This window comes from Nocardioides sp. Bht2 (assembly GCF_047308515.1).
In the GTDB taxonomy this organism is placed as follows: domain Bacteria; phylum Actinomycetota; class Actinomycetes; order Propionibacteriales; family Nocardioidaceae; genus Nocardioides.
The window spans coordinates 55,940-111,393 of sequence record NZ_JBLBWI010000007.1; the positions used below are offsets into that span (position 1 = coordinate 55,940).

Genomic DNA, 55,454 nt, shown 5'->3' on the forward strand with positions numbered 1-55,454 from the left:
ACGAGGTCGTCGTGGCGATCTTCATGTCCGGCCCGACGATGACCACCCTGCCCGTGAAGATGTGGTCCGGCATCCGGGTCCAGATCGACCCCACGTTGGCGGCGATCTCGACGCTCGCCCTCCTGGTGATCCTCGCCAGCTTCGCCCTGATGGGGCTGATCCGCCTCACCCAACGTCTCGTCGGCCGACGCCGTCGCATCGCCCTCTAGAACACAGGTGTCCACCATGACCAACATCGCTTCCGCGACGCCCGGGACTCAGCCCGGTGCCTCGATCCATGTCGAGCAGGTCCGCAAGGTCTACGGGCCGGCGACGATCCTCGACGACATCTCCCTCGACATCCGAGCCGGCGAGTTCATCACCCTGCTCGGCGCCAGTGGCTCCGGCAAGTCGACCCTGCTCAACATCATCGCCGGGTTCATCAAGGCCGACGGCGGCCAGGTCAAGGTCGACGGTCGTGACCTGACGACCGTGCCCGCCCACAAGCGCGGCCTCGGCATGGTGTTCCAGCACTACGCCCTCTTCCCCCACATGACCGTCTTCGACAACGTCGCCTACGGCCTGCGTCGTAACGGGTTCCCCCGCAAGGAGATCCCCGCGCTCGTCGACGAGGCACTCGAGATGGTCGAGATGGGTCACCTCGGCAAGCGCCGCCCCAGCCAACTCTCCGGCGGGCAGCAACAGCGCGTGGCGCTTGCCCGGGCCGTCGTCTTCAAGCCGCGGGTGCTGCTGATGGACGAGCCGCTCGGCGCGCTCGACAAGATGCTGCGCGAGCAGTTGCAACTGGAGATCCGTCGCCTGCACAAGGAGATGGGCATCACCTTCGTCTTCGTCACCCACGATCAGGAGGAGGCGTTGACCATGTCCGACCGGATCGCCCTCCTCGAGTCCGGCAGGATCGTCCAGCTCGGCACCCCCACGGAGCTCTACGAGACCCCGTCGAGCCGCTACGCGGCGGAGTTCATCGGCGTCTCGAACATCTTCAACGGCGCCGTTGCGCACGGTCGTTTCCACGACGCCGCCAACAACGCCGAGTACGTCCTGCTGCCCGACAGCCCGGCCGACGGAACCGCACTGATGGTGCGTCCCGAACGCCTGTCCGTGCAGCCGATCGGGCTTCCCGCCCCGGCGGAGCGCAACAGCGTCGAAGCGATCGTCGAGGACTGCGTCTACCTCGGCAGCGACCGCAGCGTGCACGCCCGGACCCTCGGCGGCGACGTGCTGGTCGCCCGCACCCCCGTCCCTCGCGGCGACGACGGCATCGCCGCCGGCGCCAAGGTCATCCTCTCCTGGAACGTGGAGGACTCCCGTGTCCTTGCCTGAAGCATTCATCGATCCCACCTCGGTCGCCGTCGTCGGTGCCAGCGCCGACCAGACCAAGTGGGGCCACTGGCTCGCCCTCGGAGCCCTCAAGGGCAAGGCACGGCGCGACGTCTGGCTGGTCAACCGCAGCGGAGACGACCTTCTGGGCGAGCCCACCTATCGCTCGGTGAGTGACCTGCCCGGAACCCCGGACCTCCTGGTGCTTTGCGTCCCCGCCGGTCACGTCCTCTCGGTGGTGACCGAGGCGCTCGCCCGGGGCACCCGTGCCTTCCTGGCCATCACCGCAGGCGTAGGCGATCAGGACGAACTCGCCCTCCTGCTCCAGCAGCACGATGCCCGGATGCTCGGCCCCAACAGCCTCGGCATGTACGACGCGTCGACCGATCTCCAGCTTGCCTGGGGACACTTCACCCCCGGACGTCTGGCGATCGTGTCGCAGAGCGGCCAACTCGGCTCGGAGATCGCCAACCTCGGCGCCCGCCAGGGCCTGGGTGTCTCCCGCTTCTACTCGGTGGGCAACCAACTGGACCTCAACGCCGCCGACCTGTTAGAGGGTCTCGTCGACGACCAGCAGACCAGCGCCGTCGCGCTCTATCTCGAGAGCTTCGCCGACGGTGCCCGTCTGGTCCGGGCGCTGCGCGCGCTCCGCGCTGCCGGAAAGCCGACCCTGATCCTCACCACCGGTGCGAGCGAGGGAAGCAAGCGGCTCGCCCAGTCCCACACCGGCTCGATGACCTCGACCCTCGACGTCGTCGACGCGGCCTGCCGCGCCGCCGGGGCGCTGCGGGTCAGCACCCCGTCCGAACTGGTCGCGACCGCCCGCTACCTGGACGCCGCCGACCTCCCCCAGGGGCGCCGGATCGCGGTGGTCAGCGACAGCGGCGGCCAAGGCGGGATCGCTGCGGACGTCGCTGCCGGCCTGGGGCTCAGCACGCCGGTCTTCTCCCCGGAGTTGCAAACCCAGCTGGCCCGGATGCTTCCTGCCGGGGCCGCCCTGGCGAACCCTGTCGACCTGGCCGGCGCCGGTGAGGCCGACCTCGAGGTCTACGCGTCGATCACCGAACTGCTCGCCGGCTCAGGCGAGGTGGACGCCGTGCTGATGACCGGGTACCTCGGCTGCTACGGCGAGGACACCCCCTCGATCGCCGACGACGAGCTGGCCGTGGTGGACCGCCTCGGCAAGCTCTCGGAGGCCAGCCACGTGCCGCTGGTCGTGCACAGCATGAGTGACTCCTCCCCTGCCGTGGAACGGATGTGGGAGCACCACATCCCCGCCTATGAAGGCGTCGAGCTCGCACTCGGCGCGCTGGCCCGCGCAGCGCAGTTGGCGGAGGCTCCGGGCCGCTCCCTGACTACTCCGGACGCCGCGCCGATGCCTCGCGTCCCCGGTTACTGGCAGGCCCACCAGCGTCTGCTCACGATGGGAGTTCCGCTGCCGGCCGCCCACCGGATCACCGACCGCGCGGAGCTCGCTGAGGCGGTGAGGGCCCTCCAGGCTCCGCTGGTCCTCAAGGCAGGCTGGCTGGAGCACAAGAGCGAGCACGGCGGTATCCGGATCGGCCTACGTTCCTTGGCCGACGCCGAGGCCGCCTACGACGACATGGTGCGGCGCCTCGGCCCCGGTGACTACGTCATCGAGGAGCAGGACACCCGCGACGGGGTCATCGAGATGCTGATCGGCGGCCGCGTCGACCGTGACTTCGGTCCGACGGTGACGGTCGGCCTCGGCGGCGTCCAGGCCGAGCTGTGGCGTGACGTGCACGTCGAACTCGCCCCGGTCGACCGGGAGACCGCCCGTGCGATGGTGGGTCGACTCCGCTCCAAGGCCCTCCTCGACGGTTGGCGCGGCGCTCCGGCTGCCGACGCGGACGCCCTGATCGACCTGGTCGTCTCGGTCTCGGAGATCGTCGCCGGAAGCCCGGAGATCACCGACCTGGAGATCAACCCGGTGCGGGTCGCACCCGGCGGCGCCCTCGCCGTCGATGCGCTGGTCCTGCCGCTGGCTGACGGGACGGCGTCATGACCGCCCGTACCGGTGGCCAGGCACTGGTCGAGGGGCTCGTCGCGCACGGCGTCGAGACGGTCTTCGGCATCCCCGGCACCCACAACCTCGCGGTCTACGCGGCGTTGGCCGAGCACCGGGTCGCGCACGTGCTCCCCCGCCACGAGCAGGGTGCCGGATACGCAGCCGATGGCTACGCCCGGAGCACCGGACGCGTGGGTGTAGCGCTGACCACCACCGGTCCCGCCATTCTCAACGCCGCCGCGGCGGCCGCGCAGGCCTACTCCGACTCGGTGCCGGTGCTCTTCATCTCGCCGGGCATGCCGTCCCAGCACCCGGCCCACGGCAACGGGTTGTTGCACGAGATCATCGACCAGAGCGCCGCGATGGCAGCGGTGCTGGGCACCAGCCTGCGGGTCACCTCGGTCGCTGAGATCCCGTTGGCGGTGCAGCAGGCGTTTGCGGTGATGACGACGGGACGCCCCCGCCCGGTCCACCTCGAGATCCCCCTCGACCTGCTCGACGAGGTGGCCGAGGTCGCCCCGGTTCTTCCTGCCCGGCCCGGAACCCTGCACCCGGATCAGGCAGCCCTCGACCGCGCAGTCGCCCGCATCGACGCAGCCGAGACGGTCGCCATCGTGGCTGGTGGCGGGACCTTCGCCGCCGCGACCGAACTGGCCGCCGTCGCCGAACTGTTGGGTGCAGGGGTGCTGACCACCGCCAACGGCAAGGGCGCGCTGCCTACCGGCCACCCGCTCTTCGTCGGGGCCGGACTGCAGCACGCTGCCGCCCGCGAACTCTGTGAGGCCGTGGACGTGGTGCTGGCCCTCGGTACCGAGTTCGCGCCCTCCGACTGGTGGGGCGGGCTTCCCGAGCTGGCCGGCAAGGTGGTCCGGATCGACGTCGACGCCACCGCGATCAGCACCAACGTGGTGCCGGACGTCGCCCTGGTCGCCGACGCGGCCGCAGCGCTCGCGGCACTGGCCGATCGTGTGCAGCGCAAGGAACCGTCCGCCCTGGTGCCGACGGCGCGAACCGCGCACCGGGCGCAGGCCAGGGAGGAGGGCGCTGCCTGGATCGAGCTCGTCGACGCACTCGCCGACGTGGTGCCCCGGGACGCGATCATCGCCGCCGACAACGCGATGGCCGCCTACTACGGCGCGCTGTCCAACCTGCCGCTCGACCGGCCCCACTCCTTCCTCTACCCGACCGGGGCAGGCACGTTGGGCTACGGGCTTCCGGCGGGGATCGGCGCCAAGGTCGCCAACCCGGAGACGGCAGTCGTCGTCCTGCACGGCGACGGCGGCCTGATGTTCTCGGTGGCGGAGTTGGCGACCGCAGCCGAGCTCGGGCTGGCGCTCCCCATCGTCGTCGTCGACAACGGTGGCTACGGCGAGATCCGGAACGAGATGGACGACCGGGACGAACCGATCCATGCAGTGGCCCTGGGCAGCCCGGACTTCGTGATGTTGGCGCAGTCGTTGGGTTGCCTCGGGGTCCGGGCGCAGAGTGCCGCCGAGGTCGCCGCCGCGGTCGACAAGGCGTTCCACGCCGACCGTCCGACGTTGATCCACGTCCGTGAGCGCAGCCGCGCCACCGGGGAGGCGTGATGAAGTACGAGACCGTGTTGATCGGCGGCCGTTGGCTGCCGACGACCGAGACCATCGACGTCGAGAACCCGGCCACCACGCAGGTGATCGGAACCTCGGGTCGTGCCACCGTCGCCCAGGTCGATCAGGCTGTCGCGGCAGCACGGGACGCCTTGCCTGCTTGGGGATCCCTGCCCCTGGAGCAGCGCGCCACGGCACTCGACCGCCTCGTCGACGCCTTGCGCGGCCGACGTCGTGAGCTGATCGACGTGACCGTGGCCGAGGTCGGCACGCCCGTCGCCGACGCCACCGCGTGGCACGTCGATCTCGGTATCGAGCTGGTCGTCTCCGCGATCCGGAATCTGCGTGCCCACCGGTTCGAGAGCGAGGTCGGGAACTCCCTGCTGTTCCAACGCCCGGTCGGCGTCGCCGCCTGCATCACTCCGTGGAACTACCCGTTCTACCAACTGACGGCCAAGGTCGCTCCGGCGTTGGCGGCAGGCTGCACGGTCGTGCTGAAGCCGGCCGAGCTGACCCCGTTGTCGGCCTACCTCTTCGCGGAGGCGGTCGAGGAGGCCGGCCTGCCGGCCGGCGTCTTCAACCTACTGCCGGGCATCGGTGCCGAGATCGGTGCCGCGCTGGCAGACCATGACGGCGTCGACCTGGTCTCCTTCACCGGTTCGACGAAGGTCGGCCGCGCGGTCGGAGCCGCAGCAGCCGGGCGGCTGGCGAAGGTCTGCCTGGAGCTCGGTGGGAAGTCGGCCAGCCTGGTCTGCGCCGACGCCGACCTCGAGACGGCGGTCCGCAGCACCGTGGAGTCGGCGATGTTGAACGCCGGCCAGACCTGCAGCGCCTGGACGCGGCTGCTGGTCCCGGCCGAGCGCTACGACGAAGCCGTGCAGATCGCCGGGGCGCACGCGGCCTCCTTGGTTGTCGGAGATCCGACGGACGAAACCACCCAGGTCGGTCCGCTGGTGAGCCGGAACCAGTGGGAGCAGGTCAGCGCGATGGTCGACAGCGCCGTCGAGCGTGGTGCCCGGCTGGTGACCGGCGGTACGAAGCCAGCAGAGCTCGGCACCGGCCACTACCTCGCCCCGACGATCCTCGCCGACCTGTCCCCCGACGACCCGGCCAGCCAGGAGGAGATCTTCGGACCGGTGTTGGTCGTCCATCCCTACACCGACGAGGACGAAGCGGTCCGGATCGCCAACGGCACCCGGTACGGACTGGCCGGAGCCGTCTGGGCCGGGTCCGAGGACCGGGCGCTGGCCCTCGCCCGCCGTCTGGAGACCGGACAGGTCGATCTCAACGGTGCGGCATTCAACCCCGAAGCCCCGTTCGGCGGTTGGAAGGAGTCCGGCCTCGGGCGCGAGCTCGGCCGGATCGGTCTTGAGGAGTACCTCGAGTGGACGGCGGTGCAGCGCTGACCGGCCCTCGTCCTCACCCCTGCGCGGGCCGACGCCGTCACCCGCGCACCGCGTCCCGCGACGCCACATCCCACGTCACACAGCACAACCAATGAGGAGTAAGAACATGGCGATCAATGCCGTTGAGCCCTGGCCCCTGACCGACGAGCAGCGAGCCATCGTCGACCTGTGCCGGACCTTCGCCGAGAACGAGATCCGCCCGCGTGGCCGCGAGGTCGATGAGGCCGACGTGGTCTCCCCCGTCGACATCTTCAAGTCCGCAGCGAAGGTCGGGATCACCGACTTCATGCTGCCCGAGCAGTACGGCGGCGGCGGTCTTGGTGACATCTTCACCCAGTGCCTGGTCCAGGAGCAGCTCTGCTGGGGCGACCCGGGTATCGGCAACTTCGTCTGCTCCAACGGGTTCTTCTCCGACCCGCTGCTGGCTCTGGGAACCGAGGAGCAGAAGGAGGAGTGGCTGCGTCCGTTGACCGGCACCGACCCGCTCTTCACCGCCCTGGCCACCACCGAGCCCGGCTCCGGCTCGGACGCCGCCTCGATCGTCACCACCGCCACCAAGGTCGACGGCGGTTATGCGATCAACGGTCAGAAGGTCTGGATCTCCAACGCCGGCCTCGCCGACCAGTACGTCGTCTTCGCCAAGACCGACCCGACCCAGCGTTCCGGCGGCGTGACCGCCTTCCTGCTGCGCAAGGGTGCCGAGGGGATGAGCTTCGGTGAGCCGATGAAGAAGATGGGTCAGCGCGCGATCGTGTGCCGCGAGATCTTCTTCGACAACGTCTTCGTCCCGGAGAAGGACCGGCTCGGCGACGAGGGTCAGGGCTTCTACGGCCTGATGCAGACCTTCGACATCTCCCGGGTCGTGCTGGCCGCCGCGGCGACCGGCGCAGCGCGCGCGGCGTACGAGTACGCGCTGGACTACGCCCGCAACCGGACGCAGTTCGGCAAGCCGATCATCGAGCACCAGGCCGTCGCTTTCCGGCTCGCCGACATGGCGACCCGGATCCAGTCCGCCTGGCTGATGACGCTGCACGCGGCTCGCACGCTCGACGCCGGCGAACCCGCCACCAAGATCGCCGCGATGGCGAAGCTGCAGGCTTCGGAGACCGCGATGTACGTGACCCACGCGGCCGTACAGACCCTCGGTGGCTGGGGCTACTCCCGCGAGTACCCGGTCGAGCAGTGGATGCGCGATGTGAAGCTCGAAGAGATCGAGGAAGGCACCTCCGACATCATGCGGCTGATCATCTCCCGCCAGATCTGATCTCCGGGCGGGTCCGCACCCTGGTGCGGACCCGCCCCTCCCCCGTCTTCTGAGGAGCTTCGTGCCCAGCAACCTCCGGCCCCATCTCGCAGCGCCGCTCGCGCTGCTGCTGGTCGCTGCCGTCTGGGGCTCGACCTTCCCCATCTCCAAGGACCTGTTGACCCGGATCTCGGTGAACGACTACCTGGCCGTCCGGTTCGCGCTGGCGGCCTTCGTCCTTGCTCTGTTGAGTCCTCGAGCACTGCGCCGCATCTCGCGGCGCCAGGCCTGGCTCGGCGTCCAGCTGGGCTTGATCTACGGCGTGGCCCAGTGGCTGCAGTTCGCCGGGCTCACCCAGGCCGCCGCCACCGTCTCGGCCTTCCTTGTCTCCATGTACGTCGTCGTCACGCCGCTGCTCGCAGCGGTGCTCTACCGACTGCCGGTCTCGCGTCAGACCAGGGTCGCCGTCGTGGTCGCGGCGAGCGGAGTGATGGTGATGTCGTTGCGGGGTTGGTCGTTCGGCACCGGAGAGGCCCTCACCCTGCTGTCGTCGGTGCTCTACGCCGTGCACATCCTGACCACCGGCCGTCTGGTCCGCACCGGGGACGCGCAGGTGGTCACGGTGATCCAGATGGCCACCATCGCCGTCCTCAGCGCGGTGCCCACCATCCCCAATGGGATCGAGATCCCGCAAGGGACCGACTGGATCCCGATGCTCTACCTCGCTCTCGCCGCCGGCGCGCTAGCGATGTTCGTTCAGGCCTGGGCGCAGCCTCGGATGGGCGTCGCCCAAGCGTCGGTGGTGATGGTCACCGAGCCGGTCTGGGCGGCGCTCTTCGCCGTCGTCTTCTGGCAGGAGGTTCTCGACGTCCGCACCATGATCGGCGCCGCGTTGGTGCTCACCGCAGCCGCCTTGGTACTGCTCGACCCACGCCGCGCACGCCGCATCCCCACCGCTGTCGGCGTCGAGCAGACGCCCGATCCCCTTCCTCTTCCCCTCAACACCAAGGAGTGACATGACCTTCCGCAACCAGTTCACCGAGACCTTCGGCATCGAACACCCGATCGTCTGTGGCGGAATGGCCGCCGTCGGCACCGCCGACCTGATCAGCGCGGTGGCGAACGCCGGAGCCCTCGGCTTCCTCAGCGCGCTCACCCAGCCGACACCGGAGGCGCTCGCCGCCGAGATCAAGCGCTGCCAGGAGCTGACCGACAAGCCGTTCGGGGTGAACCTGACCATCCTGCCGACCATCGAGCCGGTCCCCTACGACGAGTACCGCGACGTGATCATCGCGACCGGGGTCAAGATCGTCGAGACCGCGGGCAGCAACCCCGCTCCGCACCTTCCTGCCTTCAAGGAGGCCGGGGTCAAGGTCATCCACAAGGCGGTCGCGGTGCGGCACGCGCTCAAGGCGCAGTCCCTCGGCGTCGACGCGGTGAGCATCGACGGGTTCGAATGCGCGGGCCACCCCGGCGACGACGACATTCCCGGGCTGGTGTTGATCCCGGCCGCGGCCAAGGCCCTCGACATCCCGATCATCGCGTCGGGCGGCTTCGCTACCGGCAGCGGCTTGGTGGCAGCACTGGCACTCGGTGCCTGTGCCATCAACATGGGCACCCGGTTCGAGGCGACCGTCGAAGCACCGATCCACCAGAACGTGAAGGACCAGATCGTCGCCAACGACGAGCGCGACACCACCCTGGTCTTCCGGGAGTTCCGCAACACCGCGCGGGTGGCGCGCAACGAGGTCTCCGAGCAGATCGCCAAGCTGGGCTCCCAGCCCGGCGCCACCTTCGCGGACGTCGCCCACCTCGCCTCGGGCGCCCGCGCCCGCCAGGAGGTGCTCTCCGGAGGAGACGTCAACGGCGGCATGTGGTGGGCCAGCCAGGCCCAGGGACTCATCGATCGGGTAGCCACCTGTCAGGAGGTGGTCGACGAGATCGTCGCCGAGGCGGAAGAGATCATCGCGCGACGACTGCCCGCAGAGTTGGCAGGTTCCTGAACCACACAACGCGTATTGGTACCGTTCGTCGTCACTGAGGAGGAGAGCAATGGCTCGGCCAAGTGTTGAAGCGCAGCGGCGCGAGGAGATCATGCGATCTGCCTGCGCCCAGATCGCGGCCAAGGGCGTTCTCGGGTTGCGGGTGTCGGATGTCGCCAAGGGAGCGGGCGTCTCCCCCGGCATCGTGCACTACTACTTCGAGACGAAGTTCGAGCTGATCCGGGCCGCGTTCGAGGACAACTTCACCAGGTCTCTGGACCGGCGTGCAGCCATCTTCGACGACAAGGAGGCCCACGCCGCCGACTCGCTGCACGCGATCGTGGAGTCGTACCTGCCGGTCGGCGAGGAGACGATCGAGGCGTGGAACGTCTGGATCGAGCTCTGGGCAGCCGCCTTGCAGGACGAGGCGTTGGCGGAGGTCAACGACCGGGCCTACAGCCGGTGGGCCTCGATGATCGAGGCCGTCGTCGCACGCGGTCAGGAGCGAGGCGAACTGGTCTCCGAGGACAGCGCGCTGGTCGCGGACAGCCTGATGGGTCTGATCGATGGCCTGTCGGTGCAGGTACTCCTGTCCTCCCACGGGATGACGGTCGAGCGGATGCGAGCCATCTGTCACCGTCTGGTCGACTCGATCTCCACCTGAGGGGCCGTAGTCGCTGGTCGCTGCCGGGGTTCGGCGCGGCCAGCGCCTAGGGTTCTCCCATGCCGCCTCGTACCCGCAAAGCCACCATCGACCGGCGTCGACGGCGACGCGTGGCGGCTGCCGACAACGACCTCACCGACCAGCAGTGGCACGACCTGATGGAGGCCTGGGGTGGTTGCGCCTACTGCGGGGCGGAGGAACCCGCGTTGCAGAAGGACACCATGCTGCCGATCTCGCGCGGCGGCCGCTACACCGTGACGAACGTGGTGCCGGCCTGTCGCTCCTGCAACGCCTCGAAATGCAACAGCGAGCTGACCACCTGGATGCGCCGCAAGAAGCTCGACGAGAAGGAGTTCCTGGTGCGCCAGTACGAGATCAGCCGCGCACTCGACGTCGACGAGGCGTGAGCACCTGACTCAGCCGACGCTCCAGATCCAGTTGATCAGCCCGGTCATCGGCTCGGGAACGTCCTCGAACGGAACCTCTTCAGCCATCCGCGCAGCGTACTCACGCTTGCGGGCGCCGTTGGCGGAGACGTAGCGCCGAAGCTGCTCGTCAGCCTGTTCGCTGCTGTGCGCCTCCTGCGCCTGGAACTGACGGAAGCCCTTGAGGTCGTTCTTGGCCTCGAGAATCGCGGTCACTCCGACAACCCCTGTGGCCCGGATCAGCTCCTCCTCAAGGTCCCGACGACAGGCGAAGAAGCCCTGCCTGGTCAGGTCCTCCCCCACCTGGCGGTTGAGCGCACCGGCGACGTAACGCTCCTCGCCTTCGTCGTAGAGCCCGCCGACGCGGTGGCCCTGCGCGACGCTCTCGGCGATCGCGGCGCGAAAATTGCCAGCGCCGTTGATCACCTGGACGGTGATCTGCTCGGTCTCCAGGTCCACCCCGAAGCGTGGGGCGAGGGTCTCAACGGCGGCCTTGTCGGACTCGCCTTCAACAAGAATCGTGATCGGTCGTGGCACGAGGGCGAGTATGCCGTGTCCCTGCGGGGATCTGAGACTCTGGGCCGGATCAGCCAGCGGCCCGGCGAGAGGTTCGCTACTCTCACGATCATGGCGTCCGACACGGTTCTCCTGCACAGCAGCCATGCCGAGCAGTTCACCGGTTCGGGCCGCGATCTGTTGTTCCTCGACCGACCGGTCGATGCGGACACGCTGGCCCGGATCACCTCCCTGCAACTGTGGGCGCCGCACCACGACCCGATCCAGCAGTTGCCGCCGATCATCACGGCGATGACGTCGTTGAAGTCGTTGACCATCAGCGGGAGCAGCACCGCCCCGTCCTTGATCACCCAAGCTGGACAGGGCGATCTCCCCCAGGGGTTGGCCGAACTCCACCTCCAACAGGACTACGGCAAGGTGCTGACCTGGCCGGAGGTGGCGATGCCGAGCCTGACAACCCTCTCGGTGGCGGGGAGGTTCCGCTTCGACAACGCGGCGTTCCCAGCGCTGACCTCGCTCTCGATCTACCCCGATGGACCGATGAAGGTCGTCCGGCAGGCGATGGACCTTCCGCTCACCGAGCTCAACCTGCTAAACGTCCCGAACGACGACGAACTCTTCCCGCTTCTCGCTCAGCGGCCATTGCGGCGACTCGGCCTGCTCTCCGGTACCAAGCTGACCGGACTCGCCGGGATCGAGCGCCTCCCCCATCTGGAGACGCTTCGTTTGAAGAACCTACGCAACCTCGCCGACATCGCCGGGCTACGTACCCTTCCTGTCCTGCGGTTCCTCGATCTTCAGTACTGCAAGAAGATCACGAACATCGAGGTGCTCAACGATCTGGAACCGTTGCGGCGCCTGACGCTGGTCGGCTGCGGCAACGTCGGGCTGCCGACGATCCAGGAGCGGATCGACCGACTCGAGAAGTCCACCATCGGAGCGACCGCATGACAGTTGACCGGCTCAGTGCCGCCGTCGACGCCCTGGACGGCCTGGAGCGCACGCTCGCCGCCGACGACGTCGACGGCTGGGAGACGATGGTCGGCGGCGGCCCCGACTGCTACGTGGTGACTGCCACCCGTGGCGGCCAGGTCGCCAACGCGACCGTGGTTGCGGATCCCGACGAGTTCGTCGAGATGACGGTCGGCGAACAGGCGATCGACTACCCCGCCTCCTATGTCCTGGACCGATCCCAGGTAAAGGTGGCGCTGGCAGACCTGGCCTCAGGCGTCCTGCCGCCGAGCCGCTGGGAGATCCTCGGTTAGGGCGTGTCTCCCCCAGCGGAAATCGCCGTTGGGAAATGCGCCCTAGCCGAAGAAGCCAGCGCCCAGGCTGCCCTCGGCGACACCGGTGAGGAACTCCGGCAGATCGTTGGCGAGCAGCGTGACCTCTTCGAACTCGGGCTCGGCACCGTGTACGACGACGCCGCTCACCCTGCTGATCGCGAGGTACTCATAGCTGCCCTCGACGCCGAGCGCGATCGGCAGGAACTCGCGCCAGAAGTCCGTGCAGCGTCGGCGATCTGCGTCATCGACGGCGGCCTCGAGGCTCAGTCGCTCGAACGCGTTCCAGGCGAAGGCACTGTCGGAGCTGCCCGCAAAGTCCGCGGCGGAGAGGAACCACCGGCTCTCATCTTCGTCGACCAGCAGCGAGAACCGCTCCAGTACGGACCGCCAGCCCTCCGGAATCGCCACCTCGTGCGCGGCGGAGAGCAGCTCAGGCGACTCTGCTCGGGCTGGCTCCACCTGCCAACCGCGTCGGCGCAATCCGGTGAGGAACTCCGTCACCGCTCCTGGTGACTCCGCTTCGGTCATCAGAAGTCCAGGAACCCGGCGTAGACGTCTCGCACCTGGCCGTCACTGCCCGGTGTCCCGTAGAAGTAGACCGAGCCATAGCCCCACAGGTACTCCTCGATCACGTCCTCCAGCGGGCCGTCGACGGGCCACCCTTCCTCGTCGATCTGGAAGAGGAAGCGGTGGCCGTCGGCCAGCACGGCAGCCGCGTAGCCGGGCTCGTTCTGGATCAGCACCGGCTGCGCACCGGCCCGCACCAGAGCGGGCGTCTCGTCGGCGCCGTCGAGCTCGCCCAGCGCCGCCGACCGCAGGCCGGGCCAGCCGAGATCGGATCGGTCACCGCGAGGTGAGGAGGGATGGACGACCGCACGCATCGCCATCTCGGGGTAGGTCAGGTCGTCGTCGGCGATGGTGAACCCGTTGCGCAGCAGCACGGAGACCTCCGCGTCCCCTGCCCACGAGGCGCAACCCGCGGGAAGTGTGAGGAGGTAACGGTGCGTGTCCAGCAACGGATGGTCCTCGATCGCTCGCGGCGGCGCTCCGCCGAGGCGACCGCCCTCTGCCCGATCCGGGAGCGTGGGCGTGAAGCCGCGCGGGCCGTCGTCGCTCACGCTTCGCCTCCGAAGACGGTCTCCAGCTTCGCCAACTCCGAGGAGGCGTCGACGCTCTTGTCCTTACCTGCAACGCGTCCGACCAGCTCCACCAACGCATCGTTGATGATCCGTCGCAGCGCGGCGCTCGGCTCCGCGGCGTCCGCCAGATCCTCCTTCCGCACCCGGATCTGGGCGGTCACCGTCCCTTCGCCGTCGATACCCTCGGCGCGTGGAGGCCGCTCTCCCCTTCGGTGGAGGAGATCTCACCACCGACGTGCAGGAGCAGGTCGAAGTCGTAGCCGAAGCTGAGCTCTTTGAGCCGCTGCTTGAGCCGTGCCACGTCGCCGACGAACGCCCCACCGGCGTCCGGCCCGCCGTAGACCGTACGGAAGCTGATCCTGCCCGCGTCAGTCGTCACGGTAAGGATGGTAGCGATCTGGCACCACCTAAGGTGAGGCCATGACGGAGACCGGCCAACAGCACTTCCTGGAGATCGGTGTCCCGGTGCCCACGGTCTCGCCCGAAGGGTTCCACACCAGCACCCGTCTGCTGGACGGCGAGCTGCTGCTCACCTCCTGGTGCCAGGGCCGCGCGACCACCCGGGTCGGCGTTCTGGAGTTGGCTACTGGGCGGTGGCGGGTGCTCAAGGGGGTGCGCGGGATGCTGCGCGGAGCCGTCCGGGTGCGCGGCGATCGGGTGCTGATGCTCAGCGAGTACGGACTCTTCGAGGTCGACCTCGACGCGCTGGCGGTGATCCGCAAGCTGACCGCCGGCATCGGGCGCCACAACGACGACCTGCGTCTCGACGACGACGGCCTGGTCGCCGTCGGGCATCGCGAGCGTGCCACTGAGAGCCTGGTATCGCTGGACACCCTCGAGGTGGTGCGCCGTCGACGGCGTGGGCCGCTCGGCTCTCCCACCCTCACGCCGACACTGGCCAGAGCCGGGTTCGTGCGGCTGCTGAGCCGGGAGGCCGGTCTGCTGGTGGGCGCGACCAGCGCCTACCCGGTCCAACCCCAGGAGATCGTGGTGCTCGCAGCCGATGACCACGCCGCGGTGGCGCGGGTGCCGGCACGATGGGGCGCGGAGAGCGTGCACGTCTGGCGGGACGGCCTGATCGTCGCGCCGCCGGACCTCGCCCGCGCAGGCGCCCTGCTCGCGCTGCCCGGACTCCTCGATGCGCCAGCCTCCCTTGAGCCGCTGGCTGCGGCGACCGCCGTCGGGCGCGGACCTAGGCTGACGCCATGACCAGCAACGGTAACGTCGCGTCGGCCTGGGGCGAGCTCACCCGTGGCAGCTTCACCCTCACCGACGGTGAGGTGCTGGTCGACGAGTACTTCAGCCTGCCCGGCGAGCCCGAACTGATGGTGCGCACCACCGACCCGGTGGCTGCCGCCGCCCTGCTCCCGCGGCTGGAGGCCTTTTTCACCGACCGTGGCCGGTGGCACCGCCGGGCCACCGACGCCGTCGTGACCCGGTTCAGCGATGAGGCGCCCACTCCCGGTGAGCTCGACGACGCGGAGGGCGACCTCGTGCTGCAGACCGTCGAGGTGCTTGCCGACGGCGACGTCGTGCTCCACCTCGACGACAGCTGCGGTCAGCACTTCCCGGACGGTTACTGGCCAGCGGTGCGGTTCGGCAGGGACGACGTCGTGGTCGAGGTCACCGTCGAGGCGTGAGCTCGGCCGCATCGGGGTGTTCTCTTCCACACTCCGCTGCGCCATCGACGGCCGACGGCTATGTTGCGATCATGAGCACACGCCCGGTGGCCGTGGTGGCCGGTTGGAACGGATTCATCGGCCATCGTCTCGTCGAGGACCTGACGCAGCGTGGCTACCACGTCGCCCGGGTAGGCCGTTCCGGCCCTGACGGGCGTTGGGACGATCCGGCGGGGCTGGCCCGGCTGATCGACGGCGCCGAGGTGGTGATCAACCTGGCCGGTAAGAGCGTCGGCTGCCGGTACACCGATGCCAACCGGAACGAGATCCTCCGTTCCCGGGTGGAGACGACCCGGCAGATCCGCGAGGCCATCGCGGCTGCCGAGAGGCCGCCGTCGCTGTGGATGAACGCGAGCACCGCGACCATCTATCGCTATGCGATGGACCGGCCGCAGACCGAGTCCGGCGGCGAGTTCGGCAACGGCTTCTCCGTCGACGTCGCCTCCAACTGGGAACGCGAACTGTTCGCCGACGATCTGCCTGGCACCCGCCGGGTCGCTCTGCGGATGGCGATCGTGCTCGGCGGGCCCGCCTCGGACATGCTGGCCCGCGCCACCCGGCTGGGGTTGGGCGGGACCCAGTACGACGGGCCGTGGTTCCAACACCGGCGCTACCGCGGCATCGGCCCGACGCCGACCGGCGGCCCCGTGCCGATGCACCGTTCGAAGGGTCGCCAGAAGTTCTCCTGGATCCACATCGACGACGTGGTCTCGGCAGTGCGCTTCATCGCCGAGCAGGACGAGATCGAGGGCCCGGTGAACCTGGCGACGATGACCACCAGTGACAACCGGACGTTGATGGCCGAGCTACGCCGCGCCGTCAAGCGTCCGGTCGGGCTCCCTGCCTGGCGCTGGATGCTGGAGCCCGGGATGTTCGTGCTACGCAACGAGACCGAGCTGATCTTGAAGAGCCGCTGGGTCCATCCGGAGAAGCTCACCGAGGCCGGATTCACCTTCGCCTGGCCGGAGCTCGGCCCTGCGCTGGACGACGCACTCCGGCGTTAAGGGTCAGGCGGCGTCGGCCGCGATGAACTCGTGGAGCAGCGCGGCGAAGCGGTCCGGGTCCTCCAGGTGCGGGAAGTGCCCGGCGCCCTCGCAGATCTCCACCTGACACTCCGGGATCGAACGCTTCGCATTGTGGGCGTGCGCGACCGGGATGATCCGGTCCGCGGTGCCCCACACGATGAGGACCGGGATCGGCAACCCGTCGCCCAGGTGGTCGTGAGCACTGATCGTCTGGCCGCCGAGATCGATGACCGCACGCGTAGTGGCCAGGAAGGCCCGCCTGCTCTCCCGCTCCTTGAGGGCGGTGAAGCCGCGCCAGACCGCGCTGAGGTCCGGGCCGGGCCGCCAGCCCAGCTTGGCGGCGGCGTTGCCCAGCATCTCCACCGGACCGAGGATCGGTGCCGAAGCGACAACGCTCAGCACCTGCTCAGCGCCGGGCAAGGTGGCGGAGCGCAGGGCGACGCTCACCTCGCGGCCGAGGCCACCGGTGGCGATCAGCACCAGGCGCTCCACGCGCTCGGGAAAGAGGTAGTAGAACTGCATCGCGATGCCGCCGCCGAGGGAGTGGCCGACCAGGGTGACCCGATCGATGCCGAGGTGGTCGAGCAGATCGCGCATGGTGGCGGCGTGGGCGCTGAGCGAGTAGTCCCCCATCGGCTTGGCGGAGTCGCCGTGACCGAAGAGATCCGGCGCCAGCACCCGGTTCTCGTCGTCCATCTCGTCGACAAGGTGACGCCACTGCCGTTGTGAGCCGAGGATCCCGTGGATGAAGAGCACGGCGGGCCCCTCGCCGCTGTCGAGGTACGAGAGTTCGTGGCCGTGCAGCACGACCGTGCGCGGAGTCATCCGGACCATGTCGACCTCCCTGATCGGGTGCGGGGTCTCTAGCCTGACATCCGACCCGATCTGCCGCGCGACCGATCCCCCGTCAGGCTCCACAACCCGATAGCGGGCCTCGGGGTTGATCGACGAACGCGTGTTCTCTCAGGCGCCTAGAGTCGACGACGTGCCCGACAACGACCAACCCACCGATCGCCCATGCGAGGACTGTGGCGGTGTTGTTTTGCGAGGCCGAGAACCGACCACTGCCGACGCCGAGCCTGAACTTGCGGAGGCCGGCATCTGGGTCGTCGGAAGCGAGTGGTGCACGACGCCCTAGGCACAGGCCCAGACGGCGCCCAGGTCTGGCCCGAGGCCGCACCTTGACCGACTCTGGTCAAGTCGGCTCCGTGCGGCGAGAATTCACGCAACGATCACCACTCCACGCCCCATCCTCAGAGGAGCACCTCCTCACGAGCACGACGGAACGCGGCGAGACATGACAGTGACAGGCGAGCAGTCCCCCACACTGGGCGCAGCGTTTGTGCGCGCAGCGCGGCGTCTCGCCGCGATCACCGCGGCGGGGGCGCTGCTGGGAATGCTCGTGGGTGGTGTCGGCGGTCGATTGGCGATGTTCGTCCTCGCCCGCCGCAACCCCGACGCGACCGGGGTGACCAGCGACGACGGCTTCACCATCGGGCAGTTCACCCTCGCCGGCAGCCTCAACCTGTTGGTGGTCGCCACGGTGCTCGGCGTGCTCGGCGCAGCGATCTACGCGGCGTTGCGCGGGCTGATGATCGGGCCGCGCTGGTTCCAGGTCCTGTCCATCGGGCTCGGCCCCGCCGTCGTCGTCGGCGACCAGCTGGTCCACGTCGACGGCGTCGACTTCACCCTGCTGCAGCCGGCGTGGCTCGCGATCGTCATGTTCTTAGCCATTCCCGGCCTCTACGCAGCACTGCTCACCGTGCTCGCCGAACGGTGGCTGGCGCCGACCGGCTTCTTCGCCACGGGTCCTCTCCCGCTCGCGCTGGCGCCGCTGTTGGCGTTCGGTCCGTTGGCTCCGCTGCTGGCCGCGATCGGTGTCGGCTGGTGTGCGCTGGAGTGGGTACGACGACGTAGCGGTGGGGCCGTCCCGGGAGCGGTTGGCCTCGCCTGGCTAGGGCGAGTCGCACTGACCTTGGTCTTCGTGGTGGCCTTGGTCGAACTCGTTGACAAGGTCGTCGAGCTCACCTGAAAATGCCCGGTCCACTGCCCCGAACACCCTTTGTCGGTGGTCACCCATAGAGTCAGCGGGTGATCAATCGATGAGCAAGATGGACAACCTGCGGGCGATGCGCGAGGCCAGGTACGCAGCCTCACAGCGCACTGCCGGCATCGCGAAGCCGGCGACGCGAATCGCACCGAGTAGGTCGAAGGCCGCGACGAAGGCCACTGCTCCGGCGCCGGCGCCGGAGCAGGCTCCCCCAGCGCCGACGCCGTCAGCCGAGGAGGATGAACTCTGCGGCCACCGCAACATCAGCGGTCGCACCTGCAAGCGCGAGAAGGGGCACGCGGCCAAGAGTCACCGGTATGCCTAGTCGAGGCGGCGCGATGCGGTGCCGCCGAGCCGGCGGCTGGCCGCCGTCAGACGTTCGGCCTACTGAGGGCCTCCAGTAGCCAGGCGTTGCGTTGGTTGAGCAGCCTCGTCATATACCGGGTGAGGAACGCCGCGTTCACCAGCCGGCCGATCGGCCCGAGCGGAGAGTCGAACTCGACGACGTCGGTCATCAGCGTGCCGCCTGGGACGGCGTCGAAACGGTGCTCGTGCCACCAGCGGCGAAACGGCCCCGAGACCTGTTCGTCCACGAACCGCGTCGGCGCCTCGTAGGCAGTGATCTTCGACGTCATCGTGAACGGGATGCCGCAGTGACGGGCCCGCCAGGTGACGACGTCATCGTGGCCCATCACCCCGGAGGTGACGCCGGCGACCGCCCGCTCCCCCGAACCGGCCATCGACGACGTGTGGGCATCGACCGAGAGGCTCAACTCGAAGCACCGCTCTACGGTTGCAGGAATGAAGTTCGTCAGCTCGATCCTCGGCACGCGACGATCGTAGACAGGACGGCTGGCGGCTGAGACCAACTTACCGACGACCGCCGGAAGAGGCACTGCTCTGTGATCCGCGATCGCCACGTCGGGCGTCGAGGACCAGCTGCCTCTCGCTCGCCACTACGACTTCTTCTTGCCCTTGTGCCGCAACTCTTTGAAGTCCTCGATCGCAGCGTCGACCTCGTCCTCAGTCAGGCTCAGCAGGGCATCCAACTTCTCGCCAGCGGCCCTCAGAGCGGCCACGTCAGCGGAGCGGTCCCCCTTGACCGGAATGAAGTATCCGACCGTGTGCCCGTGCCGGGTCACGGCGACAGGCACGTCGGAGTCCACAAAGTCGGACAGACCGGCACGGAACTCCCTGATCCCCACCTTCGCCGCGGTCATGACACCCTCCTCGAATTGCGTAATCCTTGTGTACGCAATATCAGGCGAGCGGGAAGTCGAGTGTCGCCCCAAGGGGGCTAGTCCGAGACCCGACCTAGCCCTTCGATCTTCGCGGATCGGGCGGACAGGTCGCGGATGCTCTGCCAGACAACTGCTCGGGGCGCCTCGATCTTGAGTGCTCGGATGCATTCGTCGAGACGGCGTGGATTGCCTTGAAGGTAGGCAACGGCCTTGTTGAGGCTTTCGCCGATCGTCTTGCCGTAGGCATCGACCGCCTTGCGTGCGCCGGCCTTCAGGGCAACCGCGTCGGGCTTCATCATGGCCAGGTCGATGAGGTCGCGGCTGAACGTCGAGGTGTCAGCCCAGCGGTCGTCATTCGCAAGCAGCTTGCTGGCGACCTGATCGGCTCGCGTCAGAGTCCGAACGCCGCAGATCTCGTTGCCCGGCGAGGGACTGTCGAGGTCGATCCGCCCTTCGTGAATGATCTCGAACTTGATCGCGACCCCTGCGACGAGCACCGTCGTCCGGATTCCGTAACCGTCCACAGAAGGTGTTCGACCTACCTCCAGCTCGCGCGTAGCCAGCGATTCGAACCCGTGACTCCTGACCATCTGGCGCAACTCGCGGTAGGACCTCGCGTCGGAGACCAGGAAATCGATGTCGACCGATTCACGGAACTCCCCGCTGCCGAGGACGATCGCCGTTCCACCTCCGAACCAGCAGTTGTGCTCGGCCAGGAGAGGTGCATCGAGCATCGACAGCACCTCGGCCACCCGTTGATGGTGCAGCCGCCTAAACAAGGAGCTTCCCGTTGCTGTAGGTGTCCGCCAGATGCTGGATGAACGCCTTCTCCTGGTCAGTAAGGGCTTCGTGATCGAGGTGTCGCCAACCGCGCTCGTAGAGGTTGAGCGCCTCCGTCTCGGTGATCGCGGTGCCGGCGTCGGTCTGCCATGCCAGAGCACGAAGGCCGGGATAGTCGCCGACCGTGATCTTCGCCGGGTCTGCCGATGGAGCGTCGAGGATCGGGACGACGAGATGAAGTCCGAGTGCGGCCGCAACGTTGACGTAGGCGCCGATCGTGACCGAGGGGTTGCCAACCTCGATCCTGTGCAGCGTGACACGCGAAACGCCAGCAGCCTCGGCACAGGCGACGGCCGTGACACCGAGCGCCTTTCGGCGTGAACGCAGCCGGGCACCCAGGCGTTCGAGATCTGCCTGTTGTTCCGGACTGGTGTAAGGGCTAGCGGCTGGCATGTTTCTCATTTTAATCAATCGCCGCTTTGTGTCAATAATGAGAAACCATTGGGTTCGGTGGGTCAGCCTTTGAAGATGCCGGTCGGGTCTTCGTCACACTCCGCCGACAGGCGCTCGATCGGCTGGTGAGGCTCCACCAGGTCGTAGCGATGGGCTCGGGAGTTTCGGTCGAACCAGTACAAGGTCCAGCCCAGGGTCTGCTCGTCGTACTTGATCCGAGCTTGCGGCACCTCTATCCACCACGAGCTAGGTTCCGGATTCCACGGCGCCTGGTACTCGACGATCGTCACAGCGCGACCACGTACGCGATGCTCCACACGCACCCGGTCCAGCAGCTCAGCCGGAACCTGCTTCTCACAGAACCGTCGAATCCGCGAAGCACCGTCCTCGGGGAGAGCCATGTCCTCAGTATCTGACGCGTCGCCTCTCGGATCGGGTAGACCCAGTCCGGGAGATCAGTGCCAGGAGCCAGAACAGTGCCGCCCGCACTGGGCCGCCTTCCGCCCCAAGGTCTGAACTGCGGCCGTGCGGCCGTCAGACGTTGAAGCGGAACTCCACCACGTCGCCGTCAGCCATCACATAGTCCTTGCCCTCCATGCGGACCTTGCCGGCCTCCTTGGCCTTCTGCATGGTGCCGGCCTCGACGAGGTCGTCGAAGGAGACGATCTCGGCCTTGATGAAGCCCTTCTGGAAGTCCGTGTGGATCACGCCGGCGGCCTCGGGCGCGGTGTCGCCCTTCTTGATCGTCCAGGCGCGGGTCTCCTTGGGGCCAGCGGTGAGGTAGGTCTGGAGACCGAGGGTGTCGAAGCCGACGCGGGCCAGGATCTCCAAGCCAGGCTCGGTGACGCCGGCGTCTGCCAGGAAGTCGGCGGCCTCTTCCTCGTCGAGCTCGATCAGCTCCGACTCGAACTTCGCGTCCAGGAAGATCGCCTCGGCGGGCGCGACCAGCTCGCGCATCTTCGCCTTGAGTTCTTGGTCCTGCAGCTCGTCGGCGTCACAGTTGAAGACGTAGATGAACGGCTTCGCGGTCAGTAGCGACAGCTCACGGAGCAGCGAGCGGTCGATCGACGTCGCGATGATCGGGGTACCGGACTCCAGCGCCTCCTGAGCAGCCTTCGCCGCCTCCAGGTTCGGGACCAGGTCCTTGTTCTTGCGCGACTCCTTCTCGAGTCGCTGCACCGCACGCTCGACCGTCTCCAGGTCGGCCAGGATCAGCTCGGTCTGGATGGTGGAGATGTCGTTGCCCGGGTTCACTTCGCCGTCGACGTGGGTGACGTCCTCGTCGCGGAACACCCGGGTCACCTGGCAGATCGCCGAGGACTCGCGGATGTGGGAGAGGAACTTGTTGCCCAGGCCCTCACCCTGCGATGCGCCGCGCACGATGCCGGCGATGTCCACGAACTCCACGGTCGCCGGGAGGATCTTCTCGGAACCGAAGATCTCCGCCAGCTTCGCCAGCCGCTCGTCGGGCACACCGACGACGCCGACGTTGGGCTCGATCGTCGCGAACGGGTAGTTCGCCGCGAGGACGTCGTTCTTGGTCAGTGCGTTGAAGAGCGTCGACTTGCCTGCGTTAGGGAGTCCGACGATGCCGATGGTGAGAGCCACGTCGGCAGATTCTACGGGCCGTGGCTCCGGTTGACGCCATCGGCGCTGCCTCCGGCGGGACGGACGGTCCGACGTCCGCTATTTCTGCGCCGTCCCGCGCTATTTCTGCGCCCTCGGGGCTATTTGTGCGCCCTCGGGGTTAGAGGGACGGGAGGACGTCGCGGCCGAAGGCGGTCAGGAAGGCGGCGTGGTTGCGGCCGACGTTGTGGACGAAGACGCGGTCGTAGCCGAGGTCGAGGTAACGCTGGATCTCGGCGCGGTGGACGTCGGGATCCTCGCTGATCGGGAGTCGCCCGGCCAGGTCCTCAGGACGGACCAGGCGGGCGATCTGCTCGATCATCGCCGGCGAACGCAGGTCACCACGGGCGAACCGCATCGCACCGATCGGGTAGCACTCCAGCGCCTGCGCCAACGCCGCCTCGGCGGTCTCGGCCCAAGAGACGTTGAGGTGCAGCCACTTCGGCATCCCTGCCGGGTCCTTGCCGACCTCCTGCGCCCCGATCCGGAACCGGTCGATCACCAACGCCGCCTGGTCGTACGGGACGCCGACCGCCAGCAGGCCGTCCGCCGACCGGCCGGCGCGCTTGGCCGTCACCGGTCCTCCGGTCGCCACCAGGACCTGCGGGACGACGTCCGGCATGGTCCACAGCCGCGTGGTCTCCAACTGGAAGTGGTCACCCGAGAAGCGCACGTCGCGCCCCGCCGCCGACGCCGCGAAGAGTCGCTTGATCAGGTCGACGGCTTCGAAGAGCCGGTTGATCCGTTCCGGGGCTTCGGGCCAGTAGCCGCCGGTCACATGTTCGCTCAAGGCCTCCCCAGCGCTGACGGTGAGGAAGTGCCGCCCCGGGTGGAGCGCGGCCAGGGTCGCGCTGGACTGCGCCAACGCAGCCGGATGCACCCTGTGTCCGGGCACCGCCATCCCCGGCCCGAAGTCGCCGCTGGTGTGCTCAGCCAGTGCACCGAGCACCGCCCACACGTTCGGTGCCTGCCCGAGGCTCGGCAGCCACGGCTGGAAGAGGTCGGTGACCAGGCTGCCGTTGAAGCCGGCCGCTTCGGCGAGCACGGCGAGGTCGACCGCCTCCCGCGGGCGCACCCGATCCGTGGCGGTCACATACCCGATCCGGCCCATGCCGTCCTCCTCGCTGCTTGCGCGCTCATCGTAGGCACCCCGCGACGTCATACGTTGCGAGGACCCGCTCCCGCCACGTATGACGCCCCAGCGTGCAACGGGCAGCGGTCAGGAGAAGGCGATCAACGGCCGGCCGGTCCTCGGATGGGTCAGCACGTCAGCCTCCACTCCGTAGACCTCGGCGATGAGCTCCGCTGTCAGGACGTCGCCGACCGGACCCACCGCGCGGACCCGACCATCGGCGAGCACCACCACGTGGTCGCAGAAGGCCGCCGCCAGGTTCAGGTCGTGCAGAGCTGCCAGCACCGTCATCCCCTCGCCGGTCAGCTCCGACAGCAGGCGCAACGTATGCAACTGGGCCCGCACGTCGAGGTGGTTGGTCGGCTCGTCGAGCAGCATCAGCGACGGCTGCTGCGCCAATGCCCGCGCCAACTGCACCCGCTGCTGCTCACCACCCGACAAGGTTCCCAACTGCCGGTGCTCGAAGCCCTCCGCGTCAGCTCGCACCAACGCCTGCGCGACAATCGCTTCGTCGTCCGCACTGCCCAGCGACCAGACGCTCTGGTGCGGCGTGCGGCCCAGCTCGACGGTCTGCCGCACGGTCAGCGCGAACTCGCTGCGCACCTCCTGTTCCACCAGAGCCAGCCGGCGGGCCCGGTCGCGACGGCCCAGCGCGAAGAGATCCTCCCCCGCCAGATAGGCCAGCCCGGAGCTGCGCGGCCCGGCGCCGGATAGGGCCCGCAACATGGTGGACTTCCCGGCCCCGTTCGGGCCGACCAACGCCGTGACCGCACCCACTGGAACGCTGAACGCGACGTCGTCGACCAGCCGCCGTCCGCCGATCTCGACCGAGAGCCCACAGACCTCGAGCCGACTCACGCGCGGTCCCGGTTCCGCAGCAGGATCAGTACGAAGATCGGCGCCCCCACCAACACGGTGAAGATCCCGACCGGCAACTCCCGCGGCTCGAAGAGCGTCCGGGCACCGGTGTCGACCCAGATCATGAAGATCGCACCGACCAACGCTGAAAGCGGCAGCAGCAACCGATGCCGCGAACCGACCACCAACCGCACGGCGTTGGGCAGCACCAGGCCCACGAAGCCGATCGAACCACTGACCGAGACCATCGCGCCGGTCAGCAGCGCCGTCCCACCGAGCAGCAGCCACCGGGTCCGCGAGACGTTGATCCCGAGCGCCGCAGCCGCGGTGTCGCCGAAGGCGAACGCGTCGAGGACACGGCCGAAGACGACCACCGGGATGCCGACCAGAAGCAGGGTCACCCAGGCCACCTTGACCGTCGACCAGTCCGCACCGGCCAGCGAACCCAGGAGCCAGTTGAGGATCTGACGGTAGGAGTCTCCCTGGGTGTTCCAGAAGATCACCAACGAAGTGATCGCGCCGGCGAAGGAGGAGACCGCCAGGCCGGCCAGCACGGTGCGGCTCGGCGTGATCACCCCGAGAGATCGCGCCAGCATCAACGTTCCGACCAAGGCGATCATCGCGCCGGTGAACGCCGCCACCGTCACCGAGACGGCCAGGCCGGTCAGCAGCACCAGGACTGCACCGAGCGACGCTCCCGCCGAGAGCCCGAGCAGGTAGGGATCGGCCAGCGGGTTGCGGGTCAGCGCCTGCATCACCGCACCGCTGACCGCCAGTCCCGCGCCGACCGCTGCCGCCGTCAGCACCCGCGGCAGCCGCATCTCCCATACGATCCCGTCCCGGAGCAGGCTCAGGTCGCTGTCGATCAGGTTGAGGTGGTCACCGATCGACCACCACACCTCCCGGACGCTCAGGTCCGCGGCACCGATCGTGACCGCCACCATCACCGAGGCGAGAACGCCCAGGAGCAGCAGCGGCATCACCAGAGCGAGGGCGGTCCGCGGCCGGTCGCGCAAGACGGCGCCCCGCACCGAGGCGCGGGGGGCCGGTCGTTGCAGGGACGGCGCGCTCATCGGCTCAGTCCTCCAGCAGACCCAGGGTCTCGAGCTGGCTGGCCAGGTCACCAGCGGCCGCGACCGAACGGACGCCGGCCTCTGCTGCCGGGAACGGGATCACCAGGTACCGCTTGGCCTTCACCGCGGAGAGGTTCTTGGTCGCTGCCGAGCTCTCGAGCGTCTTGATCTTCGCCGCAGCGGGGTTCCACGCGGCGTCGACGAGGACGATCACGTCAGGGTCGGCGTCGACGATCGACTCCCAGCCGTACGAGGTCCAGGTCGACTTCGTGGTGACGATGTTCTCCAGCCCGACGGCGTCCAACACCATCTGCGGGGCACCGATCGTGCCGCCGACGAACGGGGTGTCCTCACCCGAGGACCACCACAGCGCCGTCGTGCCCGCCACTGCCTTCTGGACCTTGGCGAGTTCCTTCTCCTGCTCGCTGATCAACGCTTCGGCGCGGTCGGCGACGCCGAAGACCTGACCGGCCTCACGGAACTGGTCGAAGAGCAGGTCGAAGGTCATCTTCTTCGGCTGGTACTCCGGCGCCTGGCAGGCGGACGGCGCCACGTAGCTGGCCACGCCGAGCTTGGCGAGGTCATCGCGCTTGCCCGCGGTGTCGGCGGCGAGGTTCGACTCCCAGCCGGCGAAGACGAAGTCGGGCTCGGCCTCCAGCACGACCTCCTTCGACGGTGCCTGGTCAGACAGGTTCTTGAGCGCGGCACCCTCACTGGCGTAGGCGTCGAGCAACGGCCCGTCGCTGAAGGCGGTGCCGACGATCCTGTCGCCGAGACCGAGCGCGAGGGCCAACTCGGTGGAGCTGGACTTGATCGTCACGATGCGTTGCGGGGCGGCGTCGAGCTTCACCGGGGTGCCGCAGTTGTCGACGTCGATCGGGTAGCCGACGGCGTCGCCGGAGCTGGTCTCCGGCTTCTTGTCCTCGGCGCACCCGGTGAGCAGGGCGGCACCGAGCAGGACGACAGCAGGCAGGGCAAAGGCATGACGGGACAGACGGTTCACTGATTCTCCGGAGGTCAGCGAGCTCCTCGGCTCGCGGGCAGGGCGGGACAGCGTCCGCGATAAGCCGCGTACGCAGTGGATCAACCGCCCCAAGTCCGGGAATGGTGGGCGTCGGACGAAGCACCGTCCGACGGATCGTGGAAACTCTAACTGATCGGTCACCAGGCAGGATGGGCGCGTGAGCACTTTGCCCGAGCCCCTGCACCAGGTCTCCCCCGACGCCGTCCGGATGTGGCGGACCACCGCCTGGCTCGGCGTCCTGGTCTCCGCACTGATCGTGGCCGGGCTCTGGATCTTCCTGCCGTCCTGGCCGTGGTGGGCCTGGCTGCTCGCCGCGGTCGTGCTGCTCGCCGAGATCGTCTACGCCGTGGTCTCCCCCGGGCTGCGCTATCGCGTGCACCGGTGGGAGGTCACCGACGAGGCCGTCTATACCCGGACCGGGTGGCTCAACGTCGCCGTCGCGATCGCGCCGCTGAGCCGGGTGCAGACCGTCGACCTGCAGCAGGGCGCGATCATGCGGCTCTACGACGTCGCCTCGGTCACCGTCACCACCGCCTCCGCCGCCGGGGCGATCGCCATCGAGGGTCTGGACACCGCCACTGCCCGCGAGGTGGTCGCCCACCTGACGACGGTGACCGCCGCCAGCGAAGGCGACGCGACGTGAGCGAACTCCCCGACCCCGCGCCCGAGACCCCGGAGGAACAGGAGTGGCAACGCCTGGATCCACGTGTCCTGTTGATCGGGCCGTTCCGGGCCGCTCGCCAGTTCGTCGTCCCAGCACTGGTCGCCTTCATCGGAATCGGCAGCCAGCAGCCACGGGCCCTGCTGCTGCTCACCCCGGTCTTCATCCTGGGCTCGGTGGCACTCGGCGTGCTGCCCTGGCTGACCACGAGGTTCCGGATCGAGCCGGACCGGTTGGTCGTGCACACCGGACTGCTCAACCGTCGCCAACTCACCGCACCGATCGACCGGGTCCGCTCGGTGGATCTGGAGGCGTCGCTGTTGCACCGCCTGCTCGCCCTCCGCAAGGTCGAGGTGGGCACCGGGGTCGACGACAGCAGGATCGAACTCGACTCGCTCTCCGCCGACCAGGCCGAGGAACTGCGGCGCCTGCTGCTGGGGCGGGTCGACGCGCGCAACGACGCCGCCACCGCGCTACCGGAAGCGGTGGCGTCGGACGATCCGACGCTGCCACCGCGCCCCGGCCCGACGGTAGAGGAGGTGGCCCCGCCGGTCGTCCTGGCCACCCTCGACCCACGGTGGGCCCGTTTCGCGCCCTTCAGTCTGGCCCGGCTCGCTGTGGTCGCCGGCCTCCTCGGTGTCCTCACCCAACTGGACCTGCCCGTCATGGAGACCGGCGAGGAGATCTGGGACTGGGTGGTCCGTGGATCGATCCTGCTGGTCGGCTTCGTGATCGTCGTGGTCCTGCTGGTGGTGTGGAGTCTGGGTACCGCCGCGAGCTACCTGATCACCTGGTGGGACCTCCGTCTGACCCGTCACGAGGGCAATCTGGTGCTCACCCGCGGCCTCTTCACCACCTCCTCCACCACGGTCGAAGAGGTCCGGATCCGCGGGGTCGAGGTGCGTGAGCCGGTGCTGCTCCGCGCCGTCGGCGGGGCCGAACTCAAGTCCCTGGTCACCGGCCTCAACGAGGGTGTCTATCCGGTCCTGCCGCAGTGCCCGCTCGAGGTCTCCCGGACGGTGGGTGCCGCCGTCCTGGCCGCTGGCGACGCCGCCCTCCACGAGTCACTTTCCCCTGCGCCACAAGGCGATCAGCAGGCTGACGACGCGCAGTTCAGGACTCCGCTCATCGCTCCGCTGACGCCGCATGGCAGCGCCGCGCGCCGCCGGAGCCAGGTGCGTGGCCAACTGGTCACCACAGGTTGGCTGCTACCGGTGGCGGTCTTCGCGAGCGCGGCCGACGTGATCTCCGTCCTCCCTGCCATCCTCATCGTGCTCGGCGCGGCAGCGCTCGGCGTTCTGCTGGGCGCGATGCGCTACGCCCACCTGGGCCACCTGATGACGCCGACCCATCTGGTGGTCGGTCGCGGCACCCTGACCCGGATCCGCACGGTCCTGGCCCACGGCGGGGTGATCGGTTGGGTGATGAAGCAGAGCTACTTCCAACGACGTCAGGGATTGGTCACCCTGGTCGCCACCACCGCAGCCGGCGAGGAGCACGTCGAGCTGCGCGATGTGGACCGGAGCGTCGCCATTCAGCTGCTCCGGTCCATCACGCCGATCACCACCGCCGCGGAGTTGGCCGGCGCCGACCTCAGTTCGCGACCGTGAGGTTCAACGTGCTGCCCGGCTGGACGGTGTAGGCACCGCCCAACAGTTCGACCAACTTCATCGGCGGCGGCAGCAGGTGCGGCGTATCGCCGGTCTTCACCTTCAGCCGCAGCCGGTGGCCGGCCGGCACAGTGACGAACGACGACCGGATCTCGATGTCGTAGCGGGTGGTGGCGCCGGTCGGCACCGGGCTCGCCGATGCCTGCGTCAGCGGGTGGTACGGCACGATCCAGTCGTTGCCCGCGGCCCAACTGCGCTGGGTGTCCAGGGCACGCAGCGAACCCAACTGTGCGCCACCGGTGATCAGCCGCTGCGACCCGTTAGGCGCGACGTCGTAGACCTCGGTGACGAACATCGTCTCGGGACGGTTCGAAGTCGCCTTCAAGGTGAGCGACATCGGCCCCGAGAGCCGGAGCGGCGCCGTCAGCGGAGCCGTGTCGTAGGTGGCGTCGCCGGGCTGTAGCAGATCCAGAAGCCCTTGCAGCAGAGGCGCGGAGCCACAGAAGTCCACGAAAGCCCGGAGCGCGCCCGCCGCCCACTGGTTGATCGCCTGGTTGCAGGCCAGGGAGAGGCCCTTGAACCAGATCGTCTGGTTCATGCCGGCGACCTGCCCCGCGGTCAACCGCTGGCCCGGCGAGAGGTGCAGCCGCTGCACCTGCGCGGCTTCGGACGGGAAGGAACCGACGCGGTAGGAGGCGCCACCCTCTTCCAGCACCTCGAACGGCTTGGTGACGTCGGCGATGCCGGTGTCGACACCCTTGAGCCAGTACTCGAACCAGGCCAGCTTGATCCGCTCGAGATCGATCCCCTCACCCTGGTTGCCGTGGTCCCACGGCCCCCAGAGCAACTGGTACTTCGACGTCGGGGTCTGGTTCGGCAGCATCGGCGCGTTCACCGGTCGGCCCGCCGCCGCGTTCTGCAATCCGCTGTACAAGAAGGGCTCACCACGCTGGAAGACGTCGTACTGACCGCCCACCACGTAGGCCGCGACGCCGTTGTCGACGACCTTCTGCAGCACCCGCTGCGGAGCCCGTTGCTGCCAGTACTCCGAGTCGTAGACGCGGCCCTGCTGGAAGAGCACGTTGAGACCGGTGGTCAGTTCGAAGGGGATCGCCGCAAGGCCGTGCGAGAGCGCCAGCCGGAGTGCGTCGAAGGGGTTGCTGCGGCGTTCCAGCAACGGGCTGAAGGTGCGGAGCCCGAAGTAGGAGGCGATCAGCCCGAGGCTGGACTCCATGTTGACCACACCGCCACTGACGAAGAGGTCACGGTACGGGTCGGCCGCGGTGAAGACCGGGAAGATCGCCTTCAGCGGCGACCCCGGGCCGACCTCGGAGGCGGTGAAGACCTGGTCGATGCCGAGGTAGGAGAAGCCGGTCGCGCCGACCTTCCCGTTGCTGTTCGGCAGTGCGGCCGCATAGTCGACCAGTTCGGCGCCGTCCTCGGCCTCGACCTGGCCGAAGAGTTGCGACTGCCCCTCCGATCCGCCGGTGCCCGCGACGTCGACGGTCAGGAAGATGTAGCCCCGCTTGATCAGGTACTCGCTCACCTGACCGTCGATCGTCTTGCCGTAGGGCGTCTGCACCAGGATCACCGGGAACGGCCCTGGCGCGGCCTCTCCGGTGGCCGGGTCCGCCGGAGCGTGGACGGCGCCACGCAGTACCCGGCCGTCGCGCATCGTGATCGGGATGTCGTCGGTGACCACCACGTCATAGGTCGCCGGTCCGGGCTCCCATGCTGTCGGCGGCGCCGCAGCACTCAGCGAGCCCGGCGACGCCAGGCTCGGAACGGCAATCAGCAGGGCGACCGCAAGCAGGCGGACGAGGACCGCGCGAATCATCGACATGTACAAGTAACGAGAGTTCGAACAATGAGTTACAGATCACATTCAGGCGTCGTCCATGGGGCCTCGAACCCACGCCGTCAGCGGCGGTCCACCTCAACTAGAGTTCGCCGGGTGCGTATCGCCACCTGGAACGTCAACTCCCTCCGCTCCCGCATCGGTCGCGTCGAAGCTTTCTTGGAGCGCCACGACGTCGACGTCCTGGCCATCCAGGAGACCAAGGCGAAGGAGGAGCAACTCCCCCTGATGGGCCTGCAGTCGATGGGCTACGAGGTCGCCGCAGCCGGGTTCAGCCAGTGGAACGGCGTCGCGCTGATCAGCAGGGTCGGGTTGGACGAGGTGACCGTCGGGTTCCCGGAGATGCCGCACTTCGGTGAGCCGCTGGCTGCCGAGGCCCGGGCGATCGGCGCGATCTGCGGCGGCATCCGGATCTGGTCCCTCTATGTGCCCAACGGCCGCAAGATCGACGACCCGCACTACACCTACAAGCTCGAGTGGCTCGAGCGCCTGCGCGCCGCCGCCGGCGAATGGATCGACGGCGAGACCGCCCTGGTCGGCGACTGGAACATCGCGCCCCGCGACGAGGACGTCTTCGACATGAAGCAGTTCCGCAACTCCACCCACGTCACCGCGCCCGAGCGCGCCGCGTTCCAGAGTTTCCTCGACGACGGCTTCGTCGACGTCGCCCGGGAGCACACCCCCGGCCCGGACTCGTACACCTACTGGGACTACTACCGTCAGCGCTTCGAACGGAACCGTGGCCTGCGGATCGACTTCGTCCTCGGCTCCCCCACCCTGGCGGCCCGGGTCACCCACGCCTTCGTCGACCTCGACGAGCGCAACCCGGCACTCGGCGACGGCAAGCCGTCGGACCACGCACCCGTGATCGTCGACCTGGCCTGAGGCCGTTCGGCGGTCCTGCGGGGCTAGCCGGTCCGGGTCCAAAGACCCAACCACGTTGGCCGATCGGGCAGAGATGCCGAGCCGGTCGGCTGCTGGACAGCCGGCTGTTTTGTAGCTGACATGACAAGTTCTGGGGTTACTTGTCGCCAGCGCACCGAAACCGGCCCGCGGGCGGTCGGACCCGTTGCAGGGTTGAGGTTATGGCTACCGGATTCCACGCAGTGATGGCGTCGACGACCTCACCTGGAGTGACCGCACTGGGTGCGGTTCACCACCCGACGGTGAACACCGCCCTCGAAAGTATGTTCCGTGCGGCAGCGCCGTACTTCATGACCGACTCCGGCTGGACCGTCAGCCTCAGCACCGTCTCGCACGCCGCGGAGATCAGCATGCTGGAGATCGTCAATCCGGACGGCGACCACACGGTCTTCTCAGTCTGGGCCTGCTCCCAGATCCGCTGCACGGTGATCGGGAACCGGCGCATGCACTCGGTCCCCGTGCCCCGCTGATCCGCCCTTGCCGCCGGGTGCTGCGGAGTTCTGTCGGAGGCCCCAGGCAGGCTAGGCCATATGGAGATCGTGCTCTTACTTCTCGGCGTCGTGCTCGGTGTGCTGATCGGTGCCGGCGCGATGGCCCTGCGGCACCGCATCGTCGCTCCTGCCCTCCCCGAGCAGGCTGCCGTCACCGCATTGGAACGTCGGATCAGCGACGACGCCCTGGTCCGGGACGGCCTCGCCCGCCTCGGTGACCAGCTCACCGCCCTCGAACGTGACCGGGCAGCCGGCCAGGCCCAGTTGCGGCAACAGGTCGAGGATGTCCGCCAGAGCGCCAGCGAGCTCCGCCGCGAGACAACCGCCCTGGGCACCGCGCTGCGCAAACCCCAGGTGCGCGGCCGTTGGGGCGAGCTCCAGCTGCGCCGCGCCGTCGAGCTGGCCGGGCTCGTCGACCGCTGCGACTTCTCCGAGCAGGCCAGCTTCGACGGCGAGGACGGCGTGCTGCGCCCCGATCTCCTGATCCGGCTCACCGGCAACCGCTGCGTCGTGGTCGACAGCAAGGTGCCGCTCGACGCGTTCCTCGACGCCACCAGCACCGACGACGCCGACACCGCGCTCCACCACTTCGAGCGACACGCGCGCCAGGTCCGCCAGCACGTCGACGCGCTCAGCGCCAAGCAGTACTGGCGTGCGGTACCGGCCTCCCCCGAGTTCGTCGTGCTGTACCTCCCCGGGGAGTCCTTCCTCTCCGCTGCCCTCGACGCCGACCGCGCCCTGTTGGAGTACGCCGCCCAACGTCAGGTGGTGCTCGCCACCCCGACCACGCTGATCGCGCTCCTCAAGACCGTCGCCCTCGGTTGGAGCCACGAACAGATCGCCGACCGGGCCCGGGAGATCCACGAGCTGGCGCGCGACCTGCACGCCCGCCTCGGTGTGATGGGTGGACACCTCGACAAGCTCGGCCGCTCCTTGAAGTCGTCGGTCGAGGCCTACAACGCGACGGTCGGCTCCTTGGAGAACCGAGTTCTGGTGACGGCGCGCAACTTCGACGACCTCGGCGTCGGAAGTCGGGGCAGGCTCGATCAGCCGACTCCGGTCAAGGAGGAACCCCGGCCACTGACGGCCCCCGAACTCTCCTCAGCGCACCCGAATCTCAGCAACCTCGACGACGCGCGCTCGTCTCGCCACGGGGATCGTCCCTCGTCTTCGGGCCTATCACCGCTAGGGTGAAGCGTGACGAGAGCGCGAACCATCTGGGAGGAAGGCACCGAACCCGGTCGCCAGGTAGTCCTTCTCGGTTCCGCTCTCACCCTCGTCGCCACGGTCGCGAACCTGGTGATCAGCCAGGAGATCACATGGATCTTCGACATCGCCTTCGTCGTCGTCAGCATTCTCGTCTCGCTGCGAGTCCGTCCGAGCGACTTCCTCACGATTGCGATGTTCCCGCCGATACTTATGATCGTGACCTTCTTCATCCTCGCCATCGTCGGACCGGGCACCATCGCCCACTCCGGCGATGGCGTGGTCCAAGCCTGGGTCAGCGGACTCACCCACCACGCCGGGGCGCTTGCCATCGGCTTCGCCCTCTGCCTGACCTCCCTCGGCATCCGGCAGCGTTTCCTGACCCTGCATCGGCCCCTGCACCACCCCGAGAACGGTCGATGAACGTCTCTGCCCAGCACCCTGCCCGGGTCGCCTACGACTACGCGCTGGTCGGCCTCGCAGCCGCGTTGGTCTTCCTCGGCTTCGTCGAATGGTTCGACCAGCTACCCGACCTGCGCCTGATCGCGCTGGTCGGTCTGGCGGCCATCCCGGTCTTGGTCCGGCACAGCATGCCGGTGGCGGCCTCGTCGTACTCCACGACCATCGGACTCGCGCCCGCGGTTCTGTACGCGAGCGACTTCGAGCGGACCAGCCACATCTTTCCGCTGTGGGCCGTGATCCTGGCGGCCAGCTATCCCTTCTTCCAAGGCGATCCGCTGACCGGTGCGCCCCGCACCGCGATCCAGATCATCGCCGGATTCGTGCTGGTAGAGGTAGCCGCCCCCATCGACTTCGCACCGCATCCCTACGACCGGGTGATCGCGGGCATCGGTGCCTACCTCGTAGTGGTCTGGCTCCTCGACCTTCCCCGCAACCAGGCCCAGCCTGACGGCCGACGCGAGAACGACCTCAACCTCAAGAGCCTGCTCTGGGCACTCGTCGCGCTCCTCTACTCGGCGAGCCTGCTCGCCACCCTGCGCCTGCTCGCCGACGGCCCGGACCTCACCCCGCGCGTCGGTGCCGCCTTCCTCCTCGCCGTCCTGCTGATCTGGCTGACCGTGCTGATCGCCACCCTCGACACCGCGAGTCTCAGCGTCACCGAACTGACCCGCGCCGCGACGACGATGCCCTGGCCGAGCGGACGTATCGACGACATGCTCCTGCATTCGGCCGAGCACGGGACGAGGGCCCGCGGAGCCCGGTTCGCCCGCACCCCCGGCCCGCGCGGTTCACTCAGCATCCCGATGAACGACGGCCGGTTCCTCGTCCTGCGACGGGGTCGCGGAGATCTCTCCTTCCGTAAGCGTGAGGAGGAGCTGGCCCGCTCACTCGTCGCGATGGCGGACGCCTCACGGCACCAGGCCGCCCACGAGCAGCGCCTGCAACACGCGGCCCGTACCGACGAGCTCACCGGCCTGTGGCGACTCCCCCACTTCACCGAGACCGTCGAGCAGACACTCAGCAAACTCGCACCGGGCGAACGGATCGCGGTCTTCTTCATCGACGTCGACGGCTTCGGCGAGATCAACAAGCACCTCGGTCACTTCAACGCCGACGTCGTCGTCCGTCAGCTCGGCCAACGGCTACTGACGGCGCTCGGGCCCGGCACCACCCCCGCCCGGTTCGGCGGCGACGAGTTCCTGGTGCTGATGAAGAACGCGCACAGCGCCGCGCACGTCGAGTCGACGCGGCACCGGATCGCCACCGCGATCCGGCAACCGATCACCGTCGACGGTTGGGTGCTCCAGGTCAACGCCACCATCGGCAGCGCGATCTCCGGTGAGCCGCACCCCCACCAGTCCCCGACACACAAGGGGCAGGAACCTGCGGCCCAGGCCTCTGGGTCCCAGACGCACGATCAGCTGATCGAAGAGGCCGAGCAGGACATGCGGCTCCGCAAGGCCCGTGCGATGGAGTACAACCAGCCCCGCTGGGCCGGCGAGATCGACCTGATCCGCGACCTCGTCCATGATGGCGGGATCAGCGTCGCCTACCAGCCGATCGTCGACCTGCGGACCGGTGGGCTCTACGGCTACGAGGCCCTGATCCGCGGTACCCACCCCAAGTTCGGGCAGCTCTCCCCGCTCCAGATCATCGGCTCCGCGATGCGGCTCGGCATCCTCGACGAGATCACCGAGATCGTCGCCGAGCAAGCGATCAGCACGGTCGCCGAACTCTCCGAGCAGTTGGGCCGCCGACTCGCCCTCTCGCTCAACATCGAGTTCCAGCAGCTGAACTCGACCAATCCCACCCTGGACTGGCTGCGCACCAGGCACCGCGGGTTGCCGATCGACCTGGTCCTGGAACTCTCCGAACGCCAGATCGGCGACTGGCACACCCTGCACAACGAGCTGGCCCAGAGCCTGCGCGACGACGGCATCGAGATGGCGATCGACGACTTCGGCGCCGGCCACGCCAGCTTCGCCATCGTCAGCGAATGGGACTGGCGCTGGGTGAAGCTCGACCGTTCCTTCTTGAACCGGATGGGCCAGCGCGGATCGGTGATGTTGCCGCACGTGGCGCAGATGCTGGCCGACCTCGGAACCGTCGCGGTGATCGAGGGAGTCGAGACCCGCGCCCAGCTCGAGCTGGCCCACGAGCTTGCCGTCCCGTTGGCTCAGGGCCTCAGGTTCGGGGCCCCACAGCCAGCTGCCGAGATCCTGGCCCGGCCCGAGGTCCACGGGCTCGGTGCCGACGAACTACTGGCCGCGCTCAACTCTCGAAACGGCTCGGATCACCCGCACCGACCCTGAGCACCTCCGGAACCTTCTCCGAAAGATCCACCACGGTGGTCGGCACGGCCGGGCTCTCCCCCGCCTCCACCACGATGTCGACCTGGTGGTCGAGCTCTTCTTTGATCTCCCAGCCCATCGTCCGCGGCTCGCTCTCGCCGGGCAGGATCAAGGTGCTGGTCAGCATCGGCTCCCCCAACTCGGCGAGCAACGCCTGAACCAGGGTGTGCTCGGGGATCCGCACCCCGACCGTCTTCTTCTTGGGGTGCATCAACCGCCGCGGCACCTCACGGGTGGCCGGCAGGATGAAGGTGTACGGCCCCGGAGTACAGGCTTTGATCGATCGGAACGACGCGTTGTCGACCTGAACGAACTGGCCGAGTTGCGCGAAGTCACTACACATCAGGGTGAAGTGGTGCTTGTCGTCGAGATCGCGGATCCGCAGGATCCGGTCGCGTCCGTCGCGGTTCCCCAGCTGGGCACCGAGCGCATAGCCCGAGTCGGTGGGATATGCGATCAGCTGATCGTCGCGCAGGGCTTCGACGAGCTGGGCGACCAGCCGCGGCTGGGGGTTCTCGGGGTGAACGTCGACGTAGCGAGCCATGACCCGAGCCTAACCACATGCGTCACATGGCTAGAATCACGCCTGCGGCGCCTCGGGGGAGGGAGCCGCGCGTTCTGTCCCCTGCTAAGGACTCTTCAGCATGCGTCGTCGCCTCCCCCTCCTTGCTGCCTGCGTCGCCGCGGTGGCCCTCCTCGCCACCGCACCCGCCACCATGGCGGCGCCCGCGGCTCCTGGCTCGAGTACCGAAGTGACCGTCTCCGACACCGTGAGTGCGGTGCCGGAGTCCACCGGCCGGATGGAGATCGCCGTCCCCGACGGCCTGAACCCCCAGCAGCTCAACGCCACTCTGGTCGTCGAGAACCCCACCGGCACCCAGGTCGTGGTGACGGTCGCCGGCCGCCAGGTCCACAATGCGCCCGCCAGAGCCAGCGAGCGGATCAGCGTCCCGCTCCGGCGCGGCGACGTCACCCCGGACGGCGTCATCGAAGTCACCATCAGCCAGATCCTCGATCCCGGCGCCGACGCGGACCGGTGCCGCTACGTCACGCCGTCGACGGCACGGCTGGAACAGATCTCGTTCCTCGCCAACGGCGACGAGACCGCACCCACCACCGTGGGCTCCTTCTTCCCGGTACACAGCCCGGCCGTCGACGTGGTCGTCGACAAGGCCGCCGGCGACGACGTCCTGGCGGCGGGGCTCAACGCGGTCAGTGCGCTGGCCCAGCGCTACGACGCCAACACCGTGGTGGAACTGAGCACCGACCCGCAGGCCAAGGCGACCACCGGTGTCCGACAGGTCAGCTTCCAGGCAGGCCCCAACCCGGTCACCACCACCATCGAGAGCCGCGACGGCGTCCCGAACCTGGTCATCACCGGTGCCGGTGACGAGCTGGCCGCGGCCGCCCGCGCCCTCGCCTCGCCCGCCCTCTCCCTCGCTGACGACGCCGTCACCAGCGGCCTGGGTTCGAGCCAGGTGGCGGACGGGCGCAACCTGATCCGCAACCTGGCGCAGCTCGCCGGCCGCGACTCGATCACGCTCAACGGGTACGGCACCAACACTGCCTACGTCACGGTCCGCCAAGACGCCTTCGGCGGCCCGATCGACGGGCTGGAGATCGCTCTGAAGGGCACCCACACGGCGCTGCCGAAGGGCGCTCAGCTCCAGCTCGACCTGCTCTTCAACGGTGCGCTCGTCGCCTCCACCCAGCTGGCGGGCGGCACCAGCTTCGAACTGGACGCCACCATCGAGGGCGACCAGCTCCGCGCCGACAACGGCATGGAGCTGCGGATGACCGGGATGCCGGCCGAGGACCAGTGCGTCGGCTCCGGCCGCCATCTCCCCCTCGAGCTGCACCTGGACACCGCTGAGTCCAAGCTCCGCGCCTCGCGGGGCTCCGGCTCGGTCAGTGGGTTCGCCCGCTTCCCGCAGGTCCTGGGCAGCACCGTCCCGGTCGCGATCCGCGGCGAGGGATCGGTCCGGATCACCCGCGCCAGCGACGCCGCCCACCTGCTCGTCGCGCTGCAGCGCGCCGCGGCCCGCCAGCTGACCGTCTCCGTCACCGACGCCGACACCTTCGTCGCCGGCAACCAGTCCGGCATCCTGCTCGGCGCGACCCACCAGGACAGCACCACCCTCCGGGCTCCACTGCGGCTCGACCGGATGCGGCTGATGGACTACGTCGAGAGCGAGCTCCAGGTCGGTACCGACCAGCCGTACGCCGCACTCCAGGCCGTCAATGTGAAGCGGCGCGATGTGCTGCTGCTGGGTGGCTGGTCCGAGAGCAACGCGAGCACGGTCGACCCGCTGATCAGCCAGGCCGCCGACACCGTGGTCGAACGTCCCTGGACCACGCTGGCCGACGACGTCCTGGTCGCTACCAGCCGGACCGCTCCGTTCACCCTCGACAGCAATGCGGTCGTGCCCCAGGACGAGGTGGCTGACGAGCGTCGGAGCAACGCCTGGTGGTTCATCGGCGGAGCCGGGGTCCTGGTGCTGCTGCTCGGCGTCAACTTCCTGATCTCGCGTAGCCGCAAGCACCGGGTGCGCCGCCTCGTCGATGCCCAGGAGCGAGCCGACCGGGACGAGTGATGCTCTCGACAGCATGGCGCGCGTTCGGTGCTGAGCCGGTGGGACGAAGGATCGCGGGCTCCGGCTGGGTCTTCGTGTTCGGACTCCTTATCGGTGCCGCCGCCTCCGTGTACACGGTGCGCAACGGCACCAACATGGAGTACGGCGACGCGATGGCGCACCTCACCATCTCGCGCCGGATCCTCGACAGCCACTCGCCAGGCCTGCAACAACTGGGCACCGTCTGGCTGCCGCTCCCCCACCTGCTGTTGCTGCCCCTGGTGATGAACCTGTGGCTCTTCAGCACCGGGGTGGCGGCGAGCGTGGTGGGCACGATCTGTCTCGCGATCACCGCGACCGGGGTCTACCGGATCATGGCGCGGATCGGCATCGACGCGCTCGGGCGCCTGGTCGGCCTCGGGATCGTCTTCACCAACCTGAGCCTGCTCTACGCCTCGACCACCGCGTTGACCGAGCCGGTCCTGATCGCAGCGATGACGGCCTGTGTCGCCGGCCTGGCCGGCTGGGCGGGCAGCAACCGCCGGCTCAGCGGCGGCGAGCTCGCGGTCTTCGCCGGCATTCCCGCCGCCGCCGGTGTGCTGACCCGCTACGAGGCATGGGCGTTGGTGATCAGCGGCAGCATCTTCGTGGCCTTCGTCTGCCTACGCCGCGGCGACAGCGTCAAGAGGGCGCTGCAACTGATCGCCAGCTTCGCCTCCGTGCCGGCCGCGGCGGTGGCGTGGTGGCTGTCCTACAACGCTGCCTGGTACGGCAACCCGTTGGAGTTCCTCCAGGGCGACTACTCGGCGGCGGCCTTCACCGAGGTCTTCATCGAACAGGGCCAGCTGACCACCAAGGGCAACTTCGGGCTCTCCTTCCAGGTCCTCTCCTGGGCGATCCTGGAGACCTCCGGGATCGTGCCGCTGCTCCTCGCCGGAGTCGGTCTCTGCGTGATGACGGTCCGCTGGGGCATCAACAACAACGCGCTGGTGGTCTGGCTGCTCGGCACCGCGACCGCCTTCCTGCTCTTCAGCCTGACCACCGGCCAACACATCATGGTCAACGACCGCTCGCTGCCGACCGGGGCGTACAACAACCGGTACGTGCTCTCCGCGGTGCCCTGGGTCGCGGTACTGGCCGGCTATCTCGTCGGCCAGTGGCGGTCGCGCCAGGCGCTGCGCGGGGCCGCCTGCGTCGTGATCGCGCTCGCCCTGACCTGGCAGGTGACCTGGTGGGCGGCGGCGCCCGAGGACCGGATGACGATCATCCAGGAGGGCCGGGAGGTGGCCCGCGCCGCCGAGCACACCCGCGACGCGGCACGCTGGCTGGCCGACGCCTACGACGGCGGCAAGATCCTGCTCGACGAGAGCGCCGGCAACGAGTTCGCCTTCCAGCCCCTGGTCGAGCTACCGCTGACCGAGTACTACAACCGCTCGTCCGGCGAGATCTTCGACGACGTGCTGGCCGACCCGGCCAACCACGTGCGCTGGGTGGTCATGCACCGTGAGCAACTGGTCTCCTCCAGCACCCGCGCCTCCATCGACCTGGTCACCGAAGCACTGGCCACCGACCCGCAGTTCTTCGCCCGCTACGAGCTGGTCTACGCCGTGGACAACGTCGGCATCTACCGTCGCACCGAGGGGGCCACCCGATGAGCGCACTTCCGATCGGCCAAGCCCTGCTACAGCGCGAGATGATCACCCAGCAGCAGCTCGACGACGCCCTGGAACGGCAGCGCACCGAGGGCGGCACGCTGGGCTCCCAGCTGATCCTGGCGGGAGCGGTGAAGCGGCTCGACCTCTACCAGACCCTGGCCGACTCGTGGGATGCGCCGTTGGTCAACCTGATCGCCTCTCCCCCGGATGCGACCCTGTTGCACCAGGTCGCCTACAGCGACCTGCTGCGTGAGGGCTGGGTCCCGCACCACCAACTGGGTAAGACCCTGACCGTCGCTACCGCGACCCCGCCCGGCCCCGAACTGCGGGCCCAGATCACCGACCGGTTCGGCGACGTCGAGATCCGCTTCCGGACCACCACCGACTGGGACATCTGGCAGGCCGTCGAGCACGCCAACCGCCAGGACCTGCTCTTCGAATCGCAGGACAAGCTGGCAGAGGAGAGCCCGCTGCACTCGGCGCGCGACGGCCTGACACCGTGGCAGATCCGGGCACCGATCCTGATCGCTCTGGTCATCCTGCTCGGTCTGGTCCTCGCCCCGAAGGCCTCCTTCGCGATGGTGATCACGGTGGCGAACGTCGTCTTCCTGATGGCGATCCTGTTCAAGAGCGTCGCCGCGCTCCGGGCCCCTTTGCGTCGACGCCGGATCCTGCGCAACGAGCTCTGGGAGATGGAGGAACGCGAACGCCGCGGCCTCACTCCGGTTTGGCGCTCCCGGGCCAGCGACGCCGACCTGCCGATCTACACGATCCTGATGCCGGTCTACCGCGAGGCCAACATCGTGGAGAAGCTGATCGCCAACATCGGGTCGCTCGACTACCCCAAGAGCAAGCTCGACGTGCTGCTGCTGATGGAGGCCGACGACCACGAGACCATCGAGGTCGCCAAGGCGATGCGGCCGCCGGAGTACATCCGGCTGGTGATCGTCCCGCCCGGCCATCCGCAGACCAAGCCACGGGCCTGTAACTACGGTCTCTCCTTCGCCCGGGGCAAGTACGTCGTCATCTACGACGCCGAGGACCGACCCGAGAAGCTCCAGCTCCGTAAGGCCGTGGCCGCCTTCGAACGCGACGAGTTCGAGCGGACCGAGCTGGGCTCGTCGCAGAAGCCGCTCGCCGTCGTCCAGGCCTCGCTGCACTACTTCAACGCCGACTACAACGTGCTGACCCGGATGTTCGCCGTCGAGTACGCGCACTGGTTCGAAGCGATGCTGCCCGGGATGGACGACTCGTCGATCCCGCTCCCCCTGGGCGGTACCTCCAACCACTTCCACACCGATCGGCTCCGCGAGCTCGGCGCCTGGGACCCGTTCAACGTGACCGAGGACGCCGACCTAGGACTCCGCGCCTCGGTGATGGGCTACCGGGTGACGGTGATCGACTCCACCACCGGTGAGGAGGCATGCTCGCAGACGGCGGCCTGGATCCGGCAGCGGACCCGGTGGATCAAGGGCTACATCGTGACCGCGGCGGTCAACACCCGCAACCCGATCCAGTTCGCGCGCGACGTCCGTTGGCGCGGCGTCGTCGGCATGGTCGGGCTGATCCTGGCCACCCCGTTGGCCTTCCTGGTCTACCCGATCTCGCTGGGATTCAGCCTCGCCACCTACGTCGGGGTCCAGGCGATCGGGCTCGACCTGCCGTCGTGGGTCGTCGCCTCCAGCGTGATCACGATGGTCTTCGGCAACCTGTTGATGATCAGCACCGCCGCGGTCGCAGCCACCTGGCGCTACAACTGGCGGATCGGCGTCTTCGCGATCTTCTCGCCGATCTACTGGTTGCTGCACAGCTTCGCGGCCTGGCGCGCGGCGTACCAGGTGATCGGCGACCCACACCGTTGGGAGAAGACTCCCCACGGGTTGACCGAGGACTACGAGTCCGACGCCCACCTGTGAGCGGCGGGGCTAGTCGAGGTAGCTGAGCTCGCGAGCGATCCGGGTCGCGCGGACCCGGTTCTCCGCACCGAGCTTCGCCATCGCTGACTTCATATACGACTTCACCGTGCTCTCGGTGACCCCGAGCGCCGCAGCGATCTGCTGGTTGGAGGCTCCGTGCTCGGCCTCGGTCAGCACCTCGGTCTCCCGCTTGGTGAGGGGCGAGGCGACCAGCACCTCGGGGCGCGGTGCCGGCGGCGCGATCTTCCCCAGCAGCTCGCTCAGCCCCTGCCGCGTCCCCGGGTCGGAGGTGGCCGCCATCAGATCCGCCAGGTCGCCGCGGATGTCGCCACGTTCGGCCACGTTCATCCGCGCCAGGTCGCGCTGCAGCTCGCTCATCCGTTGCTCGACGTCGGCGGCCACCTGCAGGTCGAAGGCGATCCGGTTGGTCAACGGACGCAGCTTCTCCTGGATCCGTTCACCGATACCCACCTGTTGGCGCTCGGCCAGGTAGAGCACCGCCACCGGGCTCCGCCCCGGGACCGCCAGCGGCACGCTCAGCATCGACTGCAGCCGCTCCGGGGCGACGGCATGCTCGTAGGTCCGGGTGATCCCTTTCGCCTGCGGATAGGAGATCACCGACGCCGGCCGTTGCAGCGCCAGCGCCATCCCGCCGAGCCCCTCACCCAACTGCACCTGCAGATTGAGCAGCGAGTCGGTGTCGACGCCGCGTAGGACCACGATCGAGAACTCCTGGTCGTCAGGGGCGACCAAGCCCGCGAAGGCGACCGGGAGGCCACTCAGCCGTTGAGCCTGGGCCAGGCCCCGCTCCAGAATCCGGGCGATCGCCTCGGACTCCGCTGAGCTGAATTCCACCGCGCTTCTCCCTCGCGCCCGGCCGATGCCGAAGACCCACGGCACCGCCGGCGCTGGAGCTCGCTCGATCCCGAACGGTGCCACTGAAGCCTCGAACAGCCCCCGCAACCACCGTTCGATGCACGACGCGACCCACCAGCGGCCACACCTTCATCCGAGAGTAGGACGAAGGTGACGCAGATCACAAGGGCGTCACGCGGTGGGCCCTGCGGGTGCTCAGGAGTTGCGCGCAGCGGCCCCTGCGGCGCGGATGTCGCGACGCAGCTCGGGAGGCAACGCGAAGATCAACGACTCCTCCGCGGTGTGCACGGCCTGGGCGTCCGGGAAGCCCCGCTCACTCAGGTAGGCCAGGACGCCCTGGACCAGCTCTTCGGGGACGGAGGCGCCGGAGGTGACGCTGACGGTCTTCACGCCGTCGAGCCAGCTCTCGTCTATCTCGGAGGCGTCGTCGACCCGGTGCGCCGCCTTGGCGCCGGACTCCAACGCCACGTCGGCGAGGCGCACGGTGTTCGAGGAGTTGGCCGAGCCGACCACGATCACCAGGTCGGCGTCGGGAGCGATCTCCTTGACGGCCAACTGCCGGTTCTGGGTGGCGTAGCAGATGTCGTCGCTCGGCGGGTCCAGCAGCGCCGGGAACTTCTTGCGCAGGGCAGCGACGGTCTCCAACGTCTCGTCGACCGAGAGGGTGGTCTGGGAGAGCCAGGCGACCCGGTTCGGGTCGCGGACCTCGACCTTGTCGACGTCCCACGGGCCCTGCACCAGCTGAATGTGGTCAGGCGCCTCACCCGCGGTGCCCTCGACCTCTTCGTGGCCCTCGTGACCGATCAACAGGATGTCGTAGTCATCGGCGGCGAACCGCTTCGCCTCGTGGTGCACCTTGGTGACCAGCGGGCAGGTCGCGTCGATCGTCTTGAGCTCACGCTCGGCCGCCTGGGCGTGCACCGCCGGGGAGACGCCGTGCGCGGAGAAGACCACCGTCTTGCCGACGGGGACCTCGTCCAGCTCTTCGACGAAGATCGCGCCGCGCGACTCCAGGTTGGAGACGACGTGCTTGTTGTGCACGATCTGCTTGCGGACGTAGACCGGGGCGCCGTAGAGGTCGAGGGCCTTCTCGACCGTGATCACTGCGCGGTCAACGCCTGCGCAGTACCCGCGCGGTGCCGCCAGGCGAACGGCGCGCTCGGCCTCGTCGGGGCTCAGGACGGCGGGGACGCCGAGGTCGGTGCTCATGGTGGGCAGTCTATCGGCCGCACCCCGACGTCGCCCCTTCCCCGTGGCTAGGCCAGCGGGGTGATCACCCACTCGTAGTCGACCGCCTGGTAGCCGTTGTCGTGCTCCCAGCCTCCGGTGACCTCCCGCTTGCTGCGATCCCAGGCGATGGCGTCCGGTCCGCCGTCGGTCGCGGCCCAGGCCTGGAAGTAGGTCGAGGTGGTGCTCGGGCCGCCGCCACGGCAGGACTTGGTCTTGTCGCCGTAGCCGCCGGCCACCACGTCCAGCCAGTAGAGGTCCTGCGAGGTGACCAGGGCGAAATCTCCGCTGAAGTCGTTGCTGCCCAGCTCGCCGCTGTGGCTCCAGGTGCAACTGTCGTCTGCGCCGTTGATCGAGAACGTGCCGGTCACCGACTCCTGGCGCCACATCGCCGTGGTCGCCGGGTCGCCGTGGCGCACCAGCACCATCGAGATCGTCCAGTTCCGGGTCTCGTAGTCGGTGGTCTCGGTACCGGTCACCGTCGCCAACCAGCGCTGCGGGAACTCTTCACCCTTGCAGGAGACCATCACCTCGGCGGTGCACTGATCGGGGTCGTCGGCCGAGTTCGCGGTACCGCCGGGCGCCCCACCATGGCAGCGGTCGCGGCCCGGCCCACCGTCACAGGTGTCCTTGCCGAAGCCGCCGTTCAGTGCGACGTCGTCGCCGCCCGCACCGGAGATGACGTCGTCGCCGTCGCCGCCGTTGATGGTGTCCGGGTGGGCGCCGCCGTAGAGCCGGTCGTTGCCTCTGCCGCCGTCGAGGAGGGTGCCCTCGAGCGCGGTCTTCATCAGGTCGTTGCCGTCGCCGCCATAGAGCGCCTGGCCGTCGTCGCCGGCCACCACCGTGTCATTTCCGGCCTCGCCGTAGCCGAACCCGCCGACGCCGGGCCCGAGAGTGATGATGTCGTCGCCCGGGCCGCCGCGGAGCACATCGGTACCGGCGTCCCCGTAGATGGTGTCGTTCCCCGACCCCCCGGTCACCAATCGATCCTTGCCGCCACCGGCGTCGATCCGGTCGTTGCCTGTGCCACCGTCGATCACATCGGGGTGGTCGCTGCCGGCCATCCGGTCGTTGCCGGAGCCACCGTCGAGCAACGTGTCGGCGAACCTGGTGCTCAGCACGTCGTTCCCCGCCCCGCCGTAGAGGCCGAGCCCGTCGTCCTCGGCGATGATCCTGTCCTTGCCGGCGTCGCCGAAGAGCAGTCCGTCGCCCTTACCGGAGCGGAGGGTGTCGTTGCCACTGCCCCCGCAGATGATGTCGCGCCCGCCCCGACCGTCGATGACATCGTTGCCGCCTCGGGCGACGATCACGTCACGGCCGGTGGTCCCCTTGATCCGCTCGCTGGCATTGCTGCCCACGATGGTCGCCTTCTGGCCGGCACACCGCGGCGTCGCCGCCTCGACCGCCGGGAGCGTGGTGAAGCTGGCCGACAGGGCGATCGCCGCCATCAGCGCCGGAAGAAGTCGTCTACTCATGCGGCCAGACTCACCGTCAGCCCTTGGGGTTGGCTTGCGATCGGCTTGCCGCCGTGTCGGACCGATGCTCTAACCTCTCGGCCATGTCCTCCTTGCGCGACGCCACCGCCGAGTCACCGGCTCCGGTGCGCGCCGTTGCGAACGCGATCTCGCAGTACATCGACCGCCTCGGCACGGTCTGGGTGGAGGGGCAGATCGCCCAGTTCAGCCGCCGCCCCGGCCTGAACACCGTCTTCATCACCCTGCGTGACACGGTCGCCGACCTCTCCATCTCGGTCACCTGCGCGCGCACCCTCTTCGACGGGCTGAACCCACCGCTGGTGGAGGGCGCCAGCGTGGTCATCCACGCCAAGCCGTCGTTCTACGCCGGGCGGGGTTCGCTCGCCCTGCACGCCCGCGAGATCCGGATGGTGGGTCTCGGGGAGTTGCTGGCCCGCATCGAGCGCCGCCGCCAACTCCTCGCCGCCGAGGGCCTCTTCGCCCCCGAACTCAAACGTCGGCTGCCGTTCCTGCCGCGCCAGATCGGGCTGATCACCGCCCCCGGTTCGGACGCAGAGCGCGACGTGATCGAGAACGCGCGGCGCCGCTGGCCCGCCGTCAAGATCCGGGTCGCCGCCGCCCGGATGCAGGGCACCAACTGCGCCCGCGAGGTGATGGCGGCGCTCGACGTGCTCGAGCGGGACGCCGAGACCGACGTGATCGTGATCGCCCGAGGCGGTGGCTCGATCGAGGATCTCCTCCCCTTCTCCGACGAAGCCGTGATCCGCGCCGTCGGCAAAGTCCGGACACCGGTGGTCTCGGCGATCGGCCACGAGGCCGACCAACCGCTCCTGGACCTGGTCGCCGACGTCCGCGCCTCCACCCCGACCGACGCCGCCCGCCGGATCGTGCCCGATTTCGCCGAGGAGCAGGCCCGGGTGCTGCAGGCCCGGGACCGGATCCGGGCCGCCCTGCACCGCACCATCGAGCGGGAACAGAGCGCCCTCACGGCTCTCCGCACCCGTCCCGCGATGGCCGATCCACGCACCCTGATCGACGACCGGCTCGACGAGGTCCAGGCACTGCGCGAACGCGCCCGGCGTAGCCTCCGTCACCGGCTCGACCGAGCCCACGACGAGATCCACCACCAGGCGGCCCGCGCCGCCGCGCTCTCCCCGCTGGCCACCCTGCGCCGCGGTTACGCCGTGCTCCAGAACGACGCCGGCCATGTCGTCTCCTCCCTGGCCGACCTCACCCCTGGAGGCGCGATCTCGGTCCGGATCGCCGACGGCCGGGTCGCAGCCACGGTCGACGAACTCCACCCAGCCAGCCCGCTGGCCGACCCCGACGAAAGCGATGCGCCATGAGCCAGGAATCCGAGCCCACCTACGAGCAGGCCCGCGAAGAGCTGATCGCCGTGGTCCAGCAGCTCGAGGCCGGCGGCACCACCTTGGAGCAGTCACTCGCGCTGTGGGAGCGCGGCGAGGCGTTGGCCCGGACCTGCCAGACCTGGCTCGACGGCGCCCGTGAGCGCCTCGACGCCGCAGTCGCTGCCGACGAGTGAGACCTGCCCGTTGAGGCGCGCAACCGTAGTGCGACGATCAGCGCCATGAGTGGCGAGGTGTACGACTGCGAGATCCAGGTCCGACTACGAGACCTGAACGTGGGTGGCCACGTCGACAACGTCGAGGTAGCCCGGGTGATCTCCGAGTCCCGCGTCCTCTTCCTCCGCTACGCCGACCTCGGCAACGGCAAGCCGGGCCTCTTCGGCGACGTCCCGAGCGGGGTCGCCGAACTGGTCGCCTCACAGACGGTGGAGTACCGCGCCGAGATGTACTTCGCGCCGTTCCAGCCGTACCTAGCCCGGCTCTGGGTGAGCAAGATCGGCCGCACCTCGTTCACCATCGGCACCGAGATCCGCACCTCACCCGACGGGCCTCCGGCCGCCGTCGCCGAGACCGTGCAGGTGATGCGCGACCAGCAGGCCGGCACGATGTGGACGATCGACGGCACGGCCCGGGAGACCTTCGAGCGGTTCCTCGGCGAGCCGGTCGAGCTCCGCGGCCGCTGACCGGCTGGGCTCTACCCGGTCACTTCGCCGACGTCGACGCGTCGGCGCTCGGCACCGGCTCGGTGGTCAACGAGCTTGCGAAGACCTTGATCTGGTCGAGGCCGGGTGAGCCGAAGACGACCACGAAGGTCTCGCCCACCTTGGTGGCGATCGCGTGGTCGCCGTCGCGGTCGCTGAAGGTCTGCCAGGTACCGGCGAGGTCGCCGGAGATCTTCACCTTCGGTCCCTCTTCGGCGTCGCCGTCGAGGAACTCGCCGATCATGTCGCGGAGCTGACGGTCCTGCTGCCGGACACCGAGATAGCGGTTCTCGGAGGTGTAGAGGTCGAGCGCCCACCCATCGGCGGTCCGCTTCGCGTCCACCGCGTTCCAGCCGTTCGGCAGTGAACTCGGGTAGACGATGTCGTCGATCCCGGCCTCTTGCAGCGCCGCGACAACGGGCACGTAGTCGATCGGATCGCGCTCGAGTTCGAGATCGTCACGGTTGACCGCGCGGAAGATCACGAAGGCAATGACGACCACCACCGTCACGATCATCGCGCCGGCCATGCCGCCGATGCTGCGTTCGTACCTGCCACCGCCACTTTGCTGACTCACACCGATGATTCTCGCTGACCGTCGCCTCGACACCGCGTCCGGGGCTGGCGGCCGGTAACATTCGCCCCATGCCCAAGAGCCGCCCTGTCGAACTTCGTGTCGCGCCCGAGTCCCCTGACCGCAACCTCGCCCTCGAGCTGGTGCGTGTCACCGAGGCGGCCGCCATGGCTGCCGGCCGCTGGGTCGGTCGCGGCGAGAAGAACGAGGCGGACGGCGTCGCGGTCAACGCGATGCGCCTGATGATCTCCGGGATCGGGATGAACGGCACCGTCGTCATCGGTGAGGGCGAGAAGGACCACGCCCCGATGCTCTACAACGGTGAGAAGGTCGGCGACGGCACCGGACCCGAGTGCGACGTCGCGGTCGACCCGATCGACGGCACCACCCTGACCGCCAAGGGCATGGCCAACGCCATCTCCGTCCTCGCCGTCGCCCCGCGCGGCACCATGTACGACCCGTCGGCCGTCTTCTACATGGAGAAGCTGGTCACCGGGCCCGAGGCCGCCGACGTCGTCGACATCCGGCTCCCCGCCGGCGAGAACGTGCGTCGGGTCGCCAAGGCGAAGGGCTGCGGCACCGAGGACGTCACCGTCGTGCTGCTGGACCGTCCGCGCCACAGCAACCTGGTCAAGGAGATCCGCGAAGCGGGTGCCCGGATCAAGTTCATCACCGACGGCGACGTCGCCGGCGCGATCATGGCGGCCCGTCCCGACACCGGTATCGACCTGTTGATGGGTATCGGCGGCACCCCCGAAGGCATCATCTCGGCCTGCGCGATGAAGTGCCTGGGCGGCAAGATCCAGGGTCGCCTCTGGCCGACCGACGACGACGAGCGCCAGCGCGCCATCGACGCCGGCCACGACCTCGACAAGGTGCTGCACACCGACGACCTGGTCACCGGCGACGACTGCTTCTTCGTGGCCACCGGCATCACCGACGGCGAGCTGATGAAGGGTGTCCGCTACCGCGGCGGCGGAGCCACCACCCACTCGCTGGTGATGCGTTCGCGCAGCGGCACGATCCGCAACATCATCAGCGAGCACCGGCTCTCGAAGCTGCAGGCCTACTCGGCGATCAACTTCGCTGACTGAGTTCTGCCCCTGATCGGTCCTGTCTCCAGCCAGCCATCGTGTTGGATGGAGGCATGACCGAGACGATCCCCCGCTCTGAGGAGCTCTTCGCGCCGGTGAGCCCCGGTGTCGAGCTCTGCTACCAGACCTTCGGTGATCCGAACGATCCCGCACTGCTGTTGGTGATGGGGCTGGGCGGACCGATGACCTGGTGGGACGCCGACTTCTGCGAACTGTTGGCCGGCCGAGGCTTCTTCGTGGTGCGGTTCGACAACCGTGACGCCGGTCGCTCCAGCAAGCTGATCGGCCGGGTCTCCCGGTTGATGTTGCTCGGTGCCGCCGCCGGTCTGCCGACCAAGGCGCCGTACACGATGTCCAACCTCGCTGACGACGCCTTCGGCCTCCTGGACCACCTCGGCGTGGAGCGCGCGCACATCGTCGGCATGTCGATGGGTGGGATGATCGTGCAGACGATGGCCCTGGCCCACCCCGAACGGGTGCGCTCGCTGACCTCGATCATGTCCAGCACCGGCAAGCGCACGGTGGGTTGGCAACACCCCTCGATCCTGCCCCGGTTGATCGGACGCCGGGAGACCGAGCGCGAGGCGTACGTCTCCACGTCGGTGGCCTACGGTCGGGTGATCGGCTCCCCCGCCTACCCCGAGCCCGAGGAGAGCGCCCGGGCCCGCGCCGAAGCGACCTGGGACCGTGGCCTGAACCCGGCCGGGGTGATGCGTCAGATGATCGCGATCCTGACCCAACCCGACCGGACGGAGTCGCTGAGCGACCTCGCCATGCCGACCCAGGTGATCCACGGCCTGTCCGACAAGATGGTGCACGTCTCGGGCGGCCGGACCACCTCTTCCGCGGTACCCGGCTCGAACCTGCTGTTGATCGACGGGATGGGCCACGACCTGCCGCGCCCCCTGTGGCCGACCTTCGCCGACGCGATCGCGAGCAACGCGGCCCGGGCACGCTGACGCCCCAGACCTTGATGCGGGCTGTCTGCTTGCGGTGATCTCCGAGAGCCACGAAACCTCGCTGGTAGTGGCGCGGCGCCAGCTCCGGCTTGCTCACCAGTGGTGCGTGCTGAACCCGGCGGTGGACGGGTCTCGACAAGCTCGACCAACGGGCCACCGGTGATCGAGCCTGCCGACATCAGAGCCACCGCTGATCGAGCCTGCCGAGACCAGGACCACCGGTGATCGAGCCTGTCGAGATCAGGACCACCGGTGATCGAGCTTGTCGAGATCACTCCCGGGCTTCGACGGCCCGGCGCAGGTTGCGGGTCTTCGTGCACACCACGCTCGCAGCTCAGCCGACGCCGACCTCGACCACATCGAGCCTTACGACGACACCGGACCACCGGGCCAAACCACGCCCGAGAACCTCGCCCCACTCTGCAGGCACCACCACCTCGCCAAAACCCACGGCAGCTGGCGCTACCAACGCACCGAAGACGGCAACTACCTCTGGACCAACAAGCACGGCCACACCTGGCGCGTGGTCTCGACAGGCTCGACCACCGAGACGATCCTTCTCGACTAGCCCAACAGAGCCGCCACCTCCGGAACCACACGGTCACCGGAGGCAGCGGCGCGCCGTCAGCGGGTCTTCACCGCGCCCAGGCTGGTCATCCGCACGCCCGGGAAGACCTTCGCCGTCGAAGCTCCCATCCGCTTCGCCACCACCTCGCCGAGCACTGAGCGGTAGTCGAGGGTGACCGAAAGGTCGGCGTCCAGAGCGTTCTCCAGCCCGGGCCACCGGCCGTAGTAGCGACCGCCGTTGATGCCCTCGCCGAGCAGGAACATCACGTTCCCGTGCCCGTGGTCGGTGCCGCCGCTCGCGTTCTCCCGCACCCGGCGTCCGAACTCGCTGATCGTGACCAGCGTGACCTTGCTTCGTTGGCTACCCAGGTCCGCGAAGAACGCCGCCAGCGCCTTCGCCAACTCGCGGGTGTTCGAGCGCATCTCGCCCCAGCCCAACGTGCCGTGACCGGTGTGCATGTCCCAGTTTCCCTGGTCCACCGCGATCACCTCGACCCCACGATCGGCCCGGATCGTCCGCGCCGCGGCAGCCAGGGCGCGCCCCAGATCCCCGTCCGGATAGACCGCGCCGGGCGACGGCGCGGAGGCGCTGTCGCGGATCGGCGCGAAGTCGTTGACCAGGCCCATGGCCGAACGGGCACCGGTGCCCAGCGCCCCGCCGGCCCGGTTCCAGATCGTCTGCATCGACGCCACCCGGGCCGCTGCGAAGTCGTCGTCCTGACCCGCCAGCCGGACCCGGTCGACCTCCCGGAGCGCCGCCGTCCGGCGCGGCCCCACCAGCGAGGTCGGCACCGTCGAGCCGCCGACCTGCAGCGCCCGCATCGGGTCGTTGGCACCGGCCTGGCCGACGAGCCGGTTCAACCAGCCGATCCGGGCGGACGAGCCGGGGTCAGCGTCCTCCAACGCCTCCATCGCGGCGAAGTGTGACCGGTTCACGGCCGGCATCCCGGTCGCGTGCACCGCCGCCATCTCGCCGCGCTGCCACATCGGCAACAGCGGAGCCAGCTCCGGGTGCAACCCGAAGAACCCGTCCCGCGCCACCAGTTGAGCAGTGGGCACCGCGATCGTCGGGCGGGCCTTCGCATAGACCGGGTCACCGTGTGGCACCACCAGGCTCAGTCCGTCGCACGCACCGCGCAGCGACAGCACCACCAGGACGGCGTCGGTCGGGGCCGCCGATGCGGCTCGGGTCTCCTGGAGCACCGCCTGACCGAAGGTGCTGACCACGCTGAACCCGGCCGCCATCCCCAGCCCCGCCTTGAACAGGCCGCGCCGGCTGATGCCGTTGAACTCCTCGCAACAGGTCTCGTCGCTCATCGTCACCTCGTCATGTGTGCCGGTTGGTCCAGCACCGTCGTCAGCAGTCGCGGCAGATACCAGCGGACCATCGGATGGTTGGCGTCGATCATCTCGTTCGGCGCACACTTCACCGCCTGCCCACAAGCGGTCACCAACCAGGACGGTGCCCGGCGTCCGGTCAGGGTGCGGCTCAGATGCTCGACCAACTGGTCGAACCGGACCCGGCTCGCCGGCAACCATGCCGTCCCTACCGGACGGGTGAACCCCTTGGAGGGCCACCAGCCGCCCGCCATCGTGTAGTGCACATCGAACGAGGCCAGCATCCGCGACGTCGACGCCCAGGCCGCCCCCTGGTCGGGGCGCCCGTCCGGCCGCGGCCAGGTGAACGGCGCCAACCCGATATCGGCGGCCTGCCAGACGATGCTCCGCGCCGCCGAGTCCTGGCCGGTCGACGCCGAGATCCGGTAGCCCAGCGCCCGGTAGGTCGCGACCACGTCCTCCTCCGGAGTCCGCACCTTGCGGTCGATCGCCGCGGCGAACGCCTTCGACTCGAAGAGCGCCTTCAGCACCGGGCGGATCGCGGTGTCGTTGGCCCGGTAGACCTTGGCCAGTTTGGTGATCAGCGAGGCCGGCGGCGAGTCCGAGACGAACCGGACGGCGAGGACCCGCGCCACTCTGCGCGCCGTCGCGGGGTGCCTGGCCAGGTAGTTCAGGTAGGCCCGCACCACCGGGCGCCCGTCGCTGGCGGTGTTCTTGTGCTTGAAACCCAATACCTTCACGGTGCCGCGGTAGTGGTTCGCCGGGCGGTAGCCCACCTTCCAGGTGTTCCACAGGTCCCCGGTGTATCCGGTCAGGATCCGCGCCGAGTTCTTCACATCGTTCTCGGTGAAAACGCCCCGCCCCACGGTGTGCAGCTCCAGCAGCTCGCGCCCGAGATCCTCACTGGGCGAGGACGCGGTCGAGTTGAGGTTGCTCAGATAGGCACCCATCGCGGGGTGGGTGATCGCGAAGTTGAGGAGGTCGGCGTACCGACCGAGCGCACGTTGCCGGATGCCACGGCCATAGGCCACCCGATACGGCGCCTCCGCCTCACCGATCGCCGGCACGTGCAGGTGGTTCTCCCAGGTCTCGGCGACCATCTCCCACAGCTGCGGCTTCGCCTGAACCCGCCGCACCAAGCACCAGCGGCGGTAGTCCTCCATGACCTCCCACATGCCCATCTCGCCGCTCTGCTGGGCCGCCCACATCTGCTGCGGTGTCATCCGCAAGGAGGGCCACCAGGCGAACGACCTGCTCTGGAAGGAGTCGTCGATCCGGCTCGCCTTCAGCTGCTTGGTGAACCAGTCCCGCGAGCCGCCGGCCTTCTTGATCTGGCGGCTCAGCTCCGGGGTCCAGCCGTAGGAGAAACGGTTCGCGACGTGTCGCTCCCGGCTCGATGGCAACGCAGCGATGGGCAACCCGACTCCCTGTCAGCAGCTACTGGTTGAGGTCCCCCGACACTCGCCCGGTGGGCAGATGCCCGCAGCCTATGCCGCGACTCGGCCGTGCGTCACGCATCGTCCCGCGCCGACCGGGAAATCAGTGCGACGGCTGCTGCTCCTCATCGGGCAGCTCGCCGACCATCAACCGGGTGATCGTCTCTGCCTGCGCCGCAGACAGACCGCCCCAACCGGGCTCGTAGCCGTAGAGCTCGGCCAGTCCTCGGCGTGAGCGGGTGCCGTCGACCAGGTCGATGTCGGACGGCAGGATCAACCCCGGGTGGGCGACGCCGATCGCGCCGGTCACCTTGATCAGGTCGCGGCGCAACGAGACCACGTAGTTGGCCGCGCGGACCGCCTTCGAGGCGGGGTCGAGACCGTGCGAGAGCCAGGGGCTCTGCGTCGCGACGCCGGTCGGGCAGTCGTCGCTGTGGCAGCGCTGCGCCTGGATGCAGCCGATCGAGAGCATCGCTTCGCGGGCCACGTTCACCATGTCGGCGCCCAACGCGAAGGCCACCAGGGCGTTCTCCGGGAGCCCCAGCTTGCCCGCCCCGATGAAGGTGACGTCGTCGGCGAGGCCGGCCAGCTTGAACCGCTTGTAGACCTCCGCGAACCCGAGCCGGAACGGATAGGCCACCGAGTCGGCGAAGACCAACGGCGCGGCGCCGGTACCGCCCTCGCCGCCGTCGATGTTGACGAAGTCAACGCCTCGCTGGCGGTCCGCACCCATCGCGGCGGTCAGGTCGTCCCAGAAGCCTAGGTCGCCGACGGCCGACTTGATCCCGACCGGCAGGCCGGTCGTCTGGGCGATCAGTTCGACGAAGTCAAGCATCGAGTCGACGTCGTCGAACTCGCTGTGCCGAGCCGGGCTGGCGCAGTCCTTGCCCTCCTCGATGCCCCGGATCTCGGCGATCTCCTTGGTCACCTTGGCACCCGGCAGCATGCCGCCGAGCCCCGGCTTCGCGCCTTGCGAGAGCTTGATCTCGATCGCCTTGATCGGGGCACCGGCGACCAGGTCCTTGAGCCGAGCCAGATCGAAGTTGCCGTCCCGGTCGCGGCAGCCGAAGTAGGCGGTACCGATCTGGAAGACGACGTCGCCACCCTGGCGGTGGTGCGGTGAGAGCGCGCCTTCGCCGGTGTTGTGCAGGCACCCGGCGATCGCGGCACCCTTGTTCAGTGCGCTGATCGCGTTGCCGGAGAGCGAACCGAAGCTCATCCCGGAGATGTTGACCACCGAGTTCGGCCGGAAGGCGCGAGCCCGTCCCCGGGCCTGGCCCATCACCTTCGCGGACGGCAGGCGGACACCCTCCTCGGCATGCGGGTGGGTGGTGGCATGGACGGTGGAGAACGTGCGGTGCTTGATCACCGTGCGCCCCATCGTGTTCTCGACATCGTTGTCGGTACCGAAGCCGAAGTAGTTGTTCTCCAGCTTCGACGACGCGTAGACCCAGCGACGCTGGTCACGACTGAACGGCCGCTCCTCGTCGTTGCTGGTGACGATGTACTGACGCAGCTCCGGCCCGACCTTCTCCAACAGGTACCGGGCATGCCCGACGACCGGGAAGTTCCGCAGGATCGCGTGCTTGCGCTGCG

General features: G+C 68.7%; 58 protein-coding genes (2 of these 58 running past the window's edge). 33 read left to right on the plus strand and 25 right to left on the minus strand.

Annotated elements, in window-relative coordinates; translation table 11 throughout:
* The 10 genes from ACLM5J_RS11205 to ACLM5J_RS11250 all read left to right on the plus strand — a co-directional run.
* Positions 1-209 carry the final stretch of an ABC transporter permease gene (locus tag ACLM5J_RS11205; protein ID WP_413656490.1) on the plus strand. Its footprint begins 604 nt before the window's first position, so the window shows 209 of its 813 coding nt (coding positions 605-813); its start codon lies off the left edge, out of view; it ends in the stop codon at positions 207-209.
* 16 nt (positions 210-225) lie between these two features.
* The gene (locus ACLM5J_RS11210; protein WP_413656491.1) at positions 226-1,323 is read left to right on the plus strand and encodes an ABC transporter ATP-binding protein; all 1,098 of its coding nucleotides are present in this window, start codon (positions 226-228) and stop codon (positions 1,321-1,323) included.
* Positions 1,310-3,346, plus strand: a complete 2,037-nt coding sequence (locus ACLM5J_RS11215; RefSeq protein WP_413656492.1) for an acetate--CoA ligase family protein — start codon at positions 1,310-1,312, stop codon at positions 3,344-3,346. The genes ACLM5J_RS11210 and ACLM5J_RS11215 overlap by 14 nt, the downstream gene beginning before the upstream one ends.
* Positions 3,343-4,935, plus strand: coding sequence for a thiamine pyrophosphate-binding protein (locus ACLM5J_RS11220; RefSeq protein WP_413656493.1), 1,593 nt, complete (start codon positions 3,343-3,345; stop codon positions 4,933-4,935). The genes ACLM5J_RS11215 and ACLM5J_RS11220 overlap by 4 nt, the downstream gene beginning before the upstream one ends.
* On the plus strand, positions 4,935-6,341 hold the full coding sequence (locus ACLM5J_RS11225) for an aldehyde dehydrogenase family protein (protein WP_413656494.1): 1,407 nt from the start codon (positions 4,935-4,937) through the stop codon (positions 6,339-6,341). Before ACLM5J_RS11220 ends, ACLM5J_RS11225 begins: the two co-directional genes overlap by 1 nt.
* Positions 6,342-6,447: 106 nt before the next feature.
* Complete coding sequence (locus tag ACLM5J_RS11230; protein WP_413656495.1) at positions 6,448-7,605, plus strand: acyl-CoA dehydrogenase family protein; 1,158 nt, start codon at positions 6,448-6,450, stop codon at positions 7,603-7,605.
* A gap of 61 nt (positions 7,606-7,666) precedes the next feature.
* Positions 7,667-8,599, plus strand: coding sequence for a DMT family transporter (locus tag ACLM5J_RS11235; protein ID WP_413656496.1), 933 nt, complete (start codon positions 7,667-7,669; stop codon positions 8,597-8,599).
* A 1-nt stretch (position 8,600) separates the two neighbouring features.
* A complete protein-coding gene (locus ACLM5J_RS11240) occupies positions 8,601-9,587 on the plus strand; it encodes an NAD(P)H-dependent flavin oxidoreductase (RefSeq protein ID WP_413656497.1) in 987 nt (328 codons plus the stop codon).
* 49 nt (positions 9,588-9,636) lie between these two features.
* Entirely contained in the window at positions 9,637-10,230 is a 594-nt protein-coding gene (locus tag ACLM5J_RS11245; RefSeq protein WP_413656498.1) for a TetR/AcrR family transcriptional regulator, read from the plus strand.
* Positions 10,231-10,289: 59 nt separating this feature from the next.
* Complete coding sequence (locus ACLM5J_RS11250) at positions 10,290-10,637, plus strand: HNH endonuclease (RefSeq protein ID WP_413656499.1); 348 nt, start codon at positions 10,290-10,292, stop codon at positions 10,635-10,637.
* A 9-nt stretch (positions 10,638-10,646) separates the two neighbouring features.
* Here the strand turns inward: ACLM5J_RS11250 and ACLM5J_RS11255 are convergent, their stop codons facing one another.
* A complete protein-coding gene (locus ACLM5J_RS11255) occupies positions 10,647-11,192 on the minus strand; it encodes a TOPRIM nucleotidyl transferase/hydrolase domain-containing protein (RefSeq protein ID WP_413656500.1) in 546 nt (181 codons plus the stop codon).
* A gap of 90 nt (positions 11,193-11,282) precedes the next feature.
* On the opposite strand from ACLM5J_RS11255, the gene ACLM5J_RS11260 reads away from it, so the two are divergent.
* Entirely contained in the window at positions 11,283-12,122 is an 840-nt protein-coding gene (locus ACLM5J_RS11260) for a hypothetical protein (RefSeq protein WP_413656501.1), read from the plus strand.
* Complete coding sequence (locus ACLM5J_RS11265) at positions 12,119-12,436, plus strand: hypothetical protein (RefSeq protein ID WP_413656502.1); 318 nt, start codon at positions 12,119-12,121, stop codon at positions 12,434-12,436. The genes ACLM5J_RS11260 and ACLM5J_RS11265 overlap by 4 nt, the downstream gene beginning before the upstream one ends.
* 42 nt (positions 12,437-12,478) lie before the next feature.
* Here ACLM5J_RS11265 and ACLM5J_RS11270 read toward each other — a convergent pair whose 3' ends face one another.
* Genes ACLM5J_RS11270 through ACLM5J_RS11285 form a run of 4 tightly spaced genes read right to left on the minus strand, consistent with a single transcriptional unit; the run spans position 12,479 to position 13,975 of the window.
* Positions 12,479-12,985, minus strand: coding sequence for a hypothetical protein (locus ACLM5J_RS11270; RefSeq protein ID WP_413656503.1), 507 nt, complete (start codon positions 12,983-12,985; stop codon positions 12,479-12,481).
* The gene (locus ACLM5J_RS11275) at positions 12,985-13,575 is read right to left on the minus strand and encodes a hypothetical protein (protein WP_413656504.1); all 591 of its coding nucleotides are present in this window, start codon (positions 13,573-13,575) and stop codon (positions 12,985-12,987) included. The genes ACLM5J_RS11270 and ACLM5J_RS11275 overlap by 1 nt, the downstream gene beginning before the upstream one ends.
* The gene (locus tag ACLM5J_RS11280; protein ID WP_413656505.1) at positions 13,572-13,757 is read right to left on the minus strand and encodes a hypothetical protein; all 186 of its coding nucleotides are present in this window, start codon (positions 13,755-13,757) and stop codon (positions 13,572-13,574) included. The genes ACLM5J_RS11275 and ACLM5J_RS11280 overlap by 4 nt, the downstream gene beginning before the upstream one ends.
* Entirely contained in the window at positions 13,754-13,975 is a 222-nt protein-coding gene (locus tag ACLM5J_RS11285) for a hypothetical protein (protein ID WP_413656506.1), read from the minus strand. The genes ACLM5J_RS11280 and ACLM5J_RS11285 overlap by 4 nt, the downstream gene beginning before the upstream one ends.
* A gap of 41 nt (positions 13,976-14,016) precedes the next feature.
* Between ACLM5J_RS11285 and ACLM5J_RS11290 the strand changes: the two genes are divergently transcribed.
* The 3 genes from ACLM5J_RS11290 (at position 14,017) to ACLM5J_RS11300 (ending at position 16,279) form a co-directional block, all read left to right on the plus strand.
* Positions 14,017-14,805 carry a hypothetical protein gene (locus ACLM5J_RS11290; protein ID WP_413656507.1) on the plus strand — a complete coding sequence of 263 codons (789 nt, stop codon included), beginning with the start codon at positions 14,017-14,019 and terminating at the stop codon, positions 14,803-14,805.
* Entirely contained in the window at positions 14,802-15,236 is a 435-nt protein-coding gene (locus ACLM5J_RS11295) for a hypothetical protein (protein ID WP_413656508.1), read from the plus strand. Before ACLM5J_RS11290 ends, ACLM5J_RS11295 begins: the two co-directional genes overlap by 4 nt.
* Before the next feature lie 71 nt (positions 15,237-15,307).
* Positions 15,308-16,279, plus strand: coding sequence for an epimerase (locus ACLM5J_RS11300; protein ID WP_413656509.1), 972 nt, complete (start codon positions 15,308-15,310; stop codon positions 16,277-16,279).
* Positions 16,280-16,282: 3 nt separating this feature from the next.
* Here ACLM5J_RS11300 and ACLM5J_RS11305 read toward each other — a convergent pair whose 3' ends face one another.
* Positions 16,283-17,134 carry an alpha/beta fold hydrolase gene (locus tag ACLM5J_RS11305; RefSeq protein ID WP_413656510.1) on the minus strand — a complete coding sequence of 284 codons (852 nt, stop codon included), beginning with the start codon at positions 17,132-17,134 and terminating at the stop codon, positions 16,283-16,285.
* 463 nt (positions 17,135-17,597) lie between these two features.
* Between ACLM5J_RS11305 and ACLM5J_RS11310 the strand changes: the two genes are divergently transcribed.
* Together ACLM5J_RS11310 and ACLM5J_RS11315 are read left to right on the plus strand one after the other, a co-directional pair.
* On the plus strand, positions 17,598-18,332 hold the full coding sequence (locus ACLM5J_RS11310) for a hypothetical protein (RefSeq protein WP_413656511.1): 735 nt from the start codon (positions 17,598-17,600) through the stop codon (positions 18,330-18,332).
* 70 nt (positions 18,333-18,402) lie between these two features.
* Positions 18,403-18,675, plus strand: a complete 273-nt coding sequence (locus tag ACLM5J_RS11315) for a hypothetical protein (protein WP_413656512.1) — start codon at positions 18,403-18,405, stop codon at positions 18,673-18,675.
* Between the two features lie 46 nt (positions 18,676-18,721).
* On the opposite strand, the gene ACLM5J_RS11320 is transcribed toward ACLM5J_RS11315, so the two are convergent.
* From ACLM5J_RS11320 to ACLM5J_RS11365, 10 genes are all read right to left on the minus strand, one after another.
* The gene (locus ACLM5J_RS11320; protein ID WP_413656513.1) at positions 18,722-19,180 is read right to left on the minus strand and encodes an SRPBCC family protein; all 459 of its coding nucleotides are present in this window, start codon (positions 19,178-19,180) and stop codon (positions 18,722-18,724) included.
* Between the two features lie 126 nt (positions 19,181-19,306).
* Positions 19,307-19,570, minus strand: coding sequence for a hypothetical protein (locus ACLM5J_RS11325; RefSeq protein ID WP_413656514.1), 264 nt, complete (start codon positions 19,568-19,570; stop codon positions 19,307-19,309).
* Positions 19,571-19,647: 77 nt separating this feature from the next.
* Positions 19,648-20,343, minus strand: coding sequence for a nucleotidyl transferase AbiEii/AbiGii toxin family protein (locus ACLM5J_RS11330; protein ID WP_413656515.1), 696 nt, complete (start codon positions 20,341-20,343; stop codon positions 19,648-19,650).
* A 19-nt stretch (positions 20,344-20,362) separates the two neighbouring features.
* On the minus strand, positions 20,363-20,824 hold the full coding sequence (locus ACLM5J_RS11335; RefSeq protein WP_413656516.1) for a helix-turn-helix domain-containing protein: 462 nt from the start codon (positions 20,822-20,824) through the stop codon (positions 20,363-20,365).
* Positions 20,825-20,886: 62 nt separating this feature from the next.
* Positions 20,887-21,225 carry a DUF3024 domain-containing protein gene (locus tag ACLM5J_RS11340; RefSeq protein WP_413656517.1) on the minus strand — a complete coding sequence of 113 codons (339 nt, stop codon included), beginning with the start codon at positions 21,223-21,225 and terminating at the stop codon, positions 20,887-20,889.
* 133 nt (positions 21,226-21,358) lie between these two features.
* Positions 21,359-22,432, minus strand: coding sequence for a redox-regulated ATPase YchF (gene ychF / locus ACLM5J_RS11345; RefSeq protein ID WP_413656518.1), 1,074 nt, complete (start codon positions 22,430-22,432; stop codon positions 21,359-21,361).
* 139 nt (positions 22,433-22,571) lie between these two features.
* A complete protein-coding gene (locus ACLM5J_RS11350; protein ID WP_413656519.1) occupies positions 22,572-23,561 on the minus strand; it encodes a TIGR03557 family F420-dependent LLM class oxidoreductase in 990 nt (329 codons plus the stop codon).
* A 108-nt stretch (positions 23,562-23,669) separates the two neighbouring features.
* The gene (locus ACLM5J_RS11355) at positions 23,670-24,440 is read right to left on the minus strand and encodes a heme ABC transporter ATP-binding protein (RefSeq protein ID WP_413656520.1); all 771 of its coding nucleotides are present in this window, start codon (positions 24,438-24,440) and stop codon (positions 23,670-23,672) included.
* A complete protein-coding gene (locus ACLM5J_RS11360) occupies positions 24,437-25,513 on the minus strand; it encodes a putative F420-0 ABC transporter permease subunit (protein ID WP_413656521.1) in 1,077 nt (358 codons plus the stop codon). Before ACLM5J_RS11360 ends, ACLM5J_RS11355 begins: the two co-directional genes overlap by 4 nt.
* Before the next feature lie 4 nt (positions 25,514-25,517).
* A complete protein-coding gene (locus tag ACLM5J_RS11365) occupies positions 25,518-26,516 on the minus strand; it encodes a putative F420-0 ABC transporter substrate-binding protein (RefSeq protein WP_413656522.1) in 999 nt (332 codons plus the stop codon).
* A 178-nt stretch (positions 26,517-26,694) separates the two neighbouring features.
* Here ACLM5J_RS11365 and ACLM5J_RS11370 point away from each other — a divergent pair, with 178 nt between their 5' ends.
* Both ACLM5J_RS11370 and ACLM5J_RS11375 read left to right on the plus strand, forming a co-directional pair.
* Positions 26,695-27,180: a PH domain-containing protein gene (locus ACLM5J_RS11370; protein ID WP_413656523.1), complete on the plus strand. Its 486-nt coding sequence runs from the start codon at positions 26,695-26,697 to the stop codon at positions 27,178-27,180.
* Positions 27,177-28,808 carry a PH domain-containing protein gene (locus ACLM5J_RS11375; protein ID WP_413656524.1) on the plus strand — a complete coding sequence of 544 codons (1,632 nt, stop codon included), beginning with the start codon at positions 27,177-27,179 and terminating at the stop codon, positions 28,806-28,808. The genes ACLM5J_RS11370 and ACLM5J_RS11375 overlap by 4 nt, the downstream gene beginning before the upstream one ends.
* Here ACLM5J_RS11375 and ACLM5J_RS11380 read toward each other — a convergent pair.
* Complete coding sequence (locus ACLM5J_RS11380; RefSeq protein WP_413656525.1) at positions 28,792-30,651, minus strand: CocE/NonD family hydrolase; 1,860 nt, start codon at positions 30,649-30,651, stop codon at positions 28,792-28,794. The genes ACLM5J_RS11375 and ACLM5J_RS11380 overlap by 17 nt on opposite strands.
* Positions 30,652-30,762: 111 nt before the next feature.
* On the opposite strand from ACLM5J_RS11380, the gene ACLM5J_RS11385 reads away from it, so the two are divergent.
* The 5 genes from ACLM5J_RS11385 (at position 30,763) to ACLM5J_RS11405 (ending at position 36,061) form a co-directional block, all read left to right on the plus strand.
* Complete coding sequence (locus tag ACLM5J_RS11385) at positions 30,763-31,551, plus strand: exodeoxyribonuclease III (RefSeq protein ID WP_413656526.1); 789 nt, start codon at positions 30,763-30,765, stop codon at positions 31,549-31,551.
* Between the two features lie 200 nt (positions 31,552-31,751).
* Positions 31,752-32,060 carry a hypothetical protein gene (locus ACLM5J_RS11390; protein WP_413656527.1) on the plus strand — a complete coding sequence of 103 codons (309 nt, stop codon included), beginning with the start codon at positions 31,752-31,754 and terminating at the stop codon, positions 32,058-32,060.
* A 60-nt stretch (positions 32,061-32,120) separates the two neighbouring features.
* The gene (locus ACLM5J_RS11395) at positions 32,121-33,275 is read left to right on the plus strand and encodes a DNA recombination protein RmuC (RefSeq protein ID WP_413656528.1); all 1,155 of its coding nucleotides are present in this window, start codon (positions 32,121-32,123) and stop codon (positions 33,273-33,275) included.
* Between the two features lie 3 nt (positions 33,276-33,278).
* Positions 33,279-33,710 (plus strand): DUF6542 domain-containing protein, encoded by a 432-nt coding sequence (locus ACLM5J_RS11400; protein ID WP_413656529.1) that lies wholly within the window; start codon positions 33,279-33,281, stop codon positions 33,708-33,710.
* Positions 33,707-36,061 carry an EAL domain-containing protein gene (locus tag ACLM5J_RS11405; RefSeq protein WP_413656530.1) on the plus strand — a complete coding sequence of 785 codons (2,355 nt, stop codon included), beginning with the start codon at positions 33,707-33,709 and terminating at the stop codon, positions 36,059-36,061. The genes ACLM5J_RS11400 and ACLM5J_RS11405 overlap by 4 nt, the downstream gene beginning before the upstream one ends.
* Here the strand turns inward: ACLM5J_RS11405 and ACLM5J_RS11410 are convergent.
* Positions 36,021-36,644: an L-threonylcarbamoyladenylate synthase gene (locus ACLM5J_RS11410; RefSeq protein ID WP_413656531.1), complete on the minus strand. Its 624-nt coding sequence runs from the start codon at positions 36,642-36,644 to the stop codon at positions 36,021-36,023. The genes ACLM5J_RS11405 and ACLM5J_RS11410 overlap by 41 nt on opposite strands.
* Positions 36,645-36,744: 100 nt before the next feature.
* Here ACLM5J_RS11410 and ACLM5J_RS11415 point away from each other — a divergent pair, with 100 nt between their 5' ends.
* Genes ACLM5J_RS11415 through ACLM5J_RS11425 form a run of 3 tightly spaced genes read left to right on the plus strand, consistent with a single transcriptional unit; the run spans position 36,745 to position 42,244 of the window.
* Positions 36,745-38,694, plus strand: a complete 1,950-nt coding sequence (locus ACLM5J_RS11415) for a hypothetical protein (RefSeq protein ID WP_413656532.1) — start codon at positions 36,745-36,747, stop codon at positions 38,692-38,694.
* Entirely contained in the window at positions 38,694-40,328 is a 1,635-nt protein-coding gene (locus ACLM5J_RS11420) for an ArnT family glycosyltransferase (protein ID WP_413656533.1), read from the plus strand. Before ACLM5J_RS11415 ends, ACLM5J_RS11420 begins: the two co-directional genes overlap by 1 nt.
* Positions 40,325-42,244, plus strand: coding sequence for a glycosyltransferase (locus ACLM5J_RS11425; protein ID WP_413656534.1), 1,920 nt, complete (start codon positions 40,325-40,327; stop codon positions 42,242-42,244). Before ACLM5J_RS11420 ends, ACLM5J_RS11425 begins: the two co-directional genes overlap by 4 nt.
* Before the next feature lie 9 nt (positions 42,245-42,253).
* Here ACLM5J_RS11425 and ACLM5J_RS11430 read toward each other — a convergent pair whose 3' ends face one another.
* The 3 genes from ACLM5J_RS11430 to ACLM5J_RS11440 all read right to left on the minus strand — a co-directional run bounded on the left by ACLM5J_RS11430 (position 42,254) and on the right by ACLM5J_RS11440 (position 45,822).
* On the minus strand, positions 42,254-43,099 hold the full coding sequence (locus ACLM5J_RS11430; RefSeq protein ID WP_413656535.1) for a helix-turn-helix transcriptional regulator: 846 nt from the start codon (positions 43,097-43,099) through the stop codon (positions 42,254-42,256).
* 216 nt (positions 43,100-43,315) lie between these two features.
* Entirely contained in the window at positions 43,316-44,329 is a 1,014-nt protein-coding gene (locus tag ACLM5J_RS11435; protein WP_413656536.1) for a 4-hydroxy-3-methylbut-2-enyl diphosphate reductase, read from the minus strand.
* A gap of 47 nt (positions 44,330-44,376) precedes the next feature.
* On the minus strand, positions 44,377-45,822 hold the full coding sequence (locus tag ACLM5J_RS11440; RefSeq protein WP_413656537.1) for a calcium-binding protein: 1,446 nt from the start codon (positions 45,820-45,822) through the stop codon (positions 44,377-44,379).
* A gap of 83 nt (positions 45,823-45,905) precedes the next feature.
* Here ACLM5J_RS11440 and xseA point away from each other — a divergent pair, with 83 nt between their 5' ends.
* Genes xseA through ACLM5J_RS11455 form a run of 3 tightly spaced genes read left to right on the plus strand, consistent with a single transcriptional unit; the run spans position 45,906 to position 47,872 of the window.
* Positions 45,906-47,168 (plus strand): exodeoxyribonuclease VII large subunit, encoded by a 1,263-nt coding sequence (gene xseA, locus ACLM5J_RS11445; protein ID WP_413656538.1) that lies wholly within the window; start codon positions 45,906-45,908, stop codon positions 47,166-47,168.
* The gene (locus ACLM5J_RS11450; RefSeq protein WP_413656539.1) at positions 47,165-47,365 is read left to right on the plus strand and encodes an exodeoxyribonuclease VII small subunit; all 201 of its coding nucleotides are present in this window, start codon (positions 47,165-47,167) and stop codon (positions 47,363-47,365) included. The genes xseA and ACLM5J_RS11450 overlap by 4 nt, the downstream gene beginning before the upstream one ends.
* Positions 47,366-47,410: 45 nt before the next feature.
* On the plus strand, positions 47,411-47,872 hold the full coding sequence (locus tag ACLM5J_RS11455; protein WP_413656540.1) for an acyl-CoA thioesterase: 462 nt from the start codon (positions 47,411-47,413) through the stop codon (positions 47,870-47,872).
* 19 nt (positions 47,873-47,891) lie between these two features.
* On the opposite strand, the gene ACLM5J_RS11460 is transcribed toward ACLM5J_RS11455, so the two are convergent.
* Positions 47,892-48,467 (minus strand): DUF4245 family protein, encoded by a 576-nt coding sequence (locus ACLM5J_RS11460; RefSeq protein ID WP_413656541.1) that lies wholly within the window; start codon positions 48,465-48,467, stop codon positions 47,892-47,894.
* A 68-nt stretch (positions 48,468-48,535) separates the two neighbouring features.
* Here ACLM5J_RS11460 and glpX point away from each other — a divergent pair, with 68 nt between their 5' ends.
* The 3 genes from glpX (at position 48,536) to ACLM5J_RS11475 (ending at position 51,085) form a co-directional block, all read left to right on the plus strand.
* The gene (gene glpX, locus ACLM5J_RS11465) at positions 48,536-49,558 is read left to right on the plus strand and encodes a class II fructose-bisphosphatase (RefSeq protein WP_413656542.1); all 1,023 of its coding nucleotides are present in this window, start codon (positions 48,536-48,538) and stop codon (positions 49,556-49,558) included.
* A 53-nt stretch (positions 49,559-49,611) separates the two neighbouring features.
* Positions 49,612-50,517 carry an alpha/beta fold hydrolase gene (locus tag ACLM5J_RS11470; RefSeq protein ID WP_413656543.1) on the plus strand — a complete coding sequence of 302 codons (906 nt, stop codon included), beginning with the start codon at positions 49,612-49,614 and terminating at the stop codon, positions 50,515-50,517.
* Between the two features lie 262 nt (positions 50,518-50,779).
* Positions 50,780-51,085, plus strand: a complete 306-nt coding sequence (locus ACLM5J_RS11475) for an HNH endonuclease (RefSeq protein ID WP_413656544.1) — start codon at positions 50,780-50,782, stop codon at positions 51,083-51,085.
* A 56-nt stretch (positions 51,086-51,141) separates the two neighbouring features.
* On the opposite strand, the gene ACLM5J_RS11480 is transcribed toward ACLM5J_RS11475, so the two are convergent.
* The 3 genes from ACLM5J_RS11480 to ACLM5J_RS11490 all read right to left on the minus strand — a co-directional run.
* Positions 51,142-52,401, minus strand: a complete 1,260-nt coding sequence (locus ACLM5J_RS11480; RefSeq protein WP_413656545.1) for a DUF1501 domain-containing protein — start codon at positions 52,399-52,401, stop codon at positions 51,142-51,144.
* Positions 52,402-52,403: 2 nt separating this feature from the next.
* Positions 52,404-53,840, minus strand: a complete 1,437-nt coding sequence (locus ACLM5J_RS11485; protein WP_413656546.1) for a DUF1800 domain-containing protein — start codon at positions 53,838-53,840, stop codon at positions 52,404-52,406.
* 121 nt (positions 53,841-53,961) lie between these two features.
* Positions 53,962-55,454, minus strand: the 3' portion of a protein-coding gene (locus ACLM5J_RS11490; RefSeq protein ID WP_413656547.1) for a glutamate synthase-related protein. Its footprint extends 67 nt past the window's final position; 1,493 of the gene's 1,560 nt are visible here — the last part of the coding sequence; its start codon lies beyond the right edge, outside the window — the gene reads right to left on this strand; it ends in the stop codon at positions 53,962-53,964.

Bases quoted from the DNA above. Each gene is read 5' to 3' on its own strand.
- ACLM5J_RS11210 (WP_413656491.1), top strand. From the start codon at position 226: ATGACCAACATCGCTTCCGCGACGCCCGGGACTCAGCCCGGTGCCTCG.
- ACLM5J_RS11220 (WP_413656493.1), top strand. From the start codon at position 3,343: ATGACCGCCCGTACCGGTGGCCAGGCACTGGTCGAGGGGCTCGTCGCG.
- ACLM5J_RS11225 (WP_413656494.1), top strand. From the start codon at position 4,935: ATGAAGTACGAGACCGTGTTGATCGGCGGCCGTTGGCTGCCGACGACC.
- ACLM5J_RS11230 (WP_413656495.1), top strand. From the start codon at position 6,448: ATGGCGATCAATGCCGTTGAGCCCTGGCCCCTGACCGACGAGCAGCGA.
- ACLM5J_RS11240 (WP_413656497.1), top strand. From the start codon at position 8,601: ATGACCTTCCGCAACCAGTTCACCGAGACCTTCGGCATCGAACACCCG.
- ACLM5J_RS11245 (WP_413656498.1), top strand. From the start codon at position 9,637: ATGGCTCGGCCAAGTGTTGAAGCGCAGCGGCGCGAGGAGATCATGCGA.
- ACLM5J_RS11250 (WP_413656499.1), top strand. From the start codon at position 10,290: ATGCCGCCTCGTACCCGCAAAGCCACCATCGACCGGCGTCGACGGCGA.
- ACLM5J_RS11260 (WP_413656501.1), top strand. From the start codon at position 11,283: ATGGCGTCCGACACGGTTCTCCTGCACAGCAGCCATGCCGAGCAGTTC.
- ACLM5J_RS11265 (WP_413656502.1), top strand. From the start codon at position 12,119: ATGACAGTTGACCGGCTCAGTGCCGCCGTCGACGCCCTGGACGGCCTG.
- ACLM5J_RS11270 (WP_413656503.1), bottom strand. From the start codon at position 12,985: ATGACCGAAGCGGAGTCACCAGGAGCGGTGACGGAGTTCCTCACCGGA.
- ACLM5J_RS11290 (WP_413656507.1), top strand. From the start codon at position 14,017: ATGACGGAGACCGGCCAACAGCACTTCCTGGAGATCGGTGTCCCGGTG.
- ACLM5J_RS11295 (WP_413656508.1), top strand. From the start codon at position 14,802: ATGACCAGCAACGGTAACGTCGCGTCGGCCTGGGGCGAGCTCACCCGT.
- ACLM5J_RS11300 (WP_413656509.1), top strand. From the start codon at position 15,308: ATGAGCACACGCCCGGTGGCCGTGGTGGCCGGTTGGAACGGATTCATC.
- ACLM5J_RS11305 (WP_413656510.1), bottom strand. From the start codon at position 17,134: ATGGTCCGGATGACTCCGCGCACGGTCGTGCTGCACGGCCACGAACTC.
- ACLM5J_RS11310 (WP_413656511.1), top strand. From the start codon at position 17,598: ATGACAGTGACAGGCGAGCAGTCCCCCACACTGGGCGCAGCGTTTGTG.
- ACLM5J_RS11315 (WP_413656512.1), top strand. From the start codon at position 18,403: ATGAGCAAGATGGACAACCTGCGGGCGATGCGCGAGGCCAGGTACGCA.
- ACLM5J_RS11325 (WP_413656514.1), bottom strand. From the start codon at position 19,570: ATGACCGCGGCGAAGGTGGGGATCAGGGAGTTCCGTGCCGGTCTGTCC.
- ACLM5J_RS11335 (WP_413656516.1), bottom strand. From the start codon at position 20,824: ATGCCAGCCGCTAGCCCTTACACCAGTCCGGAACAACAGGCAGATCTC.
- ACLM5J_RS11340 (WP_413656517.1), bottom strand. From the start codon at position 21,225: ATGGCTCTCCCCGAGGACGGTGCTTCGCGGATTCGACGGTTCTGTGAG.
- ACLM5J_RS11350 (WP_413656519.1), bottom strand. From the start codon at position 23,561: ATGGGCCGGATCGGGTATGTGACCGCCACGGATCGGGTGCGCCCGCGG.
- ACLM5J_RS11360 (WP_413656521.1), bottom strand. From the start codon at position 25,513: ATGAGCGCGCCGTCCCTGCAACGACCGGCCCCCCGCGCCTCGGTGCGG.
- ACLM5J_RS11380 (WP_413656525.1), bottom strand. From the start codon at position 30,651: ATGTCGATGATTCGCGCGGTCCTCGTCCGCCTGCTTGCGGTCGCCCTG.
- ACLM5J_RS11390 (WP_413656527.1), top strand. From the start codon at position 31,752: ATGGCTACCGGATTCCACGCAGTGATGGCGTCGACGACCTCACCTGGA.
- ACLM5J_RS11395 (WP_413656528.1), top strand. From the start codon at position 32,121: ATGGAGATCGTGCTCTTACTTCTCGGCGTCGTGCTCGGTGTGCTGATC.
- ACLM5J_RS11405 (WP_413656530.1), top strand. From the start codon at position 33,707: ATGAACGTCTCTGCCCAGCACCCTGCCCGGGTCGCCTACGACTACGCG.
- ACLM5J_RS11410 (WP_413656531.1), bottom strand. From the start codon at position 36,644: ATGGCTCGCTACGTCGACGTTCACCCCGAGAACCCCCAGCCGCGGCTG.
- ACLM5J_RS11415 (WP_413656532.1), top strand. From the start codon at position 36,745: ATGCGTCGTCGCCTCCCCCTCCTTGCTGCCTGCGTCGCCGCGGTGGCC.
- ACLM5J_RS11420 (WP_413656533.1), top strand. From the start codon at position 38,694: ATGCTCTCGACAGCATGGCGCGCGTTCGGTGCTGAGCCGGTGGGACGA.
- ACLM5J_RS11425 (WP_413656534.1), top strand. From the start codon at position 40,325: ATGAGCGCACTTCCGATCGGCCAAGCCCTGCTACAGCGCGAGATGATC.
- ACLM5J_RS11435 (WP_413656536.1), bottom strand. From the start codon at position 44,329: ATGAGCACCGACCTCGGCGTCCCCGCCGTCCTGAGCCCCGACGAGGCC.
- ACLM5J_RS11440 (WP_413656537.1), bottom strand. From the start codon at position 45,822: ATGAGTAGACGACTTCTTCCGGCGCTGATGGCGGCGATCGCCCTGTCG.
- xseA (WP_413656538.1), top strand. From the start codon at position 45,906: ATGTCCTCCTTGCGCGACGCCACCGCCGAGTCACCGGCTCCGGTGCGC.
- ACLM5J_RS11450 (WP_413656539.1), top strand. From the start codon at position 47,165: ATGAGCCAGGAATCCGAGCCCACCTACGAGCAGGCCCGCGAAGAGCTG.
- ACLM5J_RS11455 (WP_413656540.1), top strand. From the start codon at position 47,411: ATGAGTGGCGAGGTGTACGACTGCGAGATCCAGGTCCGACTACGAGAC.
- glpX (WP_413656542.1), top strand. From the start codon at position 48,536: ATGCCCAAGAGCCGCCCTGTCGAACTTCGTGTCGCGCCCGAGTCCCCT.
- ACLM5J_RS11470 (WP_413656543.1), top strand. From the start codon at position 49,612: ATGACCGAGACGATCCCCCGCTCTGAGGAGCTCTTCGCGCCGGTGAGC.
- ACLM5J_RS11480 (WP_413656545.1), bottom strand. From the start codon at position 52,401: ATGAGCGACGAGACCTGTTGCGAGGAGTTCAACGGCATCAGCCGGCGC.